The organism is Kibdelosporangium aridum, from assembly GCF_900176515.1.
In the GTDB taxonomy this organism is placed as follows: Bacteria; Actinomycetota; Actinomycetes; order Mycobacteriales; family Pseudonocardiaceae; genus Kibdelosporangium; species Kibdelosporangium aridum.
In genome coordinates this window covers 457,651-504,862 of the sequence record NZ_FWXV01000011.1, presented here as the reverse complement: position 1 = coordinate 504,862, position 47,212 = coordinate 457,651, and the positions used below count along the sequence as shown (strand labels likewise).

Sequence of the window (47,212 nt, the reverse complement as noted above, 5' to 3'; positions counted from 1 at the left end):
CAAGATCAGACTTCCACGCACCAGGTGCCGTTCTCCTGCACGATCGGCAGCGGCGCTCCCCGGGTGTCCACGCCTTTGGCCCCGAGGTTGACGGTGGTGCGGGTCGCGCTGTAGATCGTGACGTGCAGGACGGTGGCCTCCAGCTTGCCCGCCGCGGTCTCATACACCACGCCGGGGTCGGCCTTTTTGCAGGTGAGCTGGGTCGCCGCGGCTGCGTCCTGACGGTTCATCGCCTCGGCGTACTGCTGGGCGACCTTGGTGACGGCCGCCTCCACTTCGGCTTTGTTCTCCACGTTCCCGGTTCCCGGTTTCTTGGATCCGGATGGGGGTGGCTTGGATCCTGATTGGGGCGGTGGCACCGGGGTGTTGCCGGAGGCGGTGCTCGTGGGCTTGTCGTCACCGGTGGTCAGGAGCACGACCGTGACCGTGCCGCCGATCAGTAGCACGGCGGCCACCACGATGGCCACGATCAGGCCCGTCTTGTTCTTCTGCGGAGGCGGCGGAGGTGGCCATCCTGGTGGCGGGCCGTACGGCGGTTGACTGCCGTACGGCGGTTGGCCGCCATATGGTTGACCGTGTGGCCCCGGGTAGTGGCCAGGTGGTGGTGGCTGCTGCGGTGGATACGTCACCGGTCCTCCTGCTTGCGTCCGTATACCTGGGGTAGACGGTCGCACCCGACGCCGCGGTTCCACCCATCAACCACCAGAATTCACTGGGACGTGATCATTCGTCGGAGCACCTGCCGACGTCAGCCGTCGTGCCGCCTCGTCGAGCATGTCCAGCTGAAGTCAAGCAGGGATTAACCACTCAATCGCTGCATGAAACCACTTTTCCATCTACAGCATGCTGGTGAAGGCTGACACGAAGCAGTCGACGGATTTCTACGTCTGCGTACCTCCGAAGAGCGACACCTACATCGGACCGCAAGCCACCTTCGTCAGGTATCACGACTGCTGACAAGCCTGCGCTGAACACCGCTGTGATGGCGCGCTATCCGTCCACTATGGATTGGTGATCGCCGGTACGGACACATTTTTGGTGGGCACCAAACGCGGGCCGGCAGGACCGTGCACGGCCCTTGGCTCGGGGAACAGGAACAGCAGTGCGAGAAACAGCACCGCTGCGATGGCGATCGACAGCGGCAGGCTGATGTCCAGGCCGAGAACGAGATCACCGAGCGGCCCGACGAACTGGCCAGGAATGTTCGTGAACAGCACACCGGTGACCGCGGCGATCCACCACGCGATGATGCCGCGCCAGTTCCAGCCGTGGGTGAACCAGTAGCGGCCCCCGCGCTGCCTGCGGTTGAACACCTGCAGGGCTTCCGGGTCGTACCAGCCGCGCCTGGTGAACAGGCCGAGCATCATCACGACCATCCACGGTGTCGTACATGTGATGATCATGGTCGCGAACGTCGAGATGCTACGGACCAGGTCGAGGCCGAACCGGCCGACGAAGATGAACACAATGGACAGTACGCCGATGAACACTGTCGCTTGGACACGGGACAGGCGAGGGAACACCGAGGAGAAGTCGAGGCCGGTGCCGTAGAGCGCGGTGGTGCCGGTGGACATTCCGCCGATCAGGGCGAGCAGGCACACGGGCAGGAAGAACCATTGTGGTGCGATCGCCAGCAGGCCGCCGACGAAGTCCGGCGCCGCGGGGTCCACATAGGCCGGTTGTTTGGCCGCGATGATGCTGGCTGTCGCGAGTCCGAAGAGGAATGGCACCAACGTGGCGATCTGGGACAGGAACGCGGCGGCCAGCACGCGGCGGCGTGGGGTGTGTGCGGGGATGTAGCGCGACCAGTCGCCGAGGAAGGCACCGAACGAGATCGGGTTGGACAGCACGATCAGTGCCGACCCGATGAAGGCCGGCCAGAACAGCGCTGTGTCGCTCGGCGAGGTGAACGTACCGGGGTAGGACGGGTCGAAGTCGCCCGCGAAGGCTGCGATCCCGACAAGGAAGAGAAGTGTCGCCGAGGTGACGGCGATCTTGTTGACCAAGAGCATGAATCGGAACCCGTACACGCATACGATCAGGACCAGGCAGGCGAAAGTCGCGTATGCGATGGCATACGACAGGGTTTCTCGTTCCAAGCCGAAGAGCCGATGAGCGCCGCCGATCAGGGCGTCGCCGGAGCTCCACACAGCCAGTGAGAAGAACGCCACCGCGGTGAGCAGAGACAGGAATGAGCCGACAATACGGCCGTGCACTCCCAGATGGGCCGACGAGGAGACGGCGTTGTTCGTCCCGTTGATGGGCCCGAAGAGCGCCATTGGGCAGAGAATCAACGCGCCGACGAGCACACCGAGCAGTGTGGCGGCCAGTCCTTCCCAGAAGGAAAGCCCGAACAGGATCGGAAACGCGCCGAGCACGCAGGTGGAGAACGTGTTGGCGCCGCCGAAAGCCAGCCGGAACAGGTCGAACGGGGTCGCGGTGCGGTCCGGGTCGGGGATCCGTTCCACCCCGTGGCTTTCCACCTCGGTGATGGGCGGCTGGGTTGCGGAACTCTTGGACATCACGTCACCTGCCAGGCAATGCGTGCGGCTGTTGCGGCGAACCTAACCAGGCGTGCGGCCGACGTCCCATTGGACAGAACGTCCAATCGCCGGTCTCCGGTTGGATGAAATGGCCATGTGGCCATGAAGTCCTGATCGCGCCGATTCGCGTCAATCGAGTCAGAACGCCGTCCGAGAGTGGCCAAACTGACTTGTTCGGCCGACGGCTTTGCAGTACAACGAGTGGAGTGACTCGACGGAGGCTCGGCACCGACAAGCGACTCTTGATCGTGTTCGTCCTGACCAGCATCCTGCTCAGCGTGACCCCGGCGGCGGCCGCGCAGCTGAACCGGGACACGGGTCATTTCCGGGTGCCTGGACTACAGCAGCCGGTACAGCTTGTCATGGACCGCTGGGGTGTTCCGCACATTTACGCCCAATCCGTCGCGGACGTCTTTCTCGCGCAGGGGTTCAACGCCGCGCGTGAGCGGCTGTTCCAGATCGATCTGTGGCGACGGCGTGGACTCGGCCAGTTGTCGTCCGTCCTTGGTCCGTCCTATGTGGAGCAGGACAGGGCCGCGCGGCTGTTTCTGTACCGCGGGGACATGCGGCGCGAGTGGGACAGCTACGGCCCGGGCGCCGAGCTGGCGGCTACCCGGTTCACCCAGGGCGTCAACGCCTACGTCGACTGGCTCGGCCGGCATCCCGAGGCGATGCCCGAGGAGTTCCGGATCCTCGGCTATACCCCGGATCACTGGCAGGCCGCGGATATCGTGCGGATCCGCAGCCACGGACTGACCAGAAACCTCACCAGCGAGGTGGCCAGGTCGAAGGTCACCTGCGTGGCAGGCGCCGCGGCGGACCGGCAGCGCGTCGCGCTCATGCCGAAGCGGGACATCGTTGTGCCCGTTGGTTTCGATCCCTGCGCTTTGCCGGACGATGTGCTGCGCGTGTTCCAGTTGGCCACGCAGGACGTGAAATTCGCCAACGGCCAGATCCGGGCGCTGCCCACCCAGCCCGACGAGGCGTTGGAAGCAAGCAACAACTGGGTCGTCGCCCCGCAGCGGACCGCGACTGGTCGTCCCATCCTGGCCAACGACCCGCACCGCGTGTATTCGGCACCGTCGCTGCGCTACATCTCCCATCTGGTCGCGCCCGGCATGAATGTCGTCGGCGCGAACGAGCCATTCCTGCCCGGTGTCTCAATCGGACACAACGAGAACATCGCGTTCGGTCTCACGATCTTCCCGATCGATCAAGAGGACCTCTACGTCTACCAGCTCGACCCGGCCGACCACAGCCGATATCGCTACGGCGACGGCTGGGAACGCATCCGCACCAGCACCGAGAAAATCGCTGTGGCGGGTGCGCCGGCGCGTCAGGTCGAGCTGGCCTACACCCGGCATGGGCCGGTGATCGCAGTCGACGAGTCCCGCCATCTCGCCTACGCGGTGCGCACAGCATGGCTGCAGCCAGGGATGAACCCGTACTACGGCAGCCAGAAGTACATGACGGCAAGGAACTTCACCGAATTCACCGACGCGATGCGCGATTGGGGTGCGCCGACGGAGAACCAGGTGTACGCGGATGTCCGTGGCAACATCGGCTGGGTGTCTGGCGGGATGGCCCCGATCCGGCGCGGGTACGACGGCCTGATGCCGGTACCAGGAGACGGCCGCTACGAGTGGAACGGCTTCTACAACGGTGACATCCTGCCACGGTCCTACAACCCCACAGAGGGATTCATCGCCACGGCCAACCAGTTCAACCTGCCGCCAGGCTATCCCTACCCGCTCGGTTTCGAATGGACGAATCCCGCCCGGTACACCCGCATCGCGGATGTGCTTTCGAAGACCACGCACGAATCGGTCGCGGACTCGATGCGTCTGCAAGGGGACCAGGTGTCGCTGGTGGCGCAGCGCATGGTAGCGCTGCTGGCCGGATTGTCCAGTTCTGACCCGGACACCGCGGCGGCGCTGCGGTTGCTCATCGGCTGGGACGGCAACGAGTCCGTCGACAGCGCCGCCGCTGCCCTGTTCGAGGTGTGGCGCAAGCGGCACCTCGGACCCGCGTACGTGAAATCCGTCGTACCCCCAAAGGCGGTGCCACTGATCGGGCAGCCGGACCTCGTGACGATGCTGGACGCTCTGGAACACCCGAGTGACATCGCCGCACGAAACGCCTTGCTGCTCAACACGCTCGGTGAGGCGTACAAGGACGTGAGCAAGCTGCTGGGCCCGGATGCGACGACTTGGCAGTGGGGCCGGTTGCAACGCACGACCTTCGCGCATCCACTCGCACCGGCCGTGGACGAGCAGACACGGGCACGTCTGAATGTCGGACCGTTCCCCCGCGGTGGATCGGAGCACACCGTGAACGCGTCCAGCTACAACGCCAACTTCGAGCAGACGGCTGGGCCGTCGTTCCGGATGGTGCTCGATGTCGGCAACTGGGACGCTTCCCGAGCGGTGAACACACCAGGGCAGTCCGGCCGTCCCGGCGATCCGCACTACCGTGATCTGGCCGGCAAGTGGAGCCGCACGGAGTACTTCCCATTGCTCTACTCGCGGACCGCCGTCGAACGCAACGCGGAGCGACACATCATGCTGTTCCCGGCCAACTGACGCAGGTATCGCTCGCCGTCCAACCGCATCGCCTACGCGGCGGAGTCCTCCGCGTCCTTGGTGGCCATTGAGCCGTGTGCGGGAGAACGCACGCCGAGTTCACCCGATGGGCGGGGACTGGAAACGGTGCATCCGGCCACGACCACGGCCTCTCAAGTCACACCGTACGGCCGACTTGCGTTTTGTCGGTCGAACGACTGACACCGCCCGCTTCCTTCCGGCCATAAAGTCATCGTCATCCGCTCGAACCGCAGAATTGATCGAAAGGTGCTCGCCATGTGAGCAATGGGATTTCGATCTGCTGTTGTGGCCGGAATTTCAGCTGCCGCCTTGATGACGTTGCCCGGCGTGCCAGTGGAGGCATCGTACGGTCATGGGGCAGCACTACAACAGCCTGAACAACACGCTCCGCCTCGTCGATACCGCACGCGAAGAACGGTCGGTATATGCGAATTGGCGGGCAGATTCAGATCCGCCTCACATCGTTCGACTCGGTGGCGACTGCCGCGTTTCGGTGCTCGCCAAGATCGATCTCCCCACATGACACCGATTTCTTATCGGCTTCGCTTCAACGCGGCCGACCCCGAGAACTGCGCTCCTCAGCGGCCGGACCGGATAGGAAGAACAGGAAGGGAAAGTGATCGATATGTCAAGAATCCGAAATCTGCTGGCACCTGCCGTGCTCGCGGTGACCGCAGCAGCAACTCTTGGACTGGCGCGGCGCCAGCTGGCGCGAGCGAGACCGCTACTCGGGTATCGGAGGGACTGAGTGGCTCGGTCATGACGCCCGAACAGATGGAGGTGTTCGCGTGCTCCAAGGGTGGGTACAACGAATCGATCGGCTGGGCGCGCTGCAGCGGGACGCACAGGTTCAAGGTGCGAGTGTGGTGCACGTGGGCTGGCCAGGGCTCAGCAACGCGTGGCGGACTCCGTACAACTGGGCCCAGTGCAACCGTGGCTCGGTGCGTGAAGGCAGCCAGAACATAGAGGTCATCTGGGCGTGAGCCCACCAGATGCCTTGCGGGACCGGGCGTGCCGGTCCCGCAAGGCGCCAGTTCCTACAGTTCGACGAGACCGATCAGACCGTCCTGGATGGCACGGGCGAGCAAGGCGGCCTTGGTTGCCGCGGGACGGCCCGCGTTGGCGTACTTGATGCGCACCCGGTCGAGGTATGTGTTCACAGTGCTCGTGGACACTCCCATCTTGTCGGCGACCATTTCCTTGACTCGCAACGAAACCAGATCCGAGCAGGCGGGCGGGGACTTCATCGGGTAGTCCTTGCGCCAGCATGCTGTGCCGTACTTGCTCGCGTGGGAGTTCCTGGAAAGACAGCGTCCGGTTGATGGCGGTGCCGATGAGTCGCGCCTTCTCGCATTGGTTCAGTGACTGCGGGCCGGTCAGTGTGTAGGTCGACCCCGCGTGAGCGCCGCTCCGGAGGGCTTGTGCGGTGACTGCGGCGAAGTCGGCCAGGCGCAGGACCGTCCACTCCAGACCTGATTGTGTGGCGAGATCCTCGGTGAGCTTGAACTGGGCGGCGAAGCGGACTTCGCCTGCTGGGTATTCCACGGTGGTGGCCGACAGCAACACCACGCGCCGTACGCCTTGTTTGACGGCCAGCTTCAACATGCGAAGCTAACCATCCGCGCCGGCGACCGTGATCCTTCTTCTGGTCCAGCATGCTTGTGCTTGCGATCTCCCGTTGGGGACTGTTACTGTCCCTAACAGTGTTGTCAACGGTGTTGACTTTAGTGTTGACGCCAGCGTAGGGGCTGGTCATGGGTGTGCGGTGGTTCGCGCGCTGCGGCGGCGGGCGGCAGCTGGGCGGTTGAGCCACGGGTTCGTCCCCGGTTCATCCGTCCCCGCTCACCAAGGCCCAGGCGCAGCCATGACCAATTTCCTGCCAACCCGTCGTACCCTCTCGCCGATTCCCCATCCGCACACGCCGATGGCCTCCCTCGCGGACGCCATGCCCAAGCCGTATTGGCTGGACGTGCACCCAGAGCCCGAGCCGTGCTCGGCATTGACCGCCAACATCCGTGCTGATCTCGCCGTCGTCGGCGGCGGCTACACCGGGCTCTGGGCCGCGCTGCAAGCGAAGGAACACGACCCGAGTCTCGATGTCGTCCTGCTGGACGCCGACCGATGTGGCTCAGCCGCGTCCGGCCGCAACGGCGGGTTTTGCGCGTCCAGTCTGACCCACGGAATCCTCAACGGCGTCGCCCGGTTCGCCGAGGAGATGGCCGAACTGGAACGGTTTGGGCTGGAAAACCTCGACGACATCGAACGATCGGTCAGCGAGTACGGCATCGACTGCGACTTCCAGCGCTCCGGCGAGCTGAACGTCGCGACGCAGTCGTGGCAGGTCGCCGAGCTGGAGCGGTGCGCGACAGTCGCCAAGGACCTCGGTCACGAAGTCAGGCTCCTCGCGGCCGATGAGATCCAAGACGAGATCCACTCACCGACGTACCTTGGTGCGCTTGAGATGCCGCGCAGCACGGCCATGCTCAACCCGGCATTGCTTGCGTATGGACTGCGGCAGGCGTGCCTGGAACGCGGCGTCCGCATCTACGAGTGGACGCCCGCGCAGGCCATCCGCGAGCAGAGGGCCGGGGTTGTGGTCACGACGCCGTACGCTAAGGTCCACGCGGCTCGCGGTCTGCTTGCCACCAATGGGTTTCCGCCGTTGCTCAAGCGACTGCGCAACTACATCGTCCCGGTGTACGACTATGTCCTGGTCACCGAACCGCTGACCAGCGACCAGCTCGCGTCGATCGGGTGGAGGAAACGGCAAGGCATCGGCGACGCGGGAAACCAGTTCCACTACTACCGATTGACGGCGGACAACCGAATCCTGTGGGGCGGCTACGACGCCATCTACTACTACGGCGGGCCCGTGCGGTCCGAGTTGACTGTGCGCCCGGAGACATATGCCTTGTTGGCGCAGCACTTCTTCGACACGTTCCCTCAGTTGGCGGGCGTCCGGTTCACCCACCGGTGGGGCGGCCTGATCGACACCTGCACAAGGTTCTGCTCGTTCGTCGGGACAGCCATGGGTGGCCGCGTCGGCTATGCACTCGGGTTCACCGGACTCGGCGTCGGATCCAGCAAGTTCGCTGCGGCCGTTGTGCTGGACAAGCTGTACGGCCGTAACACCGAACGAGCAAGGCTCAAGCTGAGCAATACGAAACCGCTGCCGTTGCCGCCCGAGCCGTTGCGGTGGGCCGGAATCCAGCTCACCCGGTGGTCGCTCAACCGCGCGGACGAGCGCGGTGGACGACGCAACCTATGGCTGCGTACATTGGACAGGATCGGCCTGGGGTTCGACTCCTAAGCCGTGCGGCGCACTGGCTTCCAGCCCGGTCGTGGGGTGGAAGCAAGCAGCAGTTTGGTGTAGTCCGCCTGCGGATCGTCAAGCACCTGCTCGGCCGGCCCGTCCTCCACCACCTGGCCACGCCGCAGCACAACGACATCGTCTGCCATCTGCCGAACGACGGACAGGTCGTGCGTGATGAACAGGTATGCTGTGCTTGTTCTAGTCTGCAAGTCCCGCAAGAGGTTCAGCACTTGGGCTTGTACGGAGACGTCCAAAGCGGACACGGCTTCGTCCAATACCATGGCGACCGGATCCGCAGCCAACGCACGGGCGATTGCGACGCGTTGACATTGCCCGCCGGACATCTCACGGGGGACAGCGGATGCGTACCTTGTGGACAGACCGACCGCGGCCATGAGGTCTGCTGGCGTGTGATCGGACTTGTGCAAGGCGATCGTTTCGGCCAGTGCCGCCGAGACGCGCTGGCGTGGATCCAGGAAGGTGATCGGGTCCTGCGGAACGAGCTGCAGCTGGGCCGCTCGCCTGCGGCGGTCGCGGCTGGATCGCGCGGCTTTCGAGCGATCCTCGCCGCAGACCGTGACCTTGCCGGCGGTGGCGTCGACGAGTCCGGTGACGATCCCGCCGATCGTGGATTTGCCCGCACCGGACTCGCCAACCAATGCCGTCGTCCGTCCTGTGCGGACGGTGAACGAGACGTCGTGGACGACTTCCAGCGTGCCGTACCGTTTGACGAGGTTCTCGACGACGATCACATCAGCCACGGGATGCCTCCACGAGATGGCACCGCACCAAGGTTGGCCCATGCTCGACCAGGTCCGGCAGGGAATCGCGGCACTGTGGCAGAGCGACCGGGCAGCGGAAGACGAACGGACACCCGGAACCGGCCTCGGCGGCCGCGATGGGCGTGCCTTCGATCGACGGCAATCGGTCAAGCCGGGTGTCGATCGGCGGCCGGGAGTCGAGCAGGCCCTTGGTGTACGGATGCGAGACCGCGGCCTGGGAAGGCGAGATCTCGAGGACCCGGCCCGCGTAGAGCACCAGGACTCGGTCACAGATGGCCAGTGCGAGATCGATGTCATGGGTCACGAAGATCAGGGCCGTGTCCTGCTCGCGGCGCAGCTCGTCGGCGAGGGCAAGGACATCGGACTGGGTGGTGACGTCCAACGCGGTCGTCGGCTCGTCGGCGAGCAGGAGTTTGGGCCGTGGCAGCAATCCCGACGCGATCATCACCCGTTGCAGAAGACCGCCGGACAGCTCGAAGGGATACTGGGTCATCCGACGTTCAGCGTCGTCGATTCCCATTCGCCGCAACAGTTGCAGCGATTGGGTCCGGACAGCGGAAACGTCCTCGCCTGCGTCTCGCACCGATTCGAGGAGGAAATCGCCAATGCGTTGGATGGGGTTGATCGCCGAGCGTGGGTCTTGGAAGACGAACGACACCTCATGCCGGCGGAATTCACGCAACGCGGCACCGCGCAACTTCGAAACGTCCTTGCCGTCGAACGTGATCGTCCCGGTTTGCCGTGCGCTGTCCGGCAGGAGTCTGGCGAGCGCTCGGAGTGTGATCGACTTGCCCGACCCCGACTCGCCGACGACGCCCAGCGCCTCCCCGTGCGCCATCGTGAACCCGACTTCGCGCAGTACCGGGACTCCGGCCAGATCCACCGAGAGATCGTCGACGGTGAGCAGATTCAACGCTTCCACCTCCGCGGTCGTTCCCCGGCTAGCCTGCTACCGACGACAAACAGCGACAGAACGGTCACCACGATCACCACGCTCGCGGCGATCGCTTGTCCGGGATGTCCTTGGAGGACGGCGTCCTGATCGCTGACCAGGACGCCCCAATCCGCCTGCGGTGCCTGCACGGCAAGACCGAGGAACGACAGTCCAGCCAGATCGATCAGGGAGTACGCGAACGTGATGGTCGCCTGTCCGGCGATGACCGGCGCCAAGTTCGGCAACAGGTGCCGGACCACAATTCTCGGCGCACCGTGGCCCTGCACGGACAGCGCCATGATGTAGGGAAGGCGCCGTTCCCGTTCTGTCGCAGTCACGATCAGCCTTGCGACGTACGGAACGTACGCGATCGCCAGTGCGAGGATCGCGGGCGTGAGGCCCGGCCCGAACAGCGAGACCGCGAGAATTGCCAGCAGCAGACCGGGGATCGCGAACACGATGTCGAACGTCCTGGTGACCGCGAAGGCCACGGCTCCGCCGTACCAGGCCGCGGCCATGCCGACCGGCAGGCTGATCGCCAGCGACAGTGCCACGATAGCGAGGGGACCGAGCAGGCTGGTCCGAGCGCCGTGGATCAGCCTCGACAGGATGTCACGGCCGACTGCGTCCGTGCCCAACCAGTGTTCCCAGCTTGGGCCCTGGAACGCGGCTAGCAGAACGCCTTGGTGGGGGTCGTACGGGGCCAGCAGGGGAGCGGACAGGGCGATCACGACGACCACGACCAGCGTCGTGGAGGCGCCGACGAAAGCCGCGTCGCGTTTCACCTTGACATCCTGGGATCGATCAGCGCGGCGGTCATCTCGGCGATCAGGTTCAGCAGTACGAAAGCGACAACCATAATCAGCGAGATCGCCTGTACGACAGGGAAATCCTTTTGCTGGACGGACGAGATGAGCAACTGCCCGAGCCCGCCGAGCCCAAACGCCTGTTCGACGACCACGGCACCGGCGAACAGCGACGCGATCTGCACACCGATCACCGTGACCACCGGCCCGGCGGCGTTGCGCAGTACGTGACTGCGAATCGCCCGCCGCCGGGACACTCCACGAGCCACAGCGGTCAGGAAATGCGGTGACTGCACTTGTTCCATAGCTTCGGCTCTGGTCACCCGCGCGACAAGGCCGCTGGCGATCACGGCGAGTGCGACCGCGGGCAACGTGAGGTTCACCAATCCCGGCTTGTAACCATACGCGGGAAACCACCCTAATCCGATTGCGAAAATGGAGATGAGCACCGACGATGCCACGAACGCGGGGACGGCGGTGGTCATCGAGACCACAGTGGACACAGCCACGTCCACACCACCCGGCCGCAACGCCGCCAGCAACCCCAGTCCGACGCCGCCGATCACGATGAGGACGGCGGCGTATCCGACGAGCTGCAAGGTGATCAGCATCGGCTGACCGATCCGATCGCTCACCGGCTGCTGGGAAATCAAAGAACGACCTAGGTCACCGCTGACGGTGGAAGTGATCCAGTGCCAGTAACGGGTCAGGAACCCCTGGTCGAGCCCGAGGTGTGCACGCACAGCGGCCCGAACCTCGGGCGTCGGCTGTCGTGAACCGAACAACGCGTTCTCCGGACTGCCTGGCGCGAGATAAATGCTGACGTACACGACGAAACTCGCCACCAGCAGGGTCAGCACGAGCCCAGCCAGCCGTTTGGCGAGAAACGTCATCATGTCAGCGGCCTCCGATGGCGGCGGCCCATGGCGAGGTCATGAATGAGAAGGTCAGTGTCGCTCCGGTGAGCCGGTTGTTCAAATAGGTCACTGACCGTGGCTGAACGATCGGGATCGATGGCAGGTCCAGCGCCAGCTGCTTCTCCGCCGCAATCACCGGGATGGCCCGTTTCGCTGGGTCTTCGATGCCGCGGGCAGCGATGAAGCTCTGCTCCACCACAGGATTGTTGTAGCCGGAGAAGTTCGTGTTTCCGTCCTTGCCACCGAACAGGTGGTCCATCAGCAACGGCTCGGGCACCTCGGTGTAATTCCTCGACAACAACACGTCGTAACCCGCGCGGGCCGCGGGATCCGAGAACAGGGCGCCGTACTGCTGGTTGGGCAGGCCGACGATCTCCATCGTCAGTCCGATCTGGCCGACCGTTTGTTTGATCACGGTCGCGAGCTGCATGCTCTGCGGATCACCGGCCGGGTAGACGAACCGCACCGTTTTCCCGGTCGCACCCGCCTGTGAGATCTTCGCCTTGGCCGCAGCGACGTCCGGTTTGGTCTCGTGGGCGCTGTATGCCTGTTCATATACGGCTTTCTGGTTGCCCCACATGCCGGGGCCGGTCACCAGGTAGAGCGGATCGGCCGTACCGCCGAAGATCGTGCTCGCAATGGACTCGCGGTCCAGCGCTTGCGAGATCGCCTGCCGCACCCGGAGATCCGCCAGTACGCCGTCCGGCCTTGCCACGATCATGTCGATGTTGATCGGTGTGGACGCTTCCTGTCCGACATAGACAGTCCCGGTGTCGCTGGATTTCAAGCGGGACACCAGGTTGCTCGGCACGTTGAAGGCGCCGTCCACCTCGCCGGACGCCAGGCTGTTGGTCAGCGCGCCGAGATCGCTCGGGAAGACAAACGTGAACCGTGCCGCGTGAGCTCGATTGGCGGTGTCCCAGTACCGATCGTTGCGCTTGAGCGTCAGCCTGGATGTGCCGTCGTAGGAATCGAACGCGAACGGACCGGTGCACATCACACCGGTGGCCGGAGTGCCGAGGGCGTCGCCGGCTGTCTCGGCGAACTTCTTCGAGATCACCGCTGCGGACAATGAGCCCAAGTTGGCGCGAAAGACGTAGTCCGGGGAGTTGAACGTGATCAATACCGTGTCGGGGGTTGTCGTCTCGATTGACCGCACGCTGACGTACAGGCCCGCATAGTTCGACGCGTACTTCGGATCGAGGTTGCGGCGCAGGCTGTAGACGACGTCGTCGGCGGTCATCGGGGTGCCGTCGCTGAACCGGACGTCCGTGCGGATCTTGACTTCCAGCCGGAGTGGATCGACGTAGGTCGCCGACCGCGCCAGTCCTGGCTGGAGTTCGTAGCCCGGTGTCATCCGTAGCAACGGCTCACAGATGTTGGGAATGACGGTCTGTTCCGGGTAATCCGCCAGCTTGATCGGGTCGAGCGTGATGAGTGGGCGATAATCGCCGTACCAGGTCACGGAGTCCACATCGGACTTTGCGACACCGGTGATCGTCGTGTCGTCTTCGGTGGTCACCAACGCGGTCCCGGTGTCGCTTGAACACGCGGCCGCAGTCAACACTAAGGCGAGTATCGCGGAACGAGCAACTGCCATGATGGCTCCTGATCAATCGGCTCGGTGGACCTCGACGCCCTCGGCGTAGGTCCGGTCGACCCTGGTGTCGGCGAGCTCGGTGTGGGGGTGCTCAAAGGGATTGCGGTCCAGGACGACCAGGTCCGCGTCGTAGCCCACCGCGATCGTGCCGGACCGTCTGTCCAATTGGGACGCCGCAGCCGAACCGGCGGTGTACGCCCGAAGCGCGACCGCGAGTGGCAACGCCTGTTCCGGGCCGAGTGGTGGCGTCCCGGCTGGAGCCAGTGCGCTGATCCGGTTGACGGCAACGTGAATCGCGGCCATCGGGTCCGGGGTGCTGACCGGCCAGTCACTGCCCATGGCCAGTGGCGCGCCCGTGCGGTACAGGTCGCCGAACGGGTACAGCCAGCGGTTTCGTTCCTCGCCGATGAACGGAAGGGTGAGCTCATCGAGTTGTGGCTCGTGCGTCGCCCACAATGCCTGCAGGTTCGCTGTCACGCGAAGGCGATGGAACCTGGGCACGTCATCGGGGTGCACAACTTGGACGTGCGCAATCTGATGCCTCGTGCCTTGTGTGCCTTCCACTGCGTCGAGTACGTCCCGGATCGCCTGGTCGCCGATCGCGTGGAAGTGCACGGCGAACCCGGCTTCGTCGAGGGCCTTGGTCACGGCCTTGAGTTGTTGAGGCTCAAGGAATCGAAGGCCCCTGTTCGTGGTCGGGTGGCCGCACGGGTCGAGATACGGATGCATCATCGCGGCGGTGAACGTCTCGATCACGCCGTCCTGCATCACCTTCACGATCGGGGTGCGGTACCGCGAGCCGCCCTGCATCATCTTCAGCCGCGCCACTTGTTCGTGAATCCGCTCCGGCGGGCAGTCCCGGTCCCACCACAAGGCACCGGAGACCTTGGCCGTGAGCCAGCCCTCGCGATCGGCCTTGAGATACGCCTCGTGCGTGCTCTCGTCCACAAGAGCGTCCAGCCAACCGACGATTCCCAGTGAGTGCAGGTGTTTCTGCCCGGCGCGCAAGGCCTCGGTGAAATCTTCCGGCGCGTGTTGCGGAACGATGGCCTTCAACAGGTCCATCGCGCCTTCGTGCAGCAGGCCGGTCGGCACCCCGTCTGCGTCCCGCTCGATCCGGCCGTCGACCGGGTCGGGCGTGTGCTTGTCGATCCCGGCGAGTTCGAGTGCTCTGGAACTGGCCCATGCCGAGTGGTGATCCCGGTTCGGCAGCAGCGCGGGCTGGTTGCCGACGACCGCGTCCAGGTGGTCACGGGTCGGACGGCCACCGGGGAAGGCCTCCATCGACCAGCCGCCGCCGAGGACCCATTCCCGCTCGGGATGCTCCTTGATGTAGGCCGCGATCACGTCGGCGTACTGGTCGGCCGAGACTTCGCTGAGATCGCACCGGATCCGCTCGAGTCCGCCTGCCACCGGGTGCACGTGTGCGTCGATGAACCCCGGCATCAGTAAGCGGCCATTGAGATCCACCACCTCGTCCGCGTCCTTGAGATACGGCTCGACCACATCCTCTCCACCGACTGCGACGATCTTGCCGTCCGCGACGGCGACCGCGCTGGCCAGCGTGCCTGCCGGATCGATGGTGAGCACCGGGCCACCATGGAAGACGCGGACCTGCATTGGTCACCACCTCTCGTTGTCGCAGATCACACACCTGTTCAACGCCGTTGTCAACACTGTTGTCCACGACGTGTGAGAAGATGAACCGGCTTGACGCGGAAGGGGTGGGAGTTGACCAAGGCGACGGGGCTGAACCTGACCACGATCGTGGACCGGGCGCTTGAGCTGGCCGAACGGGAGGGACTGGCCGCGCTGAGCATGCGCAGGCTCGGCCGTGAGCTCGGCGTGGACGCCACGGCGTTCTACCGGCATTTCCGCGACAAGGACGAGTTGGTCCTCGCGTTGAGCGACCGGACGATCGCGATGATCCTCGACAGGATCACCATGATCACCCCGGAGACGGACTGGCGTGAGGCGCTGCGTCTGATCTCCGACGCGATGTGGCACCAGGCGCGGTCGTATCCCGTCGTTTTCTCGCTGACGTTCGCCCGCACCACCGGCGGGCCCGCGGAACGCCAGGTGGTCGAGACGATCCTGCGTACCCTGCAACCACTCGGCATGACACCGGCGAAAACAGCCTTGATGTACCGCCTCTTCGTGGACACATTGCTGTCTCTGGCGGGCATGAACTCAACCGCGCGAACCTTGCCGCCCGACATCCTGGAAAAGGACGTATCGGCGTGGTCGCGGGTCTACGCGGCCTTGCCCGGCAAGGAATTCCCGGCGACCCGGGCGCACGCGGACGCACTGATCGAGGTCACCGACGAGCAGATCTGGGCGGCTTCGGTGGATTCGCTGATCACGTACATCGAGACCCAGATCGCCGACTAGGGCAGTTGCCCTCATACCGATGTGGTTGGTGGATGGGACGGTTGTCGATGGCCTCGGCGGTGAACCGGTTGCGTTTTTCTTACGTCGGCCGTTGTTCGGCGGCTGTGGACCGGACTGTCCATTACGGTCGGACGTGCATCGTTAGCCCTGGGTGCGATCGGCAGTGAGGTGGTGTCCGAATCGGACGGACCGCTGTCGGGACACACTCAGGTCGACTAAGGCGAACGCGCACACGCCGGACAAACACCCCGTTTCGTGGATCCCTTGTCTCAGGCGGCGGACGCCAGAGTCCGGCCACCGGGCTGGTGTTCTCGACCGAATCTCGTCAATCACACAGCCTCTGAGGTGGACATGGTTTTCGACTGTGGTGTCTCGCACGCCGTTCTCGACTTCGATCCGCGCGAGCTGCCGGAACGCCTGCGTGACACCGTGCTTTCGCACAGCGGGGAGGCCGATCACCTTCGGCGGCTGCCGGGCGGCCTCGTTGACGAGCTGCGGGCGGCCGGGGCGTTCCGGCTGTTGACGCCGACCGAGTTGGGTGGCTTCGAGGTGCCGGTGGCGACCGCGCTGGAGATTCTGGAGGCGTTCGGCCGGTTGGACGGGTCGACGGCGTGGGTGGTGTGGAACGGCAACATCGGTGTGAACGCGGCGATCCTGCCGCCCGCAGGCAGCGCGATGATCTGGGCGACCGGAGCCGACCAGATCATCGCGAACTACGCGACACCGTCCGGTGTCGCGACGCCGGTGGACGGCGGTTTTGTGCTGTCCGGCCGCTGGCCGGTGGTGACCGGGGCCGACTTCGCCGACTGGATCACGCTGTTCGCCGTCGTCGCCGACGGGCAGGGGGCGGATCATCCCGACGTGCGGCTGTTCGTGGTACCGCGGGCCGACGTCACCGTGTCGGACACGTGGCACGTCACGGGCATGCGCGGCACCGCCAGCAACCGCGTCACGGCCGACAACGTGTTCGTGCCGGCCGAACTGTCCGGGCAGCTCGGCCTGCCGCCGGTCATCGACCGCCCGCTGTACCGCGTCCCCGCATTCAGCGTGGTCGCGCCCGGCGGCGCGGCGGCGGTGCTGGGCATGGCCAGGGCAGCCATCGACGAGGTAGTGCGGATCACCGTGGGTTCCCTTGCGAGCAATGCCGCCGTGCAGGCCACGCTCGGCCGGATGGACGCCGAACTGCGCGCGGCCCGTCTGCTTCTGCTGGACGCCGCCGCGGATCTGGATCGCAGCGCCGCCGCCGACGTGCCGATCACCGACCAGCAGCGCGCTGCGCTGCGCGCGGCCATGAGCCACGCGAACCAGGTCGGCAGGAACGTGTTCGTGTCGATGCACGAGCTCGGTGGCTCGACCTCGCTGTACCGGGCCAATCCGCTCGAGCAACTCGTCCGGGACGGCCTGGCGGCGACCCAGCACGTCAACAACGCCGCCGTGCACTTTGAACTCGCCGGGCAGCTCATGCTCGGCATCCAGCCCGACGCGCCGGTGTACTAACCGCCTACATCAGACAAATTCGAGGGAATGGCATGGTTTCCTGGCACAGGAGCCGTCGAGCCGGTTGGGTCGCGGTGGTTCTCGCCGTGGTGGCGACGGCGACCACGACGGACGCGGCCGCCAGCGGCAAGTTCGATAGCAGGCTGGACACGATCGTCGCGCACGGCGTGCTGACGGTGTGCAGCACGGGTGACTACAAGCCGTTCAGCTTCCGCGACGCGAACGGCAACTGGAGCGGCGTCGACATCGACATGGCCGGCGAACTGGCCAAGCAGCTCCGCGTGAAGCTGGCGTTCCATCAGTCGACCTGGGCGACCGTCGCCACCGACGTCGGCCGTGAGTGCGACATCGCGATGGGCGGCATCTCGATCACGCTGGACCGAGCCAGGTCGGTGTTCTTCACGCAGCCGTATCTGCGTGACGGCAAGACCCCGATCACCCGCTGCGAGAACACGGCGAAGTACCAGACGCTGGCGCAAATCGACCAGCCCGGCGTGCGTGTGATCGTCAACCCCGGCGGCACCAACGAGCAGTTCGACACCGCGAACCTGCACAAGGCCACCATCGTGCGTTATCCGGACAACAACACCATCTTCGAGGCCCTGCTCGCCGGCGCGGCGGACTTGATGATCACCGACGCCACCGAGACCCGCTACCAGGCGGCGCTGCACCCGGGGCAGCTGTGCGCCGTGCACCCGGACCAGCCGTTCACCTTTGTGGAGAAGGCGTACCTGGTGCCGCGCGGCGACGTGGTGTTCCAGCAGTGGGTCGACCAGTGGCTGCACATCGCGTTGGACGACGGCACGTTCCAACGGATCAGCGGCCGGGCGCTGGGCTGAGGATCGTGTTCGGACCCGTTCTCACGCTCGTTTGGTTACCGTTCAAGCGAAATCAGGAAACTGTTCGGTGCGCCGGATAATGTAGACTGTCCAATTTGAACACTCTGTGCATGATTGGCCGATCTGCTGGCGCAGCAACGCTGATAGCCCGCGTTGCGGTAGGCGCTCGGTGTGGATGACTACCGTCATGGCGCGTTGTTGCCACTTGGCTCGGTGAACCGGATCGCATCGGCAGACGTAGTCCACCCCCGGTTACTTTCCCATTGACGGACGGAGTCCGATGCGCTTCCTTGCCCGCTGTGCCATCGCGGTCAGCTTCGCTACTGCCTTGAGTGTGACCGCGACGATACCCGTCAGCGCAGCCAGCGTCTTTGCTTGTCCTTCCGCTACCTGTGCCAGTGTCGCGACTGACGTGAGCAGCGCTATTGGCGGCATCGTTGGTGACGGTGCCGGCGTCGCGTATGTCAGTTCCTCGGACGGCATTCTTAGCAAAGTGGACATTCGTTCTGGCGCCAAGACGGTGCTCGCCCGCGGTCTGGGCAACCTGCGCGGTGTCGCCTACGACTTGACTGGTGTCTACGTGGCCGACTTCGCCGGCCGGGTGATCCGGGTGGACCCGATCAGCGGCGCCAGCCAGGTGGTCGCCAGTGGTCTTGGTGCCCTGCAAGGCATCGTCAGGTACCGCGACTTGACGTATGTCGTGGGAGGGAATCAGCTGTGGGAGATCGGAACGACAACGCGGCTGGTCAGCCGCACGATCGGGATGGGCATGGACGTCGATGTCAGCGGCACCACCGCATATGTGGCCGACTTGTCCGGCAGTGTCTGGCAGGTCGACCTGACCACCGGCGTCACCAGTCAGGTGGTGAGTGGTTTCTACGAGCCCACACACATCGGCGTGCTCAACGACGGCACCGTGTACTTCCTTGAGGCCGCTTCGATCCTGCACCGGATTGATCCGGTAGCCAAGAAGGAAACCCCGGTCGGTCAATTGGCCGGGTTGCATCCGATGGACTTCACCCTGGACCGGTCGGGGACGGCTTTGCTCACCGACTGGCGCGATAACGGTCGGATCTGGCAGTTGACCGTTCGCGCCTGACGGCCTTCACGCTGGTATAAACATGCGTTGGCTCGAATTGCGGCCCGATCGAACCTAACGCTCCACTCCCGTGCTCGCGCTCGTCAGCGCCGTGGCCGCTCAACTCCCGGTGGCCGGACCACCTTGTTCATCAGGGGTTGAGCAGGATGAATCAATCGAGGAAATGCTGAACCCGGCGGCCCGAGTGGGGCCGCCGGGCTTATTTACGATGGATAGGTTCAGCAGCTGCCGACGGCCCAGGCGTCACGGGTTTTCCAGCCGTCGACGTAGTACTCGATGTCGGTGATTCCCACAGGGACGCACTTTTCCTTGTCGGTGAACCAGATGTTCTCGACGATGATCTTGACCGGGCTTTCGCCACAGTGGTTGTACCAAGCACGACCGCCAGGCGTTTTGTACCCCTCAATGAATCCGCAGTCGTAGAAGGACTGAGTGCTGGCCGACGAATTTTCGGCCGCTCCCGCGCTCGGCGCGATAGCGATACACGCGAGCACGGCCCCGGCGGATGCGATAGCGAGTTTCTTCACGGGCCGGGACGTTACACCGAACGCGCAGAACGTGCGGCCGTTTGCGGGATTTTCATCAAGCAACCTGGGTAAAGCATGCACCCTTTCAATGGTGCCTGAAACCCGCTGCGGAATTGCTCGGGGGCTGCGGAGTTGCGGTATCGTTTGGTGGTGGTCTAGCCATCTGTGGTGGCAGGCTTTCTCATATTTGTGAAGCTGCTGGCGTGAGGCATCGCGCTGACCGGATGCCTCTCCGCACCGTCGATGGCGTTCTGGCTGACCCGGACTCCATCGCACCGGTCGTTGTGGATTCGCCGGTGGCAACCGTCACCCGCAAGGTCATCTCGCCAGTGCGGATCAGCGACACCGACTGACGTTCCAGGTTTCCCGGGCCGGGATCCGCTCGGTCCGGGAAACCCGAGGAGCAATGGCAGTTCGACGCAGTGTGTGGCGCCGAAGGCGGCCACCTGTAGCTGAACAGTGCTTGCCTACCGCGGCTCTCGCCCGGTGCGGCGCACGACGTCCTTGACGAAGTCCAGGGTGGGTCTGCCGGCCCGGAGCAGCACGGGCTCGGTGTTGAAGTTCCAGGCGAACATGCCAAGCCCGGTGAGCTCGGCGATCGACTGGTCGGTCAGCAGCGTCCGCATGTCCTGGTCGACGACCTGGCCTGGGGTGCTCTTGTTGCCGTACGCGGCCATCATGACCGGGCCGTACTCGCTGAGGATGCGGACGGTTCGCCGCACCTGCTCGACGTTGCCGTCCGGTTGCCTGGCCAGGACGGACTGGAAGTCCGATGCCCGCAGCACGTCGGCGAACTGCGCGAACATGGATCGACCGCCACTCGTTGCCGGGTGGTCGCTGTTGGACTGGTATCCGTCCCAGCCCAGCGCGACGCGCGCGTTGGGCGCCTCGTCCTGGATGATTTGCCGGACCTCGAGGTAACGATCCTTCAATGCCTTGTAGTAGACCGTGGTCTGGGGGTCGGCGGCGTACGCGCCATCGAAGCATGCGAACTTGTTGACCTCCTGGAACATCGTGACGTACAGGGGTGGGCCGTCGGCCTGGCCGGCGAAGATGCGCGCGAGGGTGCGCATGTGCCGGGGGAAGTCGGGGGACAGCGGGTGGGGTCGGCCGCAGCCGACGCCGTACTTGGTGTCGACTGGAACCTCGGGATCGTCGACCTCCCAGTCCGACACGATCACATGCAGCGCATAGCCCTGCGCGTAGGCGTTGGCCACCATGGTGTCGCGTGAGCCCGCCAGTTTCGACAGGTCGGTCGGCTTGTGGTAGTTGGTGGTGAGCATCCGGACAGGGGTGTCGCGCACCAGTTCGGATGCCAGCGCCGAGTTGATCTGGTCGCCTAGGCCGTACAGCAGCCTGGCCCCGCCAGCGGCCGACGGGACGGGCACCTGGCGGCGGGCCGACGTGTCCGGCGTCCCGGCCGTGTTGTTCGGCGTGCTCTGCGATCCGGACAATATGACGACGAAGGCGGCGACCAGCACCACGGTGACGCCGAGGCCGGTCGCCACAAGCGCGGGGCGGGAGTGCCACCATGCGCCGTGTCTCCCGAGGAGCTGTTCGGCCTTGGCCGCGGTGGGTCTGCGATCCGGGTCCGGGTCGGTCAACGCGGACAGGACGCCGGCAAGGCGTCCGTCCAGCCGCGGATGGCCCTCGACGGCCGCCGACAGCGCCGCGCCGAGCGAGTACAGGTCGGACGCCGATGTGGCGCCGTGGCCGTCGAGCACCTCAGGGGCCACGTAACCGGGAGTGCCGGCGTCCCGCGCGGTCCCGGTCAGTGTGACCTGCCCCCATGCCGCGATGCCGAGATCAGCCAGCTTCGCTACCCCGTCGTCGGTGACGAGGATGTTGGACGGCGTGACGTCCCGGTGCACCATGCCTTTGGCGTGCATGGCAGACAGCGCGGTCGCGATCTGCGCGCCGATACGGGCCACGAGGTTCGGCGCCATCGGGCCGTCGGCCCGGCAGATGTCGGCCAGACTGCGCGCGGGCAGGTATTCCATGACCAGCCACCGCTGGTCGCCCTCGACGACCACGTCGAAGACGACGATCACGTTGGGATGGTGCAGTCCCGCTCCGATCCGGGCCTCCCGGCGAGTCTCTTCGCCGTTGCCAGAGCTGGCTTGCTTGAGCGCCACCTCCCGGCGAAGCTCGAGATCGGTGGCTCGCCAGACCATTCCCATGCCGCCCGCTCCGACAGCATCCTCGAGCCGGTACCGGCCAGCGATGACGTCTCCGCTACGCACCGGTTCAGACTAGTGACTGTCCGCAGCATAAGTCACACTTGATCTAAGGGCGAACTTAATCGGGTAGCGGCTGACTGGTAGCGATGTTTCATCGCACCTCACTCCTCATTTCCCTCAAGGAGCGCGGCGCCGCCACCCCAGTGCTGGATCCGCGGCGGAGTCCCGAAACTGAACGCTCGCACCGCGGTCACCAGCGGATCCGCGGCCGGTTCGGCGGCGTGGCCACAGCATTCCGGCCGAGTCTGCGCCAACAGGGGCACTAGGAGCTCGTGTGGTTCTCGCTGGACGTCTTCGAGGCCGGGGCGGTGAATGGCTGGAACGTGAACTCCACCCGGGACTTGGTTATCCGCGTGGTGATCAGCCCGGCTGGGTCGGTGTCGTGCAGCCGGGCGAGCAGTTCGGTCAGCGCCTCGGCCGCGCCGAGGGGTTCGAAGCGGGTTTGGATCAAGGTTCGGTGCAGGGCGTTGACCTCCCACCCGGCTGTGCCGCCGCTGCCCACCGACACCGCCAGTGTGACGTCGACGAGCCAGTTCACCGATTTACCAGGCAGAGCTGGGGTTTGGTGGGCGGACACGCCGACGACCTGGTCGGCCCGGACAAGCCCATCGGTAAAAGTCTTCAACCACACCTTCGTCAGGCCCATGGCCCTCCCTCCTGCCAGGCGGATCACGTGATCCAAACTACCTGTGGAGCCGGCTTCCCGGTCGGAAACGATCGCCGCGGCGATCATCCCGACCAGCTCCGGCTACTGCTGCCGCGCCGACTCTTCGGCCACGCGGGGATCGGACACCAGGGCAACTTCACCGGAGCGTCCTAGGATTCCAGGCCAGTCGTCTCCACTCCGGCACTGCGTTTGTGCCGCCGCGCACTGCCCGATCTCCGGGAATCTTCCTGGGAGGAAAGGAACCTCATGGCAGTCACTCACACCGTGCCGCCCGTCCCGTTCGAACTCACCGCGTCGCACGACTCGTCCTGGACCATCAACCCCGACGGAAGCGTGTCCACCGTGGCACTGCCGCACAGTGACATCTTCGTCGACCCGGCCAAAGGTACGACCGCCAACGCCGAAAGCATGCTCAACGCCGCGACCCTGCTCGGCACTCCGCCTCCGGGCGACTTCCAGTTCAGCGCTCGCATCACCGTCGACTTCGCTTCCACCTTCGACGCAGGCGTTCTGCTGCTGTGGTTCGACGAGCGCCACTGGGCAAAACTCTGCTTCGAGTTTTCCCCTTCCGGCGACCCCATGGTCGTCTCCGTCGTCAACCGCGATGTGGCCGACGACGCCAACGCTTTCGTCGTCGACGGCAACGCCGTCTGGCTGCGCGTCTCACGCATCGCCCACACCTACGCCTACCACGCCTCACTCGATGGCCAGACCTGGCAAATGATTCGGTATTTCGTACTCGGCAACCCGTCCGACGCTGCCGCAATCGGATTCGAGGCACAGTCCCCGACCGGTGACGGGTGCGCCGTCACCTTCCATGATGTGAGCTTCGTTCAGGAGACACTGCCGGGCCTACGCGACGGCTCTTGAGCTTCGAAGCGATTGCCGCCTTCTGCCGCTGGTCGAAGACCGGGCGGCGCGTGCGGTCCGCGCCGCCTGGTGAGGATTTCGCTACATTCACGCCATGGGCGACCTCACGCCGATGTCCTCAGCGCGACCGGTGCCTATCCTTGTTACCCACCGTATGTCTCCCAACGCGCCACGGCCCGCATTTCGGATCGACAACCTCGTATTCAGCGACGAGCCGAATCATCACCATCACACCGGGCCGAGGCGCTACTTCTGGCTATTGGACGTGGGCACGCAACTGGTCTACGAACCCTTCGGCTGGACCGGCGAATGGTACGTCGATCTTGTCGGCATCACCTCGAAACGCGATGCCGGCACGGAGAACCTGGTCATCACCGACATGTACCTCGACATCATCGTGGAGGGGATGGGACCGGGCTACCGGATCATCGACCTCGACGAATTCGGCACCGCGACGAGAACCGGCGCGATCTCCGTCGAGACAGCGGCCGACGTGATGACCCGGGCGCAACGATTCCTCGACACGTACCTCCATCGGGGCAAGGTGTTCCCACCCGCCCACGTCAGCCGTTGGTTCTCTGCAGATCACGACTATCCAGGCGTGGGTTGAAGATCGTGAGCGCGCCCGGCTCGGTCACAACAGTTTGTCCTGAGTGAACGGCACGTCGCGCAGTCGACGGCCGGTGGCGTGGAAGATCGCGTTGCTGATCGCGGCGGGTACGCCGGTTCCCGGCGTTTCGCCGAAGCCGCGGGCGCCGAGTGCGGTGCTGTCCGGGGCCGGGCGGTCCACGAAGAACGTCTCCACCGAGGGCGTGTCGGCGCAGACCGGCACCAGGTAGGTGGACAGGTTCGGGTTGACCACTCGCGCGGTGTTGCGGTCCACCACTGTGTGCTCCATCAACGCGAAGCCGATGCCCCAGGTCACGCCGCCGATCACCTGCCCGTGCGCGGTTCGGTGGTTGAGTACCCGACCCGGGTCGTAGGCGGCGACCACCCGGCTCACCCGCACCGCGCCAAACCTCGGCTTGACCCGGACCTCGACGAACACCGCGCCGAACGAGTGTCCCGGCGTGTTCTGTGCGCTGCCGGTCACCTCGACGGGACGACCGTGGCGGGACATGACGCCGCTGTAGGTGTCCCTGCGGCCACGGTCGCCGCGAGCGAAGAGGTATCCGCGTTCGGCCACGACGTCCTCCGCCGGCACGCCGTGGAGCGGGGAACGCGGGTCGGCGACGGCGAGCGCGACCACTGCGTCGCGTGCGCTCTGTGCCGCGTGGGACACCGGGCCGATCACGCTGGGCATCGTGGCCGACGCCGCGGACAAGGACGCCGCGGGATACGTCGTGTCGCCGAGCAGCGTCGTGACGTGCTCGAGCGGCATGCCGAGCCCGTCGGCGACGACCTGCGTGATCACCGTGTAGGTGCCGGTGCCGATCTCCTGGGTGGCAGCCCGCAGGGTTGCCCGCCCGTCCACACCGATGACCAGTGCGACGGTGGACGGGATCGCGGAGTAGGTGTGCGTCTCGGTGGCCATGCCCCAGCCGACGTACTCGTCACCGTCCCGCATGGACTGTGGTCGGGGGTTACGGCGCGCCCAGCCGAACGCCCTGGCCGCGATCCGGTAGCACTCCAGCAGGTGCTTGCTCGAGTTCGGGCCCGCCGTCGCGTGGTTGCGTACCCGAAGCTCAACCGGATCGATGCCGACTTCGTGGGCCAGCTCGTCCATCGCGGTCTCAAGTCCGAAGTGGGCGGTCGTTTCCGGTGAGCGCATGTAGCTCGACGACGGCAGATCCAGTCGTGCACCCATTTGTCGCACGTGGACGTTCGGGCAGGCGTAGAGGTGGAGCGTGGAATCGCTGGAGTTGAAGATGCTTTCCTCGGTGCGGGTCAGCTGTGCGGTGCTGGTGTCGACGATGGCGGTCAGCACGCCCTGCCTGGTGGCGCCGAGCCGAAGCCTTCTGCGGTATTCGGCGCGGTGACCGTTCATGGTGTACATCTGCGCCCGGGTCAGCACGAGCTTGACCGGCCGGCCGATCACCCGCGCGGCCGCCGCGTTGATCAGCGTGTGGGGCCAGGTGGGGCCCTTGGCGCCGAAACCACCGCCCAGGTAGGGCGAGACGATCCGGACGTCCTGCTGCCGCACGCCGAACCCCTCGAACGCCTTCGCCACGACCCCGCGAGCGAAGACGACACCTTGCGCGCTCTCGTACAGCGTCAGGGAGTTCCCGTCCCATACGGCGGTTGTGGTGTGCGGTTCGATCGGGTTGTGGTGCATCATCGGGCTGGTGTAGTCCTGCTCGATCCGCACCTCGGCAGCTTCGAGCGCCGCGGCGGCGTCACCGCGCGAGATTTCGTTGGGCCGCTCGCGGAACGGGCGCGGCAGGAACGCCTCGTCGAGCGCGTCGGCGAGGTGCGCGGTCGGCCGTTCGGCGCGGTAGCGCACCCGCACCAGGTTCGCCGCTTCCTGCGCCTGCTCCACGGTCTCGGCCACCACGTAGGCGACTGGCTGCCCGTTGTGGTGGATCCGGGTGTCCTGCAGCGGAAGGAAACTCTTGAGATACGGGAAGGACGGCAGTGTCAGGCGCGGCATGTTCAGGTGGGTGTAGACCGCGACGACACCGGGTTGTGCCAGCGCCGCGCTCGTGTCGAGCTCCGTGATCTCCCCGCGGGCCACTGTGCTGAGCACCAGGTGGCCGTGCAGTACGCCGGGGACCGCGTTGTCCGCGGCGTAGCGGGCCGCGCCGGTGACTTTCGCCCGGCCGTCCACCCGTGCCACGCCCCTGCCGATCAGCCCGGTCATCGGATGCCTCCCAACTCGCTGAGGATGCTCGCCAGCGCACGCTGCACGAGCTCGACTTTGAACCTGTTCTCCTCGTGCGGATCGGCGTCCCGGACCAGGACGCGGCCCGCCTCGGTGATCGCCGCCTCGGTCAGTGGTCTGCCGCGTAGCGCCGCCTCGACCCTGGTGTCCCGCCAGGGACGCGTGCCGACGCCGCCGAACGCCAGCCGCACGTCCCGCACGGTGCGGCCGGTCATCCGCAACGCCGCCGCCACCGACACGACGGCGAACTCGAAAGTGGCCCGGTCACGCAGCTTCAGGTAGCGCGAGTCAGCGGCGAGGGAGGTGCGCGGAACATCCACCCGGGTGATCAGCTCGCCCGGACGCAACGCGGTCTCCCGGTCGGGAGTGGCCCCAGGCAGCAGGTAGAAGTCGGCGATCGGGACGGCTCGATCGCCGCCCGGGCCGAGCAGGTGCACCGTCGCGTCCAGCGCGGTCAACGCCACCGCCAGGTCCGACGGGTGCGTAGCGATGCAGTGGTCGCTGCCGCCGAGGATCGCGTGTCCCCGGTTGTGCCCGGTGATCGCCGGGCACCCACTACCGGGGACACGCTTGTTGCACGCCGAGCCCGCGTCCCGGAAGTACCCGCACCTGGTGCGCTGCAACAGGTTTCCCCCGATCGCGGCCATGGTGCGGACCTGCGGGGACGCCGAGGCGAGCAGCGCCTGCGACAGCACCGGGAACTCCCGCCGCACCTGAGGGTGCTCGGCGACGTGGCGCATCCTGGCCAGCGCGCCGATGCGCAGCGCCTGACCGTCGACGGCGATCCCGGCGAGGTCGAGCCGGTTGACGTCCACCAGGTGGTCGTGGGTCTGCGCGCCGTCCCGCATCAGGTTCAGCAGGTCCGTACCGCCCGCCACGAACGTCGAGTTCGCCGTGCCGGCGGCGATCCGCACCGCGTCGGCCGGAGTCCTGGCGACCGTGTAGCCGAAGTTCCTCATCGCCGCACCTCCTTCGCGGCGTCGGCGACAGCGGCCACGATGTTCTGGTAGGCGGCACAGCGGCAGATGTTGCCGCTCATCCACTCGCGGATCTCCGCCTCGGAACCCGTGTGGCCCTCGTCGATACAGGCCACGGCGGACATGATCTGGCCAGGCGTGCAGGCGCCGCACTGGAACGCGTCGCGTCGGATGAAGGCCTCCTGCACCGGGTGCAACTCCTCGCCCCGGGCCAGCCCTTCGACCGTGGTGATCTCGGCGCCCTGCCGCATCACGGCCAAGGTCAGGCAGGACTTGATCCGGTCGCCGTCGACCAGGACCGTGCATGCGCCGCACTCGCCCCGGTCACAGCCCTTCTTGGTGCCGGTCAGGCCAAGCCGTTCCCGCAGCGCGTCGAGCAGCGTCACCCTCGGCTCGACGACAACCCGGCGCCGCTGCCCGTTGACCAGCAGGGTGATCTCCGCGGAGCCACTGCCCGGGTGCGCGGGTTCGGCCATGGCCGGGGCGGCGGACGTGAGGTGGGTGGCCGCGACGGTCCCGGCCGCGGCCGCTGCGGTGGATTTCAGGACGGTACGGCGAGTGTGCGCCGATCTCTCGTGTGTCACCGAAGTCTCCTGCCGTCTAAGTGGCTAGCGCCGTTACATGGCTCCCTATACCGTCGTTAGGTATATAACACCATTAAAGCGAAAAGCAAGGAGTCTTATATTGTTGCTATATGAGCGACACCCGGCAGGAGATCCTCGACGCCACCGCCGCACTGCTCGAGCGCGCTGGCGCGGAGCAGGTCTCGATCAGGGACGTGTGCCAGGCGGCCGGAGTCACCGCACCGACCGTCTACCACCACTTCGGTGACAAGAAGGACCTGCTCGAGGCCGTGGCGGCGGAGGGCTTCCGGCGTTATCTCAGCGCCAAGCACAGCCGCAAGCCCTCCGCGGACCCGCTCGCCGACCTGCACCGGGGCTGGACGGACCACGTCGGGTTCGGCCTTGAGCACCCGGCCTTCTACCGACTGATGTACGGCACGCCGAACGCCGAGCAACGACCATCGGCCCGCGAAGGTCACCGCGTCCTCGTCGGCATCCTCGACCGGCTGGCCGAGACAGGCCGACTCCGGTTGCCCCCGGAACAGGCCGCCACGATGATCCACACCGCCGCTGTCGGCACCACCCTCAGCCTGCTGTCCCTCTCGGAAGGTCCCCGGACCGAGGGATTGGCCGACCGGATGCGCGATGCCGTGTTCGGTGCCGTGCTCCGCCAGAACGAGCCGTCCGAAAACGACGGGGCCGCCGCGGCCGATCTGGCGCGCGCGTTACTAGCGACGCTGTCCGCGCGTCGCACGGAGGAGTTGACGCCGGGAGAACGCGGCATCCTGCTGGAACTGCTGCGGAAACTCGCCTCCTGAGCGGACGTGGTTTGGCGTTACGCCACCTGCACTTCTGCCCACATGGTCGTTCCGTCTGGGCGTGGTGTCTCTCCCCACTGAGTGCACAGGCGCTCGATCAACAGCAGTCGCACGGTCTCCGCTGCCCATTCCTGCACAACCGGCCTGACAACCGGCCAGGAAGCGCCGTCGTCCACCTCCACCCGCACGCAACCTGGTTCGGCGCGCAGCAGCCGTATTTCCCGAACACCACCACGATGGTTTTCGGCATGGCTTACCAACTGATCGCACAACAGCACCACGTCCACCTGGAGCAGCGGCATATCCGCGACATGCCAGGCCACCCACTGCCGTATTTCCCGCGGGTCCGCGCCCTCCTCGGAGATCGTCAGGCGCGCGAAAACCTCGTGTCCCCCAGTGACTGCCACCTATCCTTCAGCGCCAACGGCTTCGTTTTTGTCACTCCGGCCAGATCCATGCTGGTCCGGTTATGCCTGGTGCACCTGGCTGCGCACCGACAGGTCCTCGATGCGGGCAGGCACGGCGATGTGATCGCCCTGGGCCTGGTCGCAGTGCAGCTGTCGCAGGATGTCAAGCTGGGCCGCGGTTTCGACGCCGTCGGCGATGACGGTCAGCCCGGCCGTGTGTGCCATGGCGACGATGCTGGTGATGATCGCCTCGGCTCGGGGCGATTGGCCGAGTCCGGCGATGACGCTCCGGTCGATCTTGAGAGTGTCCAATGGCAGCCGCAGCAGTTGGGACAGCGAGGAGTATCCCGTCCCGAAGTGATCGATGGCCAGGCGGACGCCGAGGTCACGAAGCTGCGCGATGGTACGGGCGGCGACCGCGGGATCGCGTGCGAAGGCGCTTTCCGGGATCTCCAGACAGAGCGCCGTCGGCGGCAACCAAGTGACGGCCAGCGTGTGGCCGACCTGGGTGGCGAGGTGAGGGTCCTCGAGCTGGCGGGCCGACAGGTTCATCGCGAGGTGCAGATCCGGATACTGCCTGGCACGCAACCGGACGATCTGCTCGGCCGAAGCGCGCAGGATGTGCCCGCCGACGAAGTTGATCAGACCGCTTTCCTCGGCCAGCGGGATGAATTCGGTCGGCGCGATGGCGCCGAAGCTCGGGTGTGCCCATCGGGGCAGGCCCTCCACGGCTCTGGCCCGATTGCCGCCGAGATCGAAGATGGGCTGGTAAGCCAGCCAGAACTGGCCGTCGCGCGGGGCGGTCTTGAGGTCTTGTTCCAGCCGGCTTCGGCGCCGGGAGCGTTCCCGCAGTTCGACGTCGAAGAAGGCAGGGCCGTTGCCTTGGGTCTTGGCGTGGTACATCGCGAGGTCGGCGTCGCGCAGGAGTTCCTCGCCTGCCCGCGGATCCGCTGGGTCGGCGATCATGATGCCGATGCTCGCGCCGATGCACAGCTGCCGACCGCTGATCGTGATCGGCTGGCTCAGCGTCTGGCGGATCTGCCCGGCCAGCACGGCAGCCTGGTCAGGCGCGGTGATGCCGTGCACGATGACAGCGAACTCGTCGCCGCCCAGCCTGCTGACCAGGTCTCCGCCGGTGACCAGCCGGCCAAGGCGATCGCCGATGACCCTGAGCACCTGGTCACCCACACTGTGCCCGAGCGAGTCATTGATGACCTTGAATTTGTCCAGATCGACGAACAGCACCGCGGTCGCGGGCGCATGGTCGCGCCGCGTCGCAGGACTGAGCAGCTTGATCGCCATCGTTCGGTTGGCCAGCCCGGTCAGTGCGTCGTGAGTCGCCTCGTATTCCCTGCGCTCGTCGATCATCCTGCGTTCGGTGATGTCGATGAACGAGAGGACGACGGCCGAGGGGCGCTTGCCGTTCAGCGCGCGGCAATTCACCGACAGCCACATCTCGGCACCGTCCTGCCGGCGTATCGAGATGATCTGCCCGTTGCAAGGATGGCCGGTACGGCTCGTGCGAGCAAAAGGAGAGTCCTCGTACGCCACGCGGGTGCCGTCTTGGTCGTAGAGCTCGGTCGCGGTCAGCGGCATACCGACGAGGTGGCGTGCCTGGACACCGAGGATGCGCTCCGCCGCCGGGTTGGCCGACTCGATCGTCCCACTTGCTCCCACCACGATGACGCCTTCCTCGATCGCGGCGACAACTGCGGTGAAGTGTTGCTCGGCGGGTTCGTCCGGGCGGTCGGTCTGCGGCGGGGAAGGACACGGCATGAACCCGTGGTCGGCCCACTGCTGGTAGTCCATCCAGCCACCGAAGGACAACGGCCGGAGCAAAGCGTTCGACAGGTCGCGTTTTCGCGACTTCCGGGTGGCCATAACCATTCCATTGGCTCAGCGCGCTCGGTGGCTGGCGGCACGTCGCACCGCGCCGCCTTGTTCGATGGCCGAATCGTTGCCACGGCCGAACTTCAGCAACAGCGCCGCGAAAAGGAATGATACGCAGGCCGCGGCGACGACGCCACCGACCACCCCGACGTAGCCTCCCTTCGGCGTCACCGCCAACAACGCGATGATGCTGCCGGGCGAGGGAGTCGCGGTGAGCCCGGCGCCGGTCAGGCTGAACACGAGCACACCTGTCGCGCCGCCCGCGATCGCCGCGACAACCAGTCGCGGCGCCGCGAGCACATACGGGAAGTAGATCTCATGGATGCCGCCGAAAAAGTGGATCACGACAGCGGCCGGGGCCGTCGCCCGCATCGCCTGCCCCCCGAACACCAGGCAAGCCAGGAGGATCCCGAGTCCGGGGCCCGGATTCGTCTCGAGGAGAAAGTGGATCGCCTTGCCGTTCTCGGCCGCGTCGGTGACCCCGAGCGGCGCGAGTACTCCGTGGTTGATCGCGTTGTTCAAAAACAGGATCTTGGCCGGCTCGATGAGCAGCGAAACGAGTGGCAGCAAGTTCGTCGCGAGTAACGCCCGCACGCCGTCGCCGAGCGTGGTGGTGGCGGCCTCGACAGCCGGGCCGATGGCCAGCATGCCGAAAATCGCGACAGCACCACCGATGATGCCGGCACTGAAGTTGTCGACGAGCATTTTGAAGCCCGGCGGGACGCGGTCTCCGACGGTGTTGTCGAACAGCTTGACCAGCAACGCGGCGAACGGGCCGACGATCATCGCGCCGAGGAACATCGGAATCTCCGCACCGACCACGATCCCCATCGTGGCGACTGCGCCGACCACCGCACCGCGGGGACCGTGCACCAGCCGTCCGCCGGTGTACCCGATCAGGACCGGCAACAGGATCTTGATCATCGGCTCGACGATCTCGGCGATCCTGGCGTTCGGCAGCCAGCCGCCAGGGACGAACAGCGCGGTGATCAATCCCCAGGCGATGAACGCCCCGATATTGGGCATGACCATTCCCGCGAGGCTGCCGCCGATCCGCTGAATGGATGCTCGGATGTTTCGCTCACGTGGCCGAACTTCGCCGGTCATCGAAGCCTTCCAGGTGCGGGCGGGTGAAGCTGCGGTGATCGTTCAGCCGCCTACCGATTCCGTCAACCAGCCCATCCCCATGTTCACCCGATCGAACTACTGACAGTCTGTTGCTGACGATCCGTCACGAGCCAGCCGATCAGTGGCAAGATCTTCACGGTTGACGCCCTCCACCGGGAAATCCCCGGCGGCGAAGCACACACGTATGTGGCGACCGAGCGTTGGATCACTTACGCGCCAACGGAAAATGGATCACCATCATCGAGGCCAACGTGTTCCGCTCCGCACACAGTGGACAGGCATCCTCTGTGGACTCGAAGTTCATAACGAATGCGGTGCGGCTGACGACATACCGGTCACGGGGACAGGGGACACCCCATCCGGGAGGGCACCATGCGCCCGACACGGTCCGCGACGGTTGTGCTTGCCACCCTCGCGCTCACGGTCATGTCATCACCCGCGTTAGCCACGCCGCCAGAAGCGGCGCTGGAGATGTACACAGTGGAAGGGGCGGCCGACAAGATCTCGGCAGCCGCTCCGGGACTTGAACTCGCTGGGCTCCAGCGAACTGCTGAGGGCGTGCGGGCCGATGCCGTACTGGCCGAGCCGCAGCGCGCCAAGCTGGCTGCGGCCGGGCTGCGGGTCACGGTCAAGCGCAACGACAAGGGCCAGACCGTCAGCCAGCAGGCGGCTGCCCAGGCAGCCGCCGGCTACCAGGTCTGGCGCTCCTGGGACCAGCCCGGCGGCATCAGGGACGAACTGGCCGACGTCGCGCGCCGCAATCCCCAGATCGTCAAGCTGGTCACGCTCGGACGGTCGCATCAGGGCCGCGACATCATCGCGCTCAAGCTCACCCAGGGTGCACGCGACGTGCCAGACGGCTCGCGCCCCGCGGTGCTCTACTCCTCACTGCAGCACGCCCGCGAGTGGATCAGCGCTGAGGTGAACCGCCGGCTGCTGCGGCACTTCGTCGACCAGTGGCGTGCCAACAACCAAGAGATCAAGGATCTGCTGAAGAGCACCGAACTGTGGTTCGTCGTGGTCGCGAACCCCGACGGCTACCAGTACACGTTCGACCACGAGCGGCTATGGCGCAAGAACCTGCGCGACAACAACGGCGACGGACAGATCACCGTCGGGGACGGCGTCGACCCCAACCGCAACTTCAACGAACACTGGGGCCACGACAACGAGGGATCCTCACCGATTCCGGCCGAGGAGACATACCGGGGTCCTGGTCCCGCGTCGGAGCCGGAGACCCGCGCCATGGCGGGCCTGATCGACCGGGTGAAGCCGAGGTTCCAGTCGAACCTGCACTCCTACGGTCAGTGGCTGCTGTACCCGCAAGGCTGGCAGACCGGCACCCCGGACGCCGACAACCCGCTCTACGTCGCCCTCGGCGGTACCGACGCTAAGCCGGCGATCCCCGGCTTCAACCCGGGCCAGTCGGCCGACACGCTGTACGTGACGAATGGCGAGACGACCGACTACGCCGACACGAAGGCGGGCACCATCGCGTACACGCCGGAACTCGGCGAGGGCGTTCCCGGCGCGGGCTTCGTGTTCCCCGACGACGAGGCGCTCATCCAGGCCGAGTTCGCCAAGATCCTTCCGTTCCACTTGGGACTGGCGCGGTCGGCGACGAACCCAGCCAACCCGGTGTCCCCGGTCGGCATTGGTGTCGCGCCGTTCTACCTCGACCAGGACGACATCGACCCGCAGAACGGCCAGCAGTCGGTGTTCGACTTCCGCTTCACGGTCTCCTACGGCGATCCGCAGGAAGTGCGCGTGCTCGCGAAGCGCGACCTGGGCGCCGTCACGCTGAAATACCAAGTCAACGGCGGGCCAGTGCAGTCCAAACCGACCTCGGAGTGGACTGGCGGCAAGCGCTACGGCCCCGGCAATGGCAAGTACTACCACGTGATGCGCGGGGAGGTGACCGGTACGGCGCCGGGTAACAGCGTCAAGGTCTGGTTCGAGGGCGGTGGCCAGAGCAGTGACTCGTTCACCTACTCGGTGGCCTCTGACACCAATCGGCGCGTGCTGATCGTGGCGGCCGAGGACTACACCGGTGCATCGCCTGGGAAGCCGGGAGTGACAGCACCGCAGTACTTGTCCTTCTACGCCGATGCTTTGTCAGCGAACGGTGTCGCGTTCGACGTTTACGACGTGGACGCGCGTGGCCGCGTCGCGCCGGACAACCTCGGCGTGCTCAGCCATTACGACGCCGTGGTCTGGTACACGGGTGACGACACGGTGACCCGTGAACTGGGATGGGGTCCCGGCAACGCATCCCGTCTGGCGATGCAGGAGTTGCTCGAAATGCGCGACTTCGTCAACGAGGGCGGGCGCGTGCTCTACACCGGCCAACGTGCCGGTCAGCAGTACACAACCGCGCTGGGCACGCAGTTGTACGACCCGTTCGAGAACAAGCAGTGCAGTTCTGATCCTGCCGTGGAGGCCCGGTGCCTGGCCCTGTCCGGTTCCGGCAACTCGCAGGGCGACCCGATCGAGTACTTCTTCGGTGCCGCGATCACCACCCCGGGTGGCGGTCTTGACCCGAACACCGGGGATCTGTTCCCGATCTCCGGCATCGCCGATCCGTTGAGCGGACTGAGCTTGACTCGCAACGGCGCCGACAGCGCCGACAACCAAGCGATCGACTCGTCGTTCATCGCCACCGGCGACTTCCTGAAAGTCACCGATCCCGCCGGTAACTTCCCGCACCTGGCCAGCAAGCCGATGGCAGAGTACTTGAGCGGGGTGGCGGGTCCGTTCGACCCGCGTACCGGGCAGAGGTTCATGTGGTCGGACCGGGCCGACCAGGCGTACAAACGCCTGGCCCGTACGGTCACCGTGCCTGCGGACGGCGCCTCGCTGTCGTTCTGGACGAGCTACAACCTCGAACTCGACTTCGACTACATGATCGTCGAGGCACACACGGTCGGCCAGGACAACTGGACGACTCTGCCGGACCGGAACGGGCACACCTCGTCGGATCTGAGCAATGACCAGTCCTGCACGAACGGCTGGAGCAACCCCGCCGACACGGCCAATGTGCTGCACCCGTTCCTCACGCACTACCAGACCTTCGATCCGGCCACCGGCACGTGCGCCAACACCGGCACGACCGGACAGTGGAACGCGGCCAACGGCAGTTCGTCGGGCTGGCAGCAGTGGGACGTCGACCTCACGCCGTTCGCCGGCCAGCAGGTCGAAGTCTCGATCACTGTGTTGAGCGACTGGGGTCTGCAGCAGTTCCCTGGCGTCTTCGTCGACGACATCGTCCTGTCCACCGGGGAGGGCAGCACCTCATTCGAGGATGACGCCGATCCGATGGACGGATGGGTCGTCGCCGGGGCACCGCAGGACCCAGCCGGGATCGAGGGAGCCAACGCCAATGACTGGGTCCGCCGTGCGGGCTTCGGTATCAAGGAAGGAGCGGCGCTGGCCACCGCGGACACCGTCTACCTCGGCTTCGGTTTCGAGGGTGTCTCCGGCAGTGCGACCCGCAACGACATGATGGACCGTTTGATCGACTATCTGCTGAGGTAGCAGGTCGGCCGCTGACGGCTCGGACCACCGAGGTCCGAGCCGTCGCGGCGGCTGATGTGCTGGACTGGTGCGTGGTCCTCTGTGGACAATCAGGACACGGTTTGCCGCCGTGCGATGGTCCACGGCCAGGTCATCAACGCCCACACGACAAGCACAAGCGCCGCCACCGGTATCAGATACCACGGCCAAGGACCGAGCACGTCCAACAGCGAACCGGTCACAGGCTTGCGATTGAGGTACCCGTAGTTGCCGTCCACAAGGAGGTTCACGACCTGGGCGACAACAGCCCAGCACACCGTGATCGCGACGGCCAGGCGGTAACTGTGCCAGTCGGGGCGCATTCGAAGACCCCACGTGAGATAGACCGCCACCCACCCCACGAAAAGGTGGCTCACCCAGAACGCGACAAACTCCCAGTCCGGGAAGTCCGGTCCCCGCAACACCGGCGTGACCAGAGCCTGGGTGTTCAAGGTCAGGCCCCAGTAGTACGCCAGTGAGACGGCCCACCGCCGAGAAGTCCAGAGCGCATACGCCGCGACCGGCCCGGCCAGGTCGGAGAGCTGGAGCGGCAACGAATGCGTGAGATTCCAGCGCGGCGGAATCATCAGGTAGACCTGCGCTGCGACGTGCACCAGCAGCACCGCGGCGGCGAGCCCTTGTGCCACGCGCCGCACGATCACCGTGCCACCCCACCGTCGTCCCACCACTACCAAGGCAACGGATCCCAGTGCGAACAACACCAGCACGACCCAGTGCGACGCACCGTACGCGGTGAACTCCCGGCCTGCTGACACCGTACAAGGTTGCCCGAAATGTCCTGAAACTATGCGAACGAATCGCGGACACCCGAACCGTGGGCCTGCCGTCCGTTTCGGACGGGACGAAAGGCGTCCCGTCCGTCTACAACGGACAGCTACCGTGGTGTGTGGGTCCGGTTCGCTTCAGCAGCCGGGTGGCGAGAACCTCGGTCGCGACGTTGCGGCCGATGGCAAGACCTGCCTGGTTGCTGAATTCGAAGTGCTGTCCACCGAACACCCGCGACCGGCCCGCCTCGGCGGCGGCCGCGGAGAAACTCGGGTAGGTGCGCGCCTGGCCGCCGGGTGCGGTGTCCGTGGTGTGCGTGAAGCGAATGTTGTCCACGCAGAAGAACCCGGCGAGTACGGCTGCCGCCGCGCCGCTGTAAGAGCTGTGTCCGGACGGATATTCCGGTGTTCCGCCTGTGCTGCCTGCCCGCGGAGCCCAGTTCGGGTTCGGCTGCGTCCACGGGTTTCCGTCGGTTTCCGCCTCGCGGATCGCCGTGGCGGGACGCCAATGGCGGTAGTTGAACTTGGTGCCGACGGTGGGAACCGTGGTGTCAGCCAGCGTCATCGTCAACAAAGCCATGAGGCGCGCCGAAGTGGGCAACCGCAGGCCATGAGACACGGTCAGTGCGATCTTCACCCACTCGCCTGCGGGTTGGCCGGTGCCGGTCGGCACAGACCAGAACTGGAAGGTGGCGAGTTTGTCGGGGGCGGGTATCCCGGCGTCGCCGAGCAGCGCGACTTCGGCGAAAGCGGCGGCATAGTCCAGGCTGTCCAAGGCAGGTGGCGGACCCAGTATGTACACGTCGGGGTTGACGACGGCGAACGGACGAACGTCGCGGTACTGCACGCCGGACCACTCGGCTCGGAACACACCGGGGCCTGAGCCGGCGGGCTGGCTTTGCACTGGAGTTGAGCCGTCGTCGGCGCGGGAGGCCACCGCGCGTTGAGCGACCTCACGTCCCCAGCGCACTCCAGCGTCGCGCTGATGGCCGGGACGCAGACCGGCCAGATCAGCCTCCAGTTGCGTGTCGTAGCTGGCAGCTCGGGCGGGGTCCAACCGGACAAGGACGGCGTGTGCCGCGGCGACAACCGCGGCCTCGGGATCGGCGCCGCGCGGGCCAGGCCCAGGGATGAGCGCGTGGGCGCGTGCCGGGCTGGCGAGTCCGTTGACCGCGTCGTAGATGGCAACGTTGAGCAGCGCGTAGGTGCGGGCGGCGTCGGCGTCAGTGGCGCGGGTGGCGCGCACCGCGGCCAACGCGAACTCGTTCCACACTCGGACACTGTCCAGCTGTGGTTCGGCGTCCGCGGGCGCGGTCAACCCGGCTCCAGCCAAACCGAGCATCAGGGCCAGGACGATCTTCTTCACGGCCTCGCCTCCAGGACGCCGGAGAAATCGCAGTCTCGACGGTCCTATCGTGTCGTGGTTCCAGCAGTCCTGCGACGGCCACTCGAGGGTGACCTGGCTGGTACAAACGGCTGTCCGGACATGGAGCCAGGTCGCTTCGCTCGGCTACGTGCTGACGTCCGTTCCGGTGCCGCTTCGTCCGTAATTTTCGGAGACGATCGCAGTGTCGGTCAGCACGGTGCTCGTCACGACGCTTGTACAGGTCATGACGAGCGACGACATACACCAGTTACGTGGCAGGTTGGGTGTGGTTCGCGGTGAAGGTCAACAGGGGCACGGCTGTCCGCGGCGGATCCTCGATGTTGGGCGAGTGCCCCACACCGGGCAGCATTTCGATTGTCGCGTCGGGAACGGCGCGGTATTCGGCGGCGGCGCAGGGACGCCACCTGCGGTCTTCCTCACCGAAGATCACCAGAAGTGGCTTGCCGAGTGGCATCAGCCGTTCCGGGAGTCCCTGCTCCTCCAGGTACACGCGGATCGCTTGTGATGTCGCGGCGAACACGTGAAGGTCGATGTCGCGGAAGTGGTCCACGTATGGTTGGGGAATCTCGTAGCCTGGCCTGAACCCGGAGCTCATCATCTGGCGCAGCTGCTCGTCGGTCAGATGGGGCCACTGCAGGGGCTCGATGGCGATGTCCTCCGCGATGTAGGCGGCCATGTTGGGGCCGAAGTTGATGAACGCGAGCGCGGTCACCAAGTCGGGTCGTTGCTCGGCGAGGGCCGTGGCGAACGCCGAGCCGCTGGAATGACCGACAACGATGGCGTGCTCGATGCCGAGCCGGTCCAGTGCCGCGCCGATCTGGCGGGCCTGGTCCGGGAGCGCATAGCTCGCGTCGTCCGGTTTGGCTGACTGACCGCAGCCGAGCAGGTCGATCCGGATGACGTGATGGGATCCGGCCAGCAGCGGAACCATGGGGTCCCACCAGCGGAGCGACGCAGCGGTCCCGTGGATCAGCAGGAGTGCGGGGGCGTCGCGAGGTCCGTCCTGGCACACGTGGATCTCACTGCCGTCGAGAGACAGAGGCGATTCGTCGTTGGAAACAGTCATGGGTGGGACTGTCACCGCCAAGGCATGCCGGTGGCTTGTACGAATGTTCCGGTCGGCGGTGACGACTGGTCCCTGGGAGGTCGGAGGAGATGTCGGCGTTGCTGGCGCTTTACGCAGGCCGGCCGGTACTGAACTAAGCGGAACAGTTCGCAGACCTGACGTGATCCGCGAATTCACGTGCTCGACTTGATGAAGCTGCGGTACAACGGCCACGCGACAAGTGTGTGGTAGACGGCGCCCCCGACGAGGTAGGGCCACCACACCTCGCCGTCGCTCGCGGCCAGGAAGGCTTGGGCGGGCCAGTAGGTCGGCAGCAGCCCGAAGGCCAGGTGCCAATGCGAATCGATGAAGGCGGGCAACAGGGGCAGTCCGGCGACGACGATGCCCAGTGCGCGGATCGCGGCGATCCCTTCGACCTTGTTCTTGGTGACGGCCAGGATGGCCAGTGTGATCACCAACGCGGACAGGCCGGTCAACACGCCGATGGGGATCAGTGCGGGGATCAGACGGGCTGGGAGCAGACCGCTGGCGGTGATCGTGCCGATCACGTAGACCGTCGTGAGCAGCACAGCGATGATCGCCCGGTAGCCGATGTACTGGCTTAGGGACGCTGGGGTGATCCGCACGGCGGCGAGGGTGTTGGCGTCCCGCTCCTCGAGCACTATCAGGGCGGTGACGCCGCCGACGATGATCGCACTGGTGAGCAACAGAAAGCCGACGAGGATCAGCGGGTAGTGCGGCCTCAGGTCGACCTGGTAGTCCTCAGCCAGCAGGCGGGTGACCGGTGGCGTAGCGAACCGGACCATGGCGATCCACACCAGCGGTGCGAGGAACATGCCTGCCAGCAGAGTGTCGCGGCCGACGCCACGCAAGTCGTTGCGGCCGAATGCGGTGAACGCGTTGGCCATGTCAGGCTCCTCCGGTTTTGGCCACGAGGTACTTGTCGAACATCCGTTGGGCCAGCAGCCACATCCCGGCCGCGAACAGCACGGGGTAGGCGACGCTGTAGGCGAATTGCCAAGTGGTCAACGTTTTCTGGTCGAATGCCGCCCCGAGGACCATGAGCGGCCCTTGCGTCGGGATCAGGTAGAACCAGACCGCGTCCGACAGCCCCGAATAGTGGAAGATCGGCAGGTTGAACAGCGCGATCGGGAGCACCGATGGCATGAACCAGTCGCTGACCGAGGTGAACGGCAGTGCGCTGACGAAGCCAAGCAGGAGCATGAGTACGGTTCCCAGCGTGGCGCCGAGGACGAGCAACGGCAGGTTGTAGTGCACGCCGTGAGTTGTGGTCGCTACGAATACCGCGAGCACAACGGACAACGTGGTCAGCGTGAGCACTTTGGACGCGAGATATTCATGGAACCGCAGCGGTGTGGCGACCAGCGCATGCAGCGTGCGTTCGCCTTTCTCGAAGAAGACGGCGGCGGCGACGAAGAAGAAGCCGACGATCATCAGATCGCCGAGGATCACGTAGGGCTCTGCCGTTGAGCGCAGGTGGCCGGGCATGGGCAGCAGCAGGGCGAGCCACAGAATGCCGGAGAACACCGCGGCGTGCAGGAACTTGTAACGCCGCTGCAGGGTCATCTCCAACTTCAGCGTGACTGCCAGCCTGCTCATGTCAGGCTCCGGCCGGTGGCCTCGACGAACACGTCGTCCAGGCTCGCTTCCCGGCTGTGCAGGGTTTCCACGCGTTCGGTGCGGAGCACGGCGAGGAAATCGGGGTTGCCGGCCAGTCCGTTGAGCGGGAAGTCCTTGGAGATCAACGAGTCCGCTTCGTTGCGGTACTCGACGCGCACTTCGCGCTGGCTGCGGGCGACTTTCAGCTCGCGTGGTGAATCCAGTGCGGCGATGCGGCCGTCGACGACGAACGCGACGCGGTCGCACAGTTGGTCGGCAGTCGCCATGTCGTGTGTGGTCAGGAAGATGGTCTTGCCGCGTGCTTTCTCGCTCAGCACGATGTCTTTGACCTTGCGGGCGTTGACCGGATCGAGCCCGGACGTGGGCTCGTCGAGGAACAACAGGTCGGGGTCGTGCAGCAGGGCGCGGATGAACACCAGCCGCATCTGCATTCCCTTGGAGAACTTGCCGACGCGGGTGTTGGCGTCGTCCGCGAGCCCGACGGACTCGAGCAGGTCCATCGGGTCCAGTGTGGACTTGTCGTACAGGGAAGCGAAGAACTGAAGGTTTTCCAGTGCGGTGAGCTTCTGGTAGTGGTTGGGCAATTCGAAGGAGACGCCGACGCGTTGGTAGTAGTCCTGTCCCCAGGCGACCGGGTCCTTGCCCCAGATGGACACAGTACCGCCGTGGCCGGTCAGCAGGCCGATCAGGATCTTCTGGGTGGTCGACTTGCCCGCGCCGCTGGGGCCGAGGAAACCGAAGATCTCGCCCTTGCCGACGGCGAAGTCCATACCGCGCACCGCTGGTTCGGCGCTGCCGGGATAGGTGAAGGTGAGGTTGTCCACCTCGATGACGGTCATGATCCGACCATATCGAGTTTTCGCAGATTTGCGAAGATTCGATACTGTTAAGATCGCGTCAGGATCATGAAGGGGAGGGTGATGGGCGACTCGATGGAGGCAGCTGAGCGGCTCGCGCTGACGCTGACCACCGGCGGGATGCAGCGGATGACAGCGCGGGTGATGTGTGCCCTGCTGTTCGCCGAGCAGGAGACAGTGACCGCGGGCGAGCTGTCCGAATGGCTCACCATCAGTCCGGGAACGGTGTCCACGGCGATCAAGTCGCTGACGTCCGTCGGACTGATCGAGCGGGTGCCCGCACCGGGCAGCAGGCGCGAGCACTTTCGGTTCCGGCCAGGCGCGTGGGCGATCCTGATGTCGAGCCAGAACGAGGTCGTCAAGGTCATGCAGGAAGCCGCCAACGAAGGCATCGACGCCGTCGGCGAGGACAGCATCGCCGGGCAACGGCTGGCTGAGATGCGGGACTTCTACACGTATCTGATGAACGAACTGCCAGCGGTCATTGACCGATGGCATGCCCAGCGCGAGACCAGGTAGCCGACGCGGTCAGGGCGACAATTCGTGGCTGGCCGGGACGTTGGTCGGGACGCTGCGGCGAGCAGTTTCCCGTCGTCCGAGGCGGTGTTGCACACGGACTGAAAATCGTGTCCACAGTCGTCATAGGGAGTCGTCATGCCGATGATCGAGTTGACGGTGCCTGCCGGGGCGTTGCCCGAAGCGGAACGGACGGATGTGCAGCGTGAGTTGGCCGCCGTGGACGTCACGGTTCCCCAGGGCGCGCTCGCCAAGGGTGCCGCGGATGCGTGAGCTGACTTATGTCGCGCGGCGGACGGTGGAGTGGCGCGAGGTGCCTGATCCCGTCGTGCAGTCCGACGCGCTGCCGGAACGGCACCTCAAACCGGTATTCGTCCGCGACCAGGACCGGTGAACGTGCGTGAGTTGCGGTTCCTGCGCAGTGGGCGGCTGGCCTGGTACGAGTGTGCGGCGCCGGAGCTGATCGAACTCGGTGACGCGCTTGTACGGCCGTTCCTCGCGGGCCGATGCGACGGCGACACCGTGCCCATTCACCGCCCAGTGTCACGCGCCCTGCAGGCCGGGATGGCACTTGGCCTCGTCGATCCGGTCGTCGGAACCATTTGCGGCACAGTACCGTTCCGTGGACCGTTCGCCATCGGCCACGAATCCGTAGCCGAGGTCATCGCGCTCGGTCCGGACGTGACCAGTCTCCGGATCGGGCAACGAGTGGTGGTGCCGTGGGCGGTGTCCTGCGGCGCGTGCCCACTCTGCTTGCGCGGCCTCACGTCCAAGTGCGCCACCACCGTCGGCGACGGCGAAATCGCCGCGTACGGATTCGGGTCGGCCAGTGGAGCGTGGGGCGGCATGGTCGCCGACGTCCTGCGCGTTCCGTTCGCCGAGCACATGCTCGTGCCTGTGCCGTCTGGTGTCCCGCTGGCCCGGGCCGCGGCGGCGAGCGACAACCTCGCCGACGCCTGGCGTGCGGTGGTGCCCGGCCTGACTGCTCGTCCCGGCGGTTCGGTGCTTGTTCTTGGCTGTGGGGCGAAGAGCATCGGCCTCTACGCCGCCGGACTCGCCGTCGCCCACGGTGCCACCGACGTCGACTACGTTGACGACGACCTCGGGCGTCGAGCCATCGCCGAATCGCTTGGCGCACATGCACATCGAGCTGGACATCGGTCAGTCGGCCGCCGTGGCTACGACGTCGTCGTCGAAGCCACTTCCCGCGCCGCAGGTCTCCGGCAGGCCGTCCGTGCCCTGGCACCCGGCGGGGAATGCATCGCGGTCGGCTACTACATGGCCACCGGAACCCGCGTGCCCCTGATGCGGATGTACGCCACCGATGCCACCCTCCGCGTCGGTGTTTCCCACGCCCGCGCTGTCCTTCCGGATCTCCTGGCCTTCTTGCACCGCACCGGTTTCCCCGCTGAACGCGTCACCACCCTTGCCGCCCCCTGGGACGAGGCGCCCACCGCCTACACGGCCAGAACCACCAAACTCGTTCTGCACCGCGACCCCCTCACCGCCGACTCGGAGGCCGCACCGTGATCACCCTCCACCACACCCACCTCATGGCCACTGACATCGACGCCACCATTGCCTTCTGGCGCAACGGCTTCGACGCCGAGGTCGTCTACGACACCGAGTTCGCCGGAGCGCGCAACGTGTTCCTGCGCATCGGCACCGGACGCATCCACCTCTACGACCAGCCGCCGAAAACCATGGGCCAGGGCACCGTCCACCACATCGGCATCCAGACCGACGAGCTCGACGCTCTCGTGCGACACCTCAGGCAGCTCGGTGTGTCCGTCACCGACATCCGCCGCCACCCCACCGCGGACTACGCCATGGCGGAAGGACCTGACCACCTGCTCATCGAGCTCTTTCACCCACACACCGTCCCGCCCGAGCTGCGCGACTACTTCTCATAGGAGGGAACGCTGCATCCTGGCCGAGACGCTGACCGATGAAGCTGTGCCTAAAGGCGTGGGCCGGGTACCGGGGTCCATTGCCGGCATGGGTCGCCTGAGCAGGTGCGCAGGGTCGCCAGCTGGTTGGCGAGGGCTTGCTGGGTGGCCGCGTAGCGCGGGTCGTTGTGCACGCTGGTGAGCTGGAAGGGATCCTGTTGCAGGTCATAGAGTTCCCGCTCGCCGGTGGAATGCTCCACATAGGTCCATCGGGGTGCGCGCAGGCCGGTGTACCAGGCGCCGTTCTGTTTGGGGCCGGTCTCGATGACGATTCCGCGGGCGAACGATCCGGGGTCGTTGGCGATCGGCAGCAGTGAGCGCCCGTCCATGGGAAGCGCGGCAGTCGCGTCCGCGATGTCCAGGATCGTGGGTGCGAGGTCGATGTTGGCGGCGATCGTGGTGACTCGCTTGCCGACTGGCAAGCCGGGTCCCCGGATGATCAACGGCACCCGGAGGGACTCCTCATAGGGCACGATTTTGCCCGAGGGGATGCGATGCTCGCCCTGCATCCAGCCGTTGTCCGAGGTGAACATGATGACGGTGTTGTCCAGTTCGCCGGTGGTCCGCAGCGTGGAGATGATCCGCGTGACCGCCTCGTCCACAGCGAGCAGTGACTCCAGTCGTCCCTTGAGCCGTGCCTCGATTCGCTGTTCGGCGGCAGGGGTGATTCGGGGCCGGTTACGGACGGCGGCAGGTTTGTCGGAGACGTCGACCTCGTCGTAGTTGGGCGGTTTGGGGACGGTCACCGCGTCCAGGTCGCCGCGGTGGCGCGGTGCCGGGCGTGGGTTGCGCTCGGAGAGGTCCACTCCGTTGACAGCTCGTTCGCCATGTGGGGCCAGGGGAGCGAAGGACAGGAAGAACGGTTGCCCTGCCGGAGCCTTGCGGTTGATGTAGTCGACTGCTTTGTTGGCGTAGACGTCGGTTTGGTACAGCGCAGGGTCTTCCACGGCCGGTGAGCCGTACGTGCGCAAGGAGCCGTTCTCGTTGAGGGTGTAGCCCCACATGCTGTAGGTGCTTGGGTCTACCGAGCCGTACCACTCGCCCCATCCAGGCGGGACCTGCGTGGGGTTCGCGGTGCCGTAGCCGTTGAGGAATTTGCCGACATGTGCGGTGTTGTAGCCAGCCTGGCCCAGCCATACCGGCAGCGTCTGTTCGGCGCGTAGCTTGGCGTATCCGCCGTCTGGCGGTGCGTTGCCGAGCACGCCATGGTTGTGTGCGTACTGCCCGGTGAGGAATGTGCCGCGGGACGGGCAGCACAGCGAATAGGACACCACGCTGTTGTCGAAGCTGGTGCCCTGGTCGGCGAGCAACGAGCGCACGCCAGGCAGGTAGGGCAGGGCCGAGACGTTCATGTCGTCGACCATGATCACGACGACGTTGGGCTTGGCGGTCGCGGCATCGGCCGGTGCACCGGCCGTGATCGGTGCCGCGACGGCGGCAACAGCGAGCGCGACCGCCATGAGGCGGGATATGCGTGATTGAGACATGCGAGTCCTCCGATGGTGCAGGCGCAGCGGCGGAGCGTCGACGTCCTTGACAGTGTAAAAGTGAACAGCCGCAAGAAATGTAAGAGTTTTGTTCGGGAATGGTGATCTTTCCGGCATTGGCGGCCCGCTGTCGACAATGGACAGTCAGTTTCCGTGCTCGGCCAGCGTCCTTCCTTCGGGGCACTGGCTCCGCAACGCATTTGAATCGACGTGTTCAGGCTCAGCGGAATAGGCCGAACGGGCCTTGGCCGGGTGCGGGCGTGCCGCAGAGGCTTGCGGGCATTCGCACGCACAATGCTGGGGGATGCAGCATGGAACAGTTCCGCATCGACGTACCGCAGGCCGATCTGGACGATCTGCACGCCAGGCTGGCCGCGGCGAGGTGGCCGGACGACTCGCCGGAGGCGGGCTGGGACCGCGGTGTGCCGCTGGGGCATCTGCGGGAGCTGGCCGAGTACTGGCGGACCGGCTTCGACTGGCGCGCCCATGAAGCGGCACTCAACGAGTTCCCCCAGTTCGTCACGCAGATCGACGGCCAGCGCGTGCACTTCCTGCATGTCCGCTCGGTGAACCCGGATGCGATCCCGCTGCTGATCACGCACGGCTGGCCGGGATCGTTCGCCGAGTTCACCAAGATCATCGGTCCGTTGACCGACCCGGCCGCGCCGGTCTCGTTCCACGTCGTGGTGCCGTCGATCCCGGGGTTCGGCTTCTCCACGCCGGTGGCGCAGCCCGGCTGGGGACTGATGCGGGTCGCCGGCACGTTCGCCCAGCTGATGACCCACCTGGGCTACGAGCGCTTCGCCGCCCAAGGTGGGGACGCGGGCGCGGGCATCACCAGCGTGCTGGGCATGATCGCGCCGCACCGCGTGATCGGTACGCACCTCAACGGCCCGTCACTCCCGACGACCGGGATGCCGCCGCAGATCGAGGGCCTGTCCGACCGGGACAAGGTCCGGCTCGAGCGGCACGCCAAGTTCCTGCAGAACGGTGACGGGTACATCCGCATCCAGGCCACCCGGCCGCAGACGCTGGCGTACGCCCTGACCGACTCGCCGATCGGGCAGCTGGCGTGGATCGTGGAGAAGTTCCACGAGTGGACCGACCGGAACGACCTAGTCGACCGCGATCACCTGCTGACCAACATCAGCCTGTACTGGTTCACACGCAGCGGCGCGACCTCGGCGCACTTCCTCTACGAAGGCATGCGGGAATGGGCCGCGATGGCCGGTCAGGACATGAGCGGATGGGAGGCGCCACCAGCGCCGCCGCAGGCCGTCGCGGTGTTCGCGGCGGACAACTCGGTCAGGGCCGTGATCGATCCGGACGGCAAGGTCGACCGCTGGACCGAGTACGAGCACGGTGGGCACTTCGCCGCGATGGAGGTGCCGGACCTGCTGGTCGACGACATTCGGGCATTCTTCGCACCCATGGTGTGAGCACGCAAGCACCAGCAACGGCAGCACACGGTTCGTACCGGAACGTTCCGCTTACGCCCGGCCAGGTGTTGACGCGACAGTGTTCCTGCCGAAGTTCACACGACTGGAGGGCACGATGGAGCACCAGGCCGGGCGTCGCGGGGTCGTCCCGCTCACGGTCGCAGTCGGGATTCTGGTTGCGGCGACGGCGTTGTTCGCTGTGTTGTACGTGATGAAGCGCAGCGACATCGGCCGTCTGGCGGAACAGGTCGGCACGACCGAGAGCTCGATCGCCGACCGGACGGCACGCGTCGCCGCCATC

Annotated in this window: 45 protein-coding genes (1 of these 45 cut by a window edge); 19 read left to right on the top strand and 26 right to left on the bottom strand. The window is 65.9% G+C overall.

What is annotated here, in order from left to right:
- Window positions 1–5 precede the first annotated feature (5 nt).
- A complete protein-coding gene (locus tag B9C43_RS45015; protein ID WP_084433462.1) occupies window positions 6–629 on the bottom strand; it encodes a flagellar basal body-associated FliL family protein in 624 nt (207 codons plus the stop codon).
- Between the two features lie 372 nt (window positions 630–1,001).
- On the bottom strand, window positions 1,002–2,522 hold the full coding sequence (locus tag B9C43_RS45010; protein WP_084433461.1) for a purine-cytosine permease family protein: 1,521 nt from the start codon (window positions 2,520–2,522) through the stop codon (window positions 1,002–1,004).
- Between the two features lie 227 nt (window positions 2,523–2,749).
- Here B9C43_RS45010 and B9C43_RS45005 point away from each other — a divergent pair, with 227 nt between their 5' ends.
- Window positions 2,750–5,125: a penicillin acylase family protein gene (locus B9C43_RS45005; RefSeq protein ID WP_235039222.1), complete on the top strand. Its 2,376-nt coding sequence runs from the start codon at window positions 2,750–2,752 to the stop codon at window positions 5,123–5,125.
- Window positions 5,126–5,934: 809 nt separating this feature from the next.
- On the top strand, window positions 5,935–6,129 hold the full coding sequence (locus B9C43_RS45000; protein WP_084433459.1) for a hypothetical protein: 195 nt from the start codon (window positions 5,935–5,937) through the stop codon (window positions 6,127–6,129).
- Window positions 6,130–6,183: 54 nt separating this feature from the next.
- Here the strand turns inward: B9C43_RS45000 and B9C43_RS44995 are convergent, their stop codons facing one another.
- Window positions 6,184–6,393, bottom strand: coding sequence for a hypothetical protein (locus B9C43_RS44995; protein ID WP_235039221.1), 210 nt, complete (start codon window positions 6,391–6,393; stop codon window positions 6,184–6,186).
- A gap of 617 nt (window positions 6,394–7,010) precedes the next feature.
- Here B9C43_RS44995 and B9C43_RS44990 point away from each other — a divergent pair.
- Entirely contained in the window at window positions 7,011–8,456 is a 1,446-nt protein-coding gene (locus B9C43_RS44990) for an NAD(P)/FAD-dependent oxidoreductase (protein WP_084433458.1), read from the top strand.
- On the opposite strand, the gene B9C43_RS44985 is transcribed toward B9C43_RS44990, so the two are convergent.
- Genes B9C43_RS44985 through B9C43_RS44960 form a run of 6 tightly spaced genes read right to left on the bottom strand, consistent with a single transcriptional unit; the run spans window position 8,453 to window position 15,118 of the window.
- The gene (locus B9C43_RS44985) at window positions 8,453–9,220 is read right to left on the bottom strand and encodes an ABC transporter ATP-binding protein (RefSeq protein ID WP_200825979.1); all 768 of its coding nucleotides are present in this window, start codon (window positions 9,218–9,220) and stop codon (window positions 8,453–8,455) included. The genes B9C43_RS44990 and B9C43_RS44985 overlap by 4 nt on opposite strands.
- On the bottom strand, window positions 9,213–10,154 hold the full coding sequence (locus B9C43_RS44980) for an ABC transporter ATP-binding protein (protein ID WP_200825978.1): 942 nt from the start codon (window positions 10,152–10,154) through the stop codon (window positions 9,213–9,215). The genes B9C43_RS44985 and B9C43_RS44980 overlap by 8 nt, the downstream gene beginning before the upstream one ends.
- Window positions 10,151–10,960 carry an ABC transporter permease gene (locus tag B9C43_RS44975; RefSeq protein ID WP_033383065.1) on the bottom strand — a complete coding sequence of 270 codons (810 nt, stop codon included), beginning with the start codon at window positions 10,958–10,960 and terminating at the stop codon, window positions 10,151–10,153. Before B9C43_RS44975 ends, B9C43_RS44980 begins: the two co-directional genes overlap by 4 nt.
- Window positions 10,957–11,877, bottom strand: a complete 921-nt coding sequence (locus tag B9C43_RS44970; protein WP_051895392.1) for an ABC transporter permease — start codon at window positions 11,875–11,877, stop codon at window positions 10,957–10,959. Before B9C43_RS44970 ends, B9C43_RS44975 begins: the two co-directional genes overlap by 4 nt.
- Window position 11,878: 1 nt before the next feature.
- A complete protein-coding gene (locus tag B9C43_RS44965; RefSeq protein WP_084433455.1) occupies window positions 11,879–13,498 on the bottom strand; it encodes an ABC transporter substrate-binding protein in 1,620 nt (539 codons plus the stop codon).
- A gap of 12 nt (window positions 13,499–13,510) precedes the next feature.
- Entirely contained in the window at window positions 13,511–15,118 is a 1,608-nt protein-coding gene (locus B9C43_RS44960; RefSeq protein ID WP_084433454.1) for an amidohydrolase, read from the bottom strand.
- Between the two features lie 111 nt (window positions 15,119–15,229).
- Between B9C43_RS44960 and B9C43_RS44955 the strand changes: the two genes are divergently transcribed.
- The 4 genes from B9C43_RS44955 to B9C43_RS44935 all read left to right on the top strand — a co-directional run bounded on the left by B9C43_RS44955 (window position 15,230) and on the right by B9C43_RS44935 (window position 19,324).
- On the top strand, window positions 15,230–15,889 hold the full coding sequence (locus B9C43_RS44955) for a TetR/AcrR family transcriptional regulator (protein ID WP_160097156.1): 660 nt from the start codon (window positions 15,230–15,232) through the stop codon (window positions 15,887–15,889).
- A 351-nt stretch (window positions 15,890–16,240) separates the two neighbouring features.
- A complete protein-coding gene (locus B9C43_RS44950; RefSeq protein ID WP_084433452.1) occupies window positions 16,241–17,386 on the top strand; it encodes an acyl-CoA dehydrogenase family protein in 1,146 nt (381 codons plus the stop codon).
- Between the two features lie 32 nt (window positions 17,387–17,418).
- On the top strand, window positions 17,419–18,225 hold the full coding sequence (locus B9C43_RS44945; RefSeq protein ID WP_084433451.1) for a transporter substrate-binding domain-containing protein: 807 nt from the start codon (window positions 17,419–17,421) through the stop codon (window positions 18,223–18,225).
- 493 nt (window positions 18,226–18,718) lie between these two features.
- Window positions 18,719–19,324: an NHL repeat-containing protein gene (locus B9C43_RS44935; RefSeq protein WP_143447047.1), complete on the top strand. Its 606-nt coding sequence runs from the start codon at window positions 18,719–18,721 to the stop codon at window positions 19,322–19,324.
- 218 nt (window positions 19,325–19,542) lie between these two features.
- Here the strand turns inward: B9C43_RS44935 and B9C43_RS44930 are convergent, their stop codons facing one another.
- Window positions 19,543–19,851, bottom strand: coding sequence for a DUF6355 family natural product biosynthesis protein (locus tag B9C43_RS44930; protein WP_084433448.1), 309 nt, complete (start codon window positions 19,849–19,851; stop codon window positions 19,543–19,545).
- 203 nt (window positions 19,852–20,054) lie between these two features.
- Here B9C43_RS44930 and B9C43_RS57140 point away from each other — a divergent pair, with 203 nt between their 5' ends.
- Window positions 20,055–20,204, top strand: coding sequence for a hypothetical protein (locus B9C43_RS57140; protein ID WP_160097154.1), 150 nt, complete (start codon window positions 20,055–20,057; stop codon window positions 20,202–20,204).
- A gap of 114 nt (window positions 20,205–20,318) precedes the next feature.
- Here the strand turns inward: B9C43_RS57140 and B9C43_RS44925 are convergent, their stop codons facing one another.
- The 3 genes from B9C43_RS44925 to B9C43_RS44920 form a co-directional block, all read right to left on the bottom strand.
- Window positions 20,319–22,094: a serine/threonine-protein kinase gene (locus B9C43_RS44925; protein WP_235039220.1), complete on the bottom strand. Its 1,776-nt coding sequence runs from the start codon at window positions 22,092–22,094 to the stop codon at window positions 20,319–20,321.
- A 98-nt stretch (window positions 22,095–22,192) separates the two neighbouring features.
- A complete protein-coding gene (locus tag B9C43_RS57135) occupies window positions 22,193–22,345 on the bottom strand; it encodes a hypothetical protein (protein WP_235039219.1) in 153 nt (50 codons plus the stop codon).
- An 8-nt stretch (window positions 22,346–22,353) separates the two neighbouring features.
- Entirely contained in the window at window positions 22,354–22,737 is a 384-nt protein-coding gene (locus tag B9C43_RS44920; protein ID WP_051895388.1) for a hypothetical protein, read from the bottom strand.
- A 267-nt stretch (window positions 22,738–23,004) separates the two neighbouring features.
- On the opposite strand from B9C43_RS44920, the gene B9C43_RS44915 reads away from it, so the two are divergent.
- Window positions 23,005–23,628, top strand: coding sequence for a DUF1349 domain-containing protein (locus B9C43_RS44915; protein ID WP_033383057.1), 624 nt, complete (start codon window positions 23,005–23,007; stop codon window positions 23,626–23,628).
- 94 nt (window positions 23,629–23,722) lie between these two features.
- A complete protein-coding gene (locus B9C43_RS44910; RefSeq protein ID WP_143447046.1) occupies window positions 23,723–24,238 on the top strand; it encodes a DUF402 domain-containing protein in 516 nt (171 codons plus the stop codon).
- Between the two features lie 24 nt (window positions 24,239–24,262).
- Here B9C43_RS44910 and B9C43_RS44905 read toward each other — a convergent pair whose 3' ends face one another.
- From B9C43_RS44905 to B9C43_RS44895, 3 genes are read right to left on the bottom strand one after another with little or no spacing between them, the layout of a single operon-like run.
- The gene (locus B9C43_RS44905) at window positions 24,263–26,428 is read right to left on the bottom strand and encodes a xanthine dehydrogenase family protein molybdopterin-binding subunit (protein WP_033383055.1); all 2,166 of its coding nucleotides are present in this window, start codon (window positions 26,426–26,428) and stop codon (window positions 24,263–24,265) included.
- The gene (locus B9C43_RS44900; protein WP_033383054.1) at window positions 26,425–27,408 is read right to left on the bottom strand and encodes an FAD binding domain-containing protein; all 984 of its coding nucleotides are present in this window, start codon (window positions 27,406–27,408) and stop codon (window positions 26,425–26,427) included. The genes B9C43_RS44905 and B9C43_RS44900 overlap by 4 nt, the downstream gene beginning before the upstream one ends.
- On the bottom strand, window positions 27,405–28,010 hold the full coding sequence (locus B9C43_RS44895; protein WP_327224796.1) for a (2Fe-2S)-binding protein: 606 nt from the start codon (window positions 28,008–28,010) through the stop codon (window positions 27,405–27,407). Before B9C43_RS44895 ends, B9C43_RS44900 begins: the two co-directional genes overlap by 4 nt.
- 110 nt (window positions 28,011–28,120) lie before the next feature.
- On the opposite strand from B9C43_RS44895, the gene B9C43_RS44890 reads away from it, so the two are divergent.
- The gene (locus B9C43_RS44890) at window positions 28,121–28,807 is read left to right on the top strand and encodes a TetR/AcrR family transcriptional regulator (protein WP_084433445.1); all 687 of its coding nucleotides are present in this window, start codon (window positions 28,121–28,123) and stop codon (window positions 28,805–28,807) included.
- A 17-nt stretch (window positions 28,808–28,824) separates the two neighbouring features.
- Here the strand turns inward: B9C43_RS44890 and B9C43_RS44885 are convergent, their stop codons facing one another.
- From B9C43_RS44885 to B9C43_RS44875, 3 genes are read right to left on the bottom strand one after another with little or no spacing between them, the layout of a single operon-like run.
- Window positions 28,825–29,214 (bottom strand): ATP-binding protein, encoded by a 390-nt coding sequence (locus tag B9C43_RS44885; RefSeq protein ID WP_033383051.1) that lies wholly within the window; start codon window positions 29,212–29,214, stop codon window positions 28,825–28,827.
- Between the two features lie 60 nt (window positions 29,215–29,274).
- Entirely contained in the window at window positions 29,275–31,095 is a 1,821-nt protein-coding gene (locus B9C43_RS44880; protein ID WP_160097150.1) for a putative bifunctional diguanylate cyclase/phosphodiesterase, read from the bottom strand.
- A 15-nt stretch (window positions 31,096–31,110) separates the two neighbouring features.
- The gene (locus B9C43_RS44875; protein WP_084433443.1) at window positions 31,111–32,211 is read right to left on the bottom strand and encodes a PTS transporter subunit EIIC; all 1,101 of its coding nucleotides are present in this window, start codon (window positions 32,209–32,211) and stop codon (window positions 31,111–31,113) included.
- Between the two features lie 393 nt (window positions 32,212–32,604).
- Between B9C43_RS44875 and B9C43_RS44870 the strand changes: the two genes are divergently transcribed.
- Entirely contained in the window at window positions 32,605–35,766 is a 3,162-nt protein-coding gene (locus B9C43_RS44870; RefSeq protein ID WP_084433442.1) for a M14 family metallopeptidase, read from the top strand.
- An 89-nt stretch (window positions 35,767–35,855) separates the two neighbouring features.
- Here B9C43_RS44870 and B9C43_RS44865 read toward each other — a convergent pair whose 3' ends face one another.
- The 6 genes from B9C43_RS44865 to B9C43_RS44840 all read right to left on the bottom strand — a co-directional run bounded on the left by B9C43_RS44865 (window position 35,856) and on the right by B9C43_RS44840 (window position 41,502).
- The gene (locus B9C43_RS44865; protein WP_084433441.1) at window positions 35,856–36,560 is read right to left on the bottom strand and encodes a YwaF family protein; all 705 of its coding nucleotides are present in this window, start codon (window positions 36,558–36,560) and stop codon (window positions 35,856–35,858) included.
- Between the two features lie 106 nt (window positions 36,561–36,666).
- Complete coding sequence (locus B9C43_RS44860; RefSeq protein ID WP_200825977.1) at window positions 36,667–37,935, bottom strand: vanadium-dependent haloperoxidase; 1,269 nt, start codon at window positions 37,933–37,935, stop codon at window positions 36,667–36,669.
- A gap of 268 nt (window positions 37,936–38,203) precedes the next feature.
- Window positions 38,204–39,022, bottom strand: a complete 819-nt coding sequence (locus B9C43_RS44855; RefSeq protein WP_084433440.1) for an alpha/beta fold hydrolase — start codon at window positions 39,020–39,022, stop codon at window positions 38,204–38,206.
- A gap of 173 nt (window positions 39,023–39,195) precedes the next feature.
- Window positions 39,196–39,930: an ABC transporter permease gene (locus B9C43_RS44850; protein WP_084433439.1), complete on the bottom strand. Its 735-nt coding sequence runs from the start codon at window positions 39,928–39,930 to the stop codon at window positions 39,196–39,198.
- 1 nt (window position 39,931) lies between these two features.
- Window positions 39,932–40,642 (bottom strand): fluoroquinolone export ABC transporter permease subunit, encoded by a 711-nt coding sequence (locus B9C43_RS44845; RefSeq protein ID WP_033383040.1) that lies wholly within the window; start codon window positions 40,640–40,642, stop codon window positions 39,932–39,934.
- Window positions 40,639–41,502 (bottom strand): ABC transporter ATP-binding protein, encoded by an 864-nt coding sequence (locus B9C43_RS44840; protein WP_084433438.1) that lies wholly within the window; start codon window positions 41,500–41,502, stop codon window positions 40,639–40,641. The genes B9C43_RS44845 and B9C43_RS44840 overlap by 4 nt, the downstream gene beginning before the upstream one ends.
- Window positions 41,503–41,583: 81 nt before the next feature.
- Between B9C43_RS44840 and B9C43_RS44835 the strand changes: the two genes are divergently transcribed.
- From B9C43_RS44835 to B9C43_RS44825, 5 genes are all read left to right on the top strand, one after another.
- Window positions 41,584–42,039 carry a GbsR/MarR family transcriptional regulator gene (locus B9C43_RS44835; RefSeq protein ID WP_033383038.1) on the top strand — a complete coding sequence of 152 codons (456 nt, stop codon included), beginning with the start codon at window positions 41,584–41,586 and terminating at the stop codon, window positions 42,037–42,039.
- Between the two features lie 135 nt (window positions 42,040–42,174).
- Window positions 42,175–42,309 carry a hypothetical protein gene (locus tag B9C43_RS59775; RefSeq protein WP_268811619.1) on the top strand — a complete coding sequence of 45 codons (135 nt, stop codon included), beginning with the start codon at window positions 42,175–42,177 and terminating at the stop codon, window positions 42,307–42,309.
- Window positions 42,302–42,430 (top strand): hypothetical protein, encoded by a 129-nt coding sequence (locus B9C43_RS59770; protein WP_268811618.1) that lies wholly within the window; start codon window positions 42,302–42,304, stop codon window positions 42,428–42,430. Before B9C43_RS59775 ends, B9C43_RS59770 begins: the two co-directional genes overlap by 8 nt.
- A 2-nt stretch (window positions 42,431–42,432) precedes the next feature.
- The gene (locus B9C43_RS44830; protein WP_084433504.1) at window positions 42,433–43,566 is read left to right on the top strand and encodes a zinc-dependent alcohol dehydrogenase; all 1,134 of its coding nucleotides are present in this window, start codon (window positions 42,433–42,435) and stop codon (window positions 43,564–43,566) included.
- Window positions 43,563–43,949: a VOC family protein gene (locus B9C43_RS44825; RefSeq protein ID WP_084433437.1), complete on the top strand. Its 387-nt coding sequence runs from the start codon at window positions 43,563–43,565 to the stop codon at window positions 43,947–43,949. The genes B9C43_RS44830 and B9C43_RS44825 overlap by 4 nt, the downstream gene beginning before the upstream one ends.
- Window positions 43,950–43,996: 47 nt before the next feature.
- Here B9C43_RS44825 and B9C43_RS44820 read toward each other — a convergent pair whose 3' ends face one another.
- On the bottom strand, window positions 43,997–45,445 hold the full coding sequence (locus B9C43_RS44820) for a sulfatase family protein (RefSeq protein ID WP_160097148.1): 1,449 nt from the start codon (window positions 45,443–45,445) through the stop codon (window positions 43,997–43,999).
- A gap of 338 nt (window positions 45,446–45,783) precedes the next feature.
- Between B9C43_RS44820 and B9C43_RS44815 the strand changes: the two genes are divergently transcribed.
- Entirely contained in the window at window positions 45,784–46,911 is a 1,128-nt protein-coding gene (locus B9C43_RS44815) for an epoxide hydrolase family protein (RefSeq protein WP_084433435.1), read from the top strand.
- Between the two features lie 79 nt (window positions 46,912–46,990).
- Window positions 46,991–47,212, top strand: the 5' portion of a protein-coding gene (locus tag B9C43_RS44810; RefSeq protein ID WP_084433434.1) for a hypothetical protein. It continues 171 nt past the right edge of the window; only the first 222 of its 393 coding nucleotides appear in the window; its start codon is at window positions 46,991–46,993; the stop codon falls past the right edge of the window.

What these genes read in the sequence shown, in the direction of transcription:
- B9C43_RS44900 (WP_033383054.1), bottom strand. Translation starts at nt 27,408, where the DNA reads ATGAGGAACTTCGGCTACACGGTCGCCAGGACTCCGGCCGACGCGGTG.
- B9C43_RS44965 (WP_084433455.1), bottom strand. Translation starts at nt 13,498, where the DNA reads ATGGCAGTTGCTCGTTCCGCGATACTCGCCTTAGTGTTGACTGCGGCC.
- B9C43_RS44970 (WP_051895392.1), bottom strand. Translation starts at nt 11,877, where the DNA reads ATGATGACGTTTCTCGCCAAACGGCTGGCTGGGCTCGTGCTGACCCTG.
- B9C43_RS44845 (WP_033383040.1), bottom strand. Translation starts at nt 40,642, where the DNA reads ATGAGCAGGCTGGCAGTCACGCTGAAGTTGGAGATGACCCTGCAGCGG.
- B9C43_RS44875 (WP_084433443.1), bottom strand. Translation starts at nt 32,211, where the DNA reads ATGACCGGCGAAGTTCGGCCACGTGAGCGAAACATCCGAGCATCCATT.
- B9C43_RS44995 (WP_235039221.1), bottom strand. Translation starts at nt 6,393, where the DNA reads ATGAAGTCCCCGCCCGCCTGCTCGGATCTGGTTTCGTTGCGAGTCAAG.
- B9C43_RS44905 (WP_033383055.1), bottom strand. Translation starts at nt 26,428, where the DNA reads ATGACCGGGCTGATCGGCAGGGGCGTGGCACGGGTGGACGGCCGGGCG.
- B9C43_RS44945 (WP_084433451.1), top strand. Translation starts at nt 17,419, where the DNA reads ATGGTTTCCTGGCACAGGAGCCGTCGAGCCGGTTGGGTCGCGGTGGTT.
- B9C43_RS44890 (WP_084433445.1), top strand. Translation starts at nt 28,121, where the DNA reads ATGAGCGACACCCGGCAGGAGATCCTCGACGCCACCGCCGCACTGCTC.
- B9C43_RS45010 (WP_084433461.1), bottom strand. Translation starts at nt 2,522, where the DNA reads ATGTCCAAGAGTTCCGCAACCCAGCCGCCCATCACCGAGGTGGAAAGC.
- B9C43_RS44835 (WP_033383038.1), top strand. Translation starts at nt 41,584, where the DNA reads ATGGGCGACTCGATGGAGGCAGCTGAGCGGCTCGCGCTGACGCTGACC.
- B9C43_RS44910 (WP_143447046.1), top strand. Translation starts at nt 23,723, where the DNA reads ATGGGCGACCTCACGCCGATGTCCTCAGCGCGACCGGTGCCTATCCTT.
- B9C43_RS44950 (WP_084433452.1), top strand. Translation starts at nt 16,241, where the DNA reads ATGGTTTTCGACTGTGGTGTCTCGCACGCCGTTCTCGACTTCGATCCG.
- B9C43_RS44960 (WP_084433454.1), bottom strand. Translation starts at nt 15,118, where the DNA reads ATGCAGGTCCGCGTCTTCCATGGTGGCCCGGTGCTCACCATCGATCCG.
- B9C43_RS44820 (WP_160097148.1), bottom strand. Translation starts at nt 45,445, where the DNA reads ATGGCGGTCGCGCTCGCTGTTGCCGCCGTCGCGGCACCGATCACGGCC.
- B9C43_RS44855 (WP_084433440.1), bottom strand. Translation starts at nt 39,022, where the DNA reads ATGACTGTTTCCAACGACGAATCGCCTCTGTCTCTCGACGGCAGTGAG.
- B9C43_RS44915 (WP_033383057.1), top strand. Translation starts at nt 23,005, where the DNA reads ATGGCAGTCACTCACACCGTGCCGCCCGTCCCGTTCGAACTCACCGCG.
- B9C43_RS44880 (WP_160097150.1), bottom strand. Translation starts at nt 31,095, where the DNA reads ATGGCCACCCGGAAGTCGCGAAAACGCGACCTGTCGAACGCTTTGCTC.
- B9C43_RS44850 (WP_084433439.1), bottom strand. Translation starts at nt 39,930, where the DNA reads ATGGCCAACGCGTTCACCGCATTCGGCCGCAACGACTTGCGTGGCGTC.
- B9C43_RS59775 (WP_268811619.1), top strand. Translation starts at nt 42,175, where the DNA reads ATGCCGATGATCGAGTTGACGGTGCCTGCCGGGGCGTTGCCCGAAGCG.
- B9C43_RS59770 (WP_268811618.1), top strand. Translation starts at nt 42,302, where the DNA reads ATGCGTGAGCTGACTTATGTCGCGCGGCGGACGGTGGAGTGGCGCGAG.
- B9C43_RS44870 (WP_084433442.1), top strand. Translation starts at nt 32,605, where the DNA reads ATGCGCCCGACACGGTCCGCGACGGTTGTGCTTGCCACCCTCGCGCTC.
- B9C43_RS44920 (WP_051895388.1), bottom strand. Translation starts at nt 22,737, where the DNA reads ATGGGCCTGACGAAGGTGTGGTTGAAGACTTTTACCGATGGGCTTGTC.
- B9C43_RS44990 (WP_084433458.1), top strand. Translation starts at nt 7,011, where the DNA reads ATGACCAATTTCCTGCCAACCCGTCGTACCCTCTCGCCGATTCCCCAT.
- B9C43_RS44840 (WP_084433438.1), bottom strand. Translation starts at nt 41,502, where the DNA reads ATGACCGTCATCGAGGTGGACAACCTCACCTTCACCTATCCCGGCAGC.
- B9C43_RS44815 (WP_084433435.1), top strand. Translation starts at nt 45,784, where the DNA reads ATGGAACAGTTCCGCATCGACGTACCGCAGGCCGATCTGGACGATCTG.